The sequence below is a fragment of the Bradyrhizobium sp. UFLA01-814 genome (genome assembly GCF_046718885.1).
Lineage (GTDB): Bacteria > Pseudomonadota > Alphaproteobacteria > Rhizobiales > Xanthobacteraceae > Bradyrhizobium > Bradyrhizobium elkanii.
Window position 1 is genome coordinate 56,819 of the sequence record NZ_JAQOSR010000006.1, and the last position, 47,453, is coordinate 104,271.

At 64.6% G+C, this 47,453-nt stretch carries 43 protein-coding genes and 1 tRNA gene (1 of these 44 cut by a window edge); 32 read left to right on the forward strand and 12 right to left on the reverse strand.

All coding sequences use genetic code 11. The features are described from left to right. From PMN64_RS03300 to ggt, 8 genes are all read left to right on the forward strand, one after another. Window positions 1-423, forward strand: partial view of a putative bifunctional diguanylate cyclase/phosphodiesterase gene (locus tag PMN64_RS03300; RefSeq protein WP_411779693.1) — the 3' portion only. 1,464 nt of this gene lie to the left of the window's left edge; the window shows 423 of its 1,887 coding nt (coding positions 1,465-1,887); its start codon lies off the left edge, out of view; the stop codon is at window positions 421-423. A gap of 183 nt (window positions 424-606) precedes the next feature. Next, the gene (locus PMN64_RS03305) at window positions 607-1,563 is read left to right on the forward strand and encodes a catechol 2,3-dioxygenase (RefSeq protein WP_411779694.1); all 957 of its coding nucleotides are present in this window, start codon (window positions 607-609) and stop codon (window positions 1,561-1,563) included. A gap of 149 nt (window positions 1,564-1,712) precedes the next feature. Then, window positions 1,713-2,198 (forward strand): DUF1801 domain-containing protein, encoded by a 486-nt coding sequence (locus tag PMN64_RS03310; RefSeq protein ID WP_411779695.1) that lies wholly within the window; start codon window positions 1,713-1,715, stop codon window positions 2,196-2,198. Window positions 2,199-2,413: 215 nt separating this feature from the next. Next, on the forward strand, window positions 2,414-3,691 hold the full coding sequence (gene soxC / locus PMN64_RS03315; RefSeq protein WP_411779696.1) for a sulfite dehydrogenase: 1,278 nt from the start codon (window positions 2,414-2,416) through the stop codon (window positions 3,689-3,691). A 34-nt stretch (window positions 3,692-3,725) separates the two neighbouring features. Next, window positions 3,726-4,223 carry a c-type cytochrome gene (locus PMN64_RS03320; protein WP_411779718.1) on the forward strand — a complete coding sequence of 166 codons (498 nt, stop codon included), beginning with the start codon at window positions 3,726-3,728 and terminating at the stop codon, window positions 4,221-4,223. 136 nt (window positions 4,224-4,359) lie between these two features. Beyond that, window positions 4,360-4,668: a BA14K family protein gene (locus tag PMN64_RS03325; protein WP_411779697.1), complete on the forward strand. Its 309-nt coding sequence runs from the start codon at window positions 4,360-4,362 to the stop codon at window positions 4,666-4,668. A gap of 146 nt (window positions 4,669-4,814) precedes the next feature. Then, complete coding sequence (locus tag PMN64_RS03330; protein WP_411779719.1) at window positions 4,815-6,314, forward strand: amino acid permease; 1,500 nt, start codon at window positions 4,815-4,817, stop codon at window positions 6,312-6,314. An 83-nt stretch (window positions 6,315-6,397) separates the two neighbouring features. After that, a complete protein-coding gene (gene ggt / locus PMN64_RS03335) occupies window positions 6,398-8,134 on the forward strand; it encodes a gamma-glutamyltransferase (RefSeq protein WP_411779698.1) in 1,737 nt (578 codons plus the stop codon). 119 nt (window positions 8,135-8,253) lie between these two features. Here ggt and PMN64_RS03340 read toward each other — a convergent pair whose 3' ends face one another. Then, window positions 8,254-8,604, reverse strand: coding sequence for a hypothetical protein (locus tag PMN64_RS03340; RefSeq protein WP_411779699.1), 351 nt, complete (start codon window positions 8,602-8,604; stop codon window positions 8,254-8,256). A gap of 543 nt (window positions 8,605-9,147) precedes the next feature. Here PMN64_RS03340 and PMN64_RS03345 point away from each other — a divergent pair. From PMN64_RS03345 to PMN64_RS03360, 4 genes are all read left to right on the forward strand, one after another. Then, window positions 9,148-11,628, forward strand: coding sequence for a penicillin-binding protein 1A (locus tag PMN64_RS03345; protein WP_411779700.1), 2,481 nt, complete (start codon window positions 9,148-9,150; stop codon window positions 11,626-11,628). Between the two features lie 216 nt (window positions 11,629-11,844). Then, window positions 11,845-12,039 carry a hypothetical protein gene (locus tag PMN64_RS03350; protein ID WP_411779701.1) on the forward strand — a complete coding sequence of 65 codons (195 nt, stop codon included), beginning with the start codon at window positions 11,845-11,847 and terminating at the stop codon, window positions 12,037-12,039. A 221-nt stretch (window positions 12,040-12,260) separates the two neighbouring features. Further along, window positions 12,261-12,334: transfer RNA gene (locus tag PMN64_RS03355), tRNA-Gln, on the forward strand. A 174-nt stretch (window positions 12,335-12,508) separates the two neighbouring features. Next, complete coding sequence (locus PMN64_RS03360) at window positions 12,509-12,916, forward strand: GNAT family N-acetyltransferase (RefSeq protein WP_018271115.1); 408 nt, start codon at window positions 12,509-12,511, stop codon at window positions 12,914-12,916. A 10-nt stretch (window positions 12,917-12,926) separates the two neighbouring features. Here PMN64_RS03360 and PMN64_RS03365 read toward each other — a convergent pair whose 3' ends face one another. The 3 genes from PMN64_RS03365 to PMN64_RS03375 form a co-directional block, all read right to left on the reverse strand. Further along, window positions 12,927-13,433 carry an invasion associated locus B family protein gene (locus tag PMN64_RS03365; RefSeq protein WP_411779720.1) on the reverse strand — a complete coding sequence of 169 codons (507 nt, stop codon included), beginning with the start codon at window positions 13,431-13,433 and terminating at the stop codon, window positions 12,927-12,929. 105 nt (window positions 13,434-13,538) lie between these two features. Continuing rightward, complete coding sequence (locus PMN64_RS03370; RefSeq protein WP_411779702.1) at window positions 13,539-16,685, reverse strand: efflux RND transporter permease subunit; 3,147 nt, start codon at window positions 16,683-16,685, stop codon at window positions 13,539-13,541. Further along, a complete protein-coding gene (locus tag PMN64_RS03375; protein WP_028344614.1) occupies window positions 16,682-17,851 on the reverse strand; it encodes an efflux RND transporter periplasmic adaptor subunit in 1,170 nt (389 codons plus the stop codon). Before PMN64_RS03375 ends, PMN64_RS03370 begins: the two co-directional genes overlap by 4 nt. 182 nt (window positions 17,852-18,033) lie before the next feature. Here PMN64_RS03375 and PMN64_RS03380 point away from each other — a divergent pair, with 182 nt between their 5' ends. The 7 genes from PMN64_RS03380 to PMN64_RS03410 all read left to right on the forward strand — a co-directional run bounded on the left by PMN64_RS03380 (window position 18,034) and on the right by PMN64_RS03410 (window position 24,698). Further along, the gene (locus tag PMN64_RS03380; protein ID WP_016841339.1) at window positions 18,034-18,495 is read left to right on the forward strand and encodes a MarR family winged helix-turn-helix transcriptional regulator; all 462 of its coding nucleotides are present in this window, start codon (window positions 18,034-18,036) and stop codon (window positions 18,493-18,495) included. A 126-nt stretch (window positions 18,496-18,621) separates the two neighbouring features. Then, entirely contained in the window at window positions 18,622-18,861 is a 240-nt protein-coding gene (locus PMN64_RS03385) for a hypothetical protein (protein WP_028344615.1), read from the forward strand. Window positions 18,862-19,111: 250 nt separating this feature from the next. After that, entirely contained in the window at window positions 19,112-21,679 is a 2,568-nt protein-coding gene (locus PMN64_RS03390) for a TonB-dependent receptor (protein WP_411779703.1), read from the forward strand. 20 nt (window positions 21,680-21,699) lie between these two features. Beyond that, window positions 21,700-22,389 carry a Fe2+-dependent dioxygenase gene (locus PMN64_RS03395; protein WP_028334318.1) on the forward strand — a complete coding sequence of 230 codons (690 nt, stop codon included), beginning with the start codon at window positions 21,700-21,702 and terminating at the stop codon, window positions 22,387-22,389. Window positions 22,390-22,392: 3 nt separating this feature from the next. After that, window positions 22,393-23,433 (forward strand): tonB-system energizer ExbB, encoded by a 1,041-nt coding sequence (exbB, locus tag PMN64_RS03400; protein WP_411779704.1) that lies wholly within the window; start codon window positions 22,393-22,395, stop codon window positions 23,431-23,433. Window positions 23,434-23,436: 3 nt separating this feature from the next. Beyond that, window positions 23,437-23,892, forward strand: coding sequence for a TonB system transport protein ExbD (gene exbD, locus PMN64_RS03405; protein WP_411779705.1), 456 nt, complete (start codon window positions 23,437-23,439; stop codon window positions 23,890-23,892). A gap of 11 nt (window positions 23,893-23,903) precedes the next feature. Beyond that, window positions 23,904-24,698: a TonB family protein gene (locus PMN64_RS03410; protein WP_069277763.1), complete on the forward strand. Its 795-nt coding sequence runs from the start codon at window positions 23,904-23,906 to the stop codon at window positions 24,696-24,698. A gap of 140 nt (window positions 24,699-24,838) precedes the next feature. Here the strand turns inward: PMN64_RS03410 and PMN64_RS03415 are convergent, their stop codons facing one another. The 4 genes from PMN64_RS03415 to PMN64_RS03430 form a co-directional block, all read right to left on the reverse strand. Beyond that, window positions 24,839-26,074 carry an ABC transporter substrate-binding protein gene (locus PMN64_RS03415; protein WP_411779706.1) on the reverse strand — a complete coding sequence of 412 codons (1,236 nt, stop codon included), beginning with the start codon at window positions 26,072-26,074 and terminating at the stop codon, window positions 24,839-24,841. A gap of 197 nt (window positions 26,075-26,271) precedes the next feature. Continuing rightward, the gene (locus PMN64_RS03420) at window positions 26,272-26,700 is read right to left on the reverse strand and encodes a hypothetical protein (protein WP_411779707.1); all 429 of its coding nucleotides are present in this window, start codon (window positions 26,698-26,700) and stop codon (window positions 26,272-26,274) included. Window positions 26,701-26,782: 82 nt separating this feature from the next. Next, window positions 26,783-27,463: a site-2 protease family protein gene (locus tag PMN64_RS03425; RefSeq protein WP_038384092.1), complete on the reverse strand. Its 681-nt coding sequence runs from the start codon at window positions 27,461-27,463 to the stop codon at window positions 26,783-26,785. 85 nt (window positions 27,464-27,548) lie between these two features. Then, complete coding sequence (locus tag PMN64_RS03430; protein ID WP_411779708.1) at window positions 27,549-28,451, reverse strand: DMT family transporter; 903 nt, start codon at window positions 28,449-28,451, stop codon at window positions 27,549-27,551. 92 nt (window positions 28,452-28,543) lie between these two features. Here PMN64_RS03430 and PMN64_RS03435 point away from each other — a divergent pair, with 92 nt between their 5' ends. Further along, window positions 28,544-29,416, forward strand: a complete 873-nt coding sequence (locus tag PMN64_RS03435; RefSeq protein ID WP_411779709.1) for a LysR substrate-binding domain-containing protein — start codon at window positions 28,544-28,546, stop codon at window positions 29,414-29,416. Here the strand turns inward: PMN64_RS03435 and PMN64_RS03440 are convergent. The 4 genes from PMN64_RS03440 to PMN64_RS03455 all read right to left on the reverse strand — a co-directional run bounded on the left by PMN64_RS03440 (window position 29,413) and on the right by PMN64_RS03455 (window position 34,213). Beyond that, window positions 29,413-30,159, reverse strand: a complete 747-nt coding sequence (locus PMN64_RS03440) for an SDR family NAD(P)-dependent oxidoreductase (protein ID WP_038379849.1) — start codon at window positions 30,157-30,159, stop codon at window positions 29,413-29,415. The two genes, PMN64_RS03435 and PMN64_RS03440, sit on opposite strands and share 4 nt — an antisense overlap. Before the next feature lie 126 nt (window positions 30,160-30,285). Beyond that, entirely contained in the window at window positions 30,286-31,020 is a 735-nt protein-coding gene (locus tag PMN64_RS03445) for an SDR family oxidoreductase (protein WP_304499762.1), read from the reverse strand. Between the two features lie 113 nt (window positions 31,021-31,133). Next, entirely contained in the window at window positions 31,134-32,972 is a 1,839-nt protein-coding gene (locus PMN64_RS03450; RefSeq protein WP_411779710.1) for an IlvD/Edd family dehydratase, read from the reverse strand. 212 nt (window positions 32,973-33,184) lie between these two features. After that, the gene (locus tag PMN64_RS03455) at window positions 33,185-34,213 is read right to left on the reverse strand and encodes a LacI family DNA-binding transcriptional regulator (RefSeq protein ID WP_411779711.1); all 1,029 of its coding nucleotides are present in this window, start codon (window positions 34,211-34,213) and stop codon (window positions 33,185-33,187) included. Window positions 34,214-34,419: 206 nt separating this feature from the next. Between PMN64_RS03455 and PMN64_RS03460 the strand changes: the two genes are divergently transcribed. The 12 genes from PMN64_RS03460 to PMN64_RS03515 all read left to right on the forward strand — a co-directional run bounded on the left by PMN64_RS03460 (window position 34,420) and on the right by PMN64_RS03515 (window position 47,382). Next, the gene (locus PMN64_RS03460) at window positions 34,420-35,487 is read left to right on the forward strand and encodes an ABC transporter ATP-binding protein (protein WP_028334988.1); all 1,068 of its coding nucleotides are present in this window, start codon (window positions 34,420-34,422) and stop codon (window positions 35,485-35,487) included. 76 nt (window positions 35,488-35,563) lie between these two features. Then, window positions 35,564-36,883, forward strand: a complete 1,320-nt coding sequence (locus tag PMN64_RS03465) for an ABC transporter substrate-binding protein (RefSeq protein ID WP_028344629.1) — start codon at window positions 35,564-35,566, stop codon at window positions 36,881-36,883. 109 nt (window positions 36,884-36,992) lie between these two features. Continuing rightward, on the forward strand, window positions 36,993-37,952 hold the full coding sequence (locus PMN64_RS03470) for a carbohydrate ABC transporter permease (protein ID WP_018271134.1): 960 nt from the start codon (window positions 36,993-36,995) through the stop codon (window positions 37,950-37,952). Continuing rightward, on the forward strand, window positions 37,945-38,868 hold the full coding sequence (locus PMN64_RS03475) for a carbohydrate ABC transporter permease (protein ID WP_411779712.1): 924 nt from the start codon (window positions 37,945-37,947) through the stop codon (window positions 38,866-38,868). The genes PMN64_RS03470 and PMN64_RS03475 overlap by 8 nt, the downstream gene beginning before the upstream one ends. A 52-nt stretch (window positions 38,869-38,920) precedes the next feature. Next, a complete protein-coding gene (gene denD, locus PMN64_RS03480; protein WP_411779713.1) occupies window positions 38,921-39,907 on the forward strand; it encodes a D-erythronate dehydrogenase in 987 nt (328 codons plus the stop codon). A gap of 130 nt (window positions 39,908-40,037) precedes the next feature. Further along, window positions 40,038-40,994 (forward strand): sugar kinase, encoded by a 957-nt coding sequence (locus PMN64_RS03485; RefSeq protein ID WP_411779714.1) that lies wholly within the window; start codon window positions 40,038-40,040, stop codon window positions 40,992-40,994. Continuing rightward, window positions 40,991-41,641 carry a bifunctional 4-hydroxy-2-oxoglutarate aldolase/2-dehydro-3-deoxy-phosphogluconate aldolase gene (eda, locus tag PMN64_RS03490; RefSeq protein ID WP_411779715.1) on the forward strand — a complete coding sequence of 217 codons (651 nt, stop codon included), beginning with the start codon at window positions 40,991-40,993 and terminating at the stop codon, window positions 41,639-41,641. Before PMN64_RS03485 ends, eda begins: the two co-directional genes overlap by 4 nt. A gap of 138 nt (window positions 41,642-41,779) precedes the next feature. Beyond that, complete coding sequence (locus tag PMN64_RS03495) at window positions 41,780-42,949, forward strand: acetyl-CoA acetyltransferase (RefSeq protein ID WP_411779716.1); 1,170 nt, start codon at window positions 41,780-41,782, stop codon at window positions 42,947-42,949. 1 nt (window position 42,950) lies between these two features. Then, the gene (locus PMN64_RS03500) at window positions 42,951-44,489 is read left to right on the forward strand and encodes a class I adenylate-forming enzyme family protein (RefSeq protein ID WP_411779717.1); all 1,539 of its coding nucleotides are present in this window, start codon (window positions 42,951-42,953) and stop codon (window positions 44,487-44,489) included. 143 nt (window positions 44,490-44,632) lie between these two features. After that, window positions 44,633-44,842 (forward strand): hypothetical protein, encoded by a 210-nt coding sequence (locus PMN64_RS03505; protein WP_016847187.1) that lies wholly within the window; start codon window positions 44,633-44,635, stop codon window positions 44,840-44,842. A gap of 162 nt (window positions 44,843-45,004) precedes the next feature. Beyond that, the gene (locus PMN64_RS03510; RefSeq protein ID WP_028344636.1) at window positions 45,005-46,204 is read left to right on the forward strand and encodes a CaiB/BaiF CoA transferase family protein; all 1,200 of its coding nucleotides are present in this window, start codon (window positions 45,005-45,007) and stop codon (window positions 46,202-46,204) included. A gap of 11 nt (window positions 46,205-46,215) precedes the next feature. After that, window positions 46,216-47,382 (forward strand): acyl-CoA dehydrogenase family protein, encoded by a 1,167-nt coding sequence (locus PMN64_RS03515; RefSeq protein ID WP_028344637.1) that lies wholly within the window; start codon window positions 46,216-46,218, stop codon window positions 47,380-47,382. Window positions 47,383-47,453 lie beyond the last annotated feature (71 nt).

A 47,453-nucleotide genomic window follows, 5' to 3' on the forward strand; every position in this document is an offset into this window, starting at 1 on the left:
CGACTTGAGCTCGAGATCACCGAGGCGGTGCTGATCCGCGACGACGAGGCTGCGCTCGATATCCTGCATCAGCTGCGCGAACTCGGCGTCCGTATCGCGCTCGACGATTTCGGCACCGGCTATTCCTCGCTGAGCTACCTGCAGCGCTTCCCGTTCGACAAGATCAAGATCGATCGCGCCTTCATCAAGGATCTCGCCGGGACCGGCGCGTCGTCCACGATCGTCCAGGCCGTCGTCAACATCGCCGCTGCCAGCGACATGACCACGACCGCGGAGGGCGTCGAGACCGAGCAGCAGCGCAACCTGCTGCGCATCCTCGGCTGCACCGAGATGCAGGGCTATCTGTTCAGCCGGCCGGTGTCATCGGCTGAAATCCGCAAGCTGCTCTCGTCGCATCGCGAGACCGCCGTCTCGGTCGCCTGACCGCCTGCCTCGACCGCTTTCACGAGGTGATTCCGGCGACGGAATGCCGTGCGAGCGCAATTGCCGTTGCCAGTAATTTTGTTGACGGGACCTAATCATTTGTACACTAGTACAAATCGACGCGCCGCTCACCTGTCCAACCGCAAGTCGTCGATCCGGCGTCGTCGCGGAGGGAGACCGCCCATGCAGCCGGAACCGATCTTCGATCTCGCGCATCTCGGGCACATGGAGCTTTTGACGCCGAAGCCGGACGAGAGCCTGAAATTCTTCGTCGACGTCATGGGCATGACCGTCAGCGGCCGCAAGGGCGAGTCGGTATATCTGCGCGGCTGGGACGATTACGAGCGCTATTCGCTGAAGCTGACGGCCTCGAAGACTTCAGGGATGGAGCACATGGCGCTGCGGGCGCGCAGCCCGCAGGCGCTCGAACGTCGCGTCGCCGCGCTGAAGGGCTCGGGCTTCGATATCGGCTGGATCGACGATGACATGGGGCAGGGGCCGGCATTCCGCTGCCGCGATCCCGATGGCCATGTCATCGAGCTCTATTACGAGACCGAGTGGTACGAGGCGCCGTCCGAGCTGAAGCCCGCGCTGAAAAATCAGGCGCAGCGCTTTCCGGCGCGCGGCGTCAATGTCCGCCGGCTCGACCATCTCAATTGCCTCGCGGTCGACATCAAGGCCAACCGTCTGTTCTTCGAAGACTACCTCGGCTGCCGCACCACCGAGCAGATCGTGCTCAACGACGGCACGGAAGCCGCGATGTGGATGACGATGTCGAACAAGAGCTACGACTTCGCCTATACGCGCGACCATTACGGCAAGCGCGGCCGGTTTCACCATGTCACCTACGCGCTCGACAGCCGTGAGGAGATCCTGCGGGCCGCGGATATTTTTCTCGAGCACGGGGTGCATATCGAGACCGGGCCGCACAAGCACGCGATCCAGCAGACCTTCTTCCTCTATGTCTATGAACCCGGCGGCAACCGCGTCGAGGTCGCCAACGCCGGCGCACGTCTGATCCTTGCGCCGGACTGGAAGCCGATCGTGTGGACCGAGGAAGAGCGCAAGAGGGGACAGGCGTGGGGGTTGAAGACGATCGAGTCGTTCCACACCCACGGTACGCCACCCGTGATCGACTAGATGCCGGATCGCCACACGAAAGCCGCCCGAGCGCGTCGATACGCCGCCGCGAACACGCGCGCTCGCTGACGACAACACCGACGCGCAGCCGATATGATCCGGCTCGCGAGGACGGACGCTGCGCAGCGCTGCGCGCGAGACGTGAACGGGTGAGAACGAGCACAAAGGCTGGCAAGACGCCAAAGACGTCGGCGAAGGGTGCGAAAAAGAGCGCCGTGAAGCGTGACACTGCAAAGCCGCGTCTGCTCGCAGGCGGCAATCCGCAGATCGCCAAGGGATATGGTGACGCTCCGGTGCAAGCCTATATCGCCGCGATGCCGGGGTGGAAGCGCGACGTCGGACGCAAGCTTGACGCGCTCATCGTGCGTACCGTCCCCGGCGTGCAGAAGGCGGTGAAGTGGAACTCGCCGCTCTACGGCATGGAAGGGGAAGGCTGGTTCCTCGGCATCCATGTCTTCACGCGCTACGTCAAGGTGGCGTTCTTTCGCGGCGCGTCGCTGCATCCGGTGCCGCCGGGCGAGTCCAGGCAGCAGCACACGCGCTATCTCGACATTCACGAGAACGACGAGCTCGACGAAGCCCAGCTCACCGCGTGGGTGAAGCAAGCCAGTCTATTGCCCGGCGAACGGATGTGAACGCAAGCAAAGACTGTCGAACAACGGCCATCACGCGCTGTCGATGCAGCTCTGCGCGATGAAGCATTGCCTCGCCTCAGCTGTTTGGTGTTAGGCTGCACCAGAGCACGATGAATCGTCATCGCGCTTTAGATTGTTGTCCTGGCATGATCTCTTCGGAAAACCGCTTCGCACTTTTCCGGATCATGCCCCGGTAACGTCAGAGGAAAACGTCGATGATCGAACACACGACGGACAAGCGCGTGCGAGAGGCGTCTCGCAGGCGATTCCTTCAGGCCGGTGCAGCACTGGCCGGTGGCACCGCGATATCGGGAGTTGCCGGTTCTACCGCGCTTGCCGAACAGGGGAATAATCTTCCGCCCAATGTGCCGGAATGGATGAAAGCGCCCGGTGACCCGATGGGTAGCCAGCCCTATGGCACGCCGTCGGTTCACGAGAAGGCCGTCGTCAAGAACATCTCGAAGACACTGCCGCAGTATATTTCCGCTTCGGGCCGCACGCCATTGCAGGAGCTCGACGGCATCATCACGCCGAACGGTTTGTTCTACGAACGCCACCACGGCGGCGTGCCGACCATCGACCCGGCCGAGCACCGGCTGGTGCTGCATGGCATGGTCGATCGCCCGCTGGTGTTCACGATGGAGGACATCCGCCGCTTTCCGTCGCAGTCGCGCATCCACTTCCTCGAGTGCTCCGGCAATCCGGTCTACACCAAGCCCTACGGCAAGACGGCCTCCGACCTCGTCGGCCTCCTGAGCTGCGCGGAATGGACCGGCGTGCCGCTCAAGACGGTGCTGGACGAGGCGGGCCTGCAGGCGGGTGCCAAATGGATCGTGGCCGAAGGCGCCGACGCCGCTGCGTTGACGCGCTCGATCCCGATCGAGAAATGCCTCGACGACGCCATGCTGGTCTACAGCCAGAATGGCGAGCGGCTGCGCCCGCAGCAGGGCTATCCGCTACGCCTGTTGCTGCCCGGCTTCGAGGGCAACATGAATGTGAAGTGGCTGCGCCGGCTCAAGGTCGTCGCCGAGCCGGCCTATTCGCGCGAGGAGACCTCGAAATACACCGACCCGATGCCCGACGGCACGTCGCGCGAATTCACCTTCTATATGGAAGCCAAGTCGATCATCACGCGGCCGTCCGGCGGGCAGAAGCTGACGACGCAGGGCTTTCACGAGATTACCGGCATCGCCTGGAGCGGTCACGGCAAGGTCAAGAGCGTCGAGGTCTCGCTCGACGAGGGCAAAAGCTGGCAGCAGGCCGAATTGCAGGAGCCGGTGTTGACGCGCGCGCTCACGCGCTTCCGCTTGCCCTGGCATTGGGACGGCAAGCCCGCCGTGATTCAGAGCCGTGCCATCGACGAGACCGGCTACGTCCAGCCGACGCTGGCGGAATTGGTCAAGGTGCGCGGTCTCAACTCGTTCTACCACAACAACGCGATCTGGCCTTGGCGCATCGATGCGAATGGTGAGGTGACCAATGGCCAGGCGTAAGCTCAAGGCGGCGTTCCTTGCGAGTGCGGTCGCGATGCTTGCCACTGCCGGGCAGGCCGAGGATCGCTTTGGCATCGGGCGTGCGGCAACGCCTGCCGAGATCGCCGGCTGGAACATCGATATCGGCCGTGACGGCTCCAACCTGCCGCCGGGCAGCGGCAACGTCGAGCGCGGCCGCACGGTGTTCAGCGAGCAATGCGCGGCGTGCCATGGCGACAGCGGGCAGGGCGGCGTCGGCGACCGCCTGGTCGGCGGACAGGGCACCTTGGCGAGTCCCAAGCCGATCCGCACTGTCGGCAGCTATTGGCCCTATGCGCCGACGCTGTTCGACTACATCCGCCGCGCGATGCCGCAGCACGCGCCGCAGTCGCTGAGCAATGAGGACGTCTACGCGGTGTCCGCCTACATCCTCAGCCTGAACGGCATCGTGCCGGCCAATGCGGTGCTCGACGCCAAGTCGCTCGCCACGATCAAGATGCCGAACCGCGACGGGTTCGTCTCCGACCCGCGGCCGGACGTGCATAACCATTGAGCGGCGGGCCACGGCTGACTTGCTCGCAGCATCGTGACGCCGTGGCCCCTGTGCCCGGAGGATTGCCGTCCCTATCTCCGTTTGGGGGCGGCTCGGCCGTCATCCGGCACACGTTTATTGATCGATAGGAGGCCGCATGACCAGGTCATGGGCAGTCGCAGCCGCCATGCTGCTCGTGGGAATGACGTTCACGCCGGTCGCGGCCCAGATGTCGGAGCCGGCATATTTCGACGCGCAAAATCCCGGGCGCAGCGCGATCAACGGCGGCGCCCTGACGCCATGGGGTGAGGCCCAGGAGGCCGCGCAGCGCGGGAGCAATCCGGCGAACGCCTACGGTGCCATGCCCGCGGCGCAGCCATCTTCCGCCTGTGCGCGTTACCGTTCATTCGATCCGGCGTCCGGCACCTTCCTTGGCCGCGACGGCCGTCGCCATCCCTGCCAATAAGGCCTTGCACCGCGCTTGGCGGTGGATAATGGCGCCGGCATTCGCCCGGCGCGCGAACGACTGGACGTTAGCCGCGTTATAGTCTGCCGATCGTGTCGGGTCCCGCCGGACCCGAGCGGCGGAGGACACCCGGCGTGACAGACGCTCTGGCCGGTTTCTGGGACCGAAAGTCGACCTCGGACCTGTTGCGGGAGGCGGCGCGGGCCGACGGCGACGCGGAGACGCCGATCTTCAGGCGCTCGCTGTCGGCGTTGCAGCTGGTCACGCTCGGCATCGGCGGCATCATCGGCGCCGGCATCTTCGTGCTGACGGGCCACGCGGCCGCCGCCAATGCCGGTCCCGCGGTCACGCTCTCCTTCATGATTGGTGCGGTGGCCTGCGCCTTCGCCGGCCTGTGCTACGCCGAGATGTCGTCGACGGTGCCGATCTGCGGCAGCGCGTACACCTATGCCTATGCCACGCTCGGCGAACTGATCGCCTGGATCATCGGCTGGGATCTAATCCTTGAATACGCGGTCGGCGCGATCGCGGTCTCGGTCGGGTGGTCCGGCTATTTCGTCAGTCTGATGCGCGATTTCGGCATCAACCTGCCGCAGCAATTCACCTCGGCGCCGCTCGCCTACGACGTCAACACCGGCGCGTGGTCGTCGACCGGTGCGGTCATCAACATCCCGGCGATGGCGATCATCGCCTTCGTGACCACGCTGCTGGTGGTCGGCATTCGCGAGTCCGCGCGCTTCACCAGCTTCGTCGTCGTGGTCAAGCTCGTCGTGATCGCGCTGTTTCTCGCCACCGCGGCTTCCTCGGTGACGCTGGCGAACTGGGTGACGGCGAGCAACCCGGAGGGCGCGCTGATCCCGCCGAATGCCGGTCCTGGCGTGTTCGGCTGGTCCGGCGTGGTCCGCGGCGCGGCGGTGGTGTTCTTCGCCTATATCGGCTTCGATGCGATCTCGACCGCGGCGCAGGAGGCGAAGACGCCGGAGCGCGACATGCCGATCGGCATTCTCGGCTCGCTCGTGATCTGCGCCGCGCTCTATGTCGCGGTCGGATTCGTGCTGACCGGCATCGTGCCCTATGATCGGCTCAGTGTGCCTGATCCGATCGCCGTCGGCATCGATGCGATCGGCATCGGCTGGCTCGGTCCGTTCATCAAGCTCGGCATCCTGTTCGGATTGACATCGGTGATCCTCATCATGCTGCTGGCGCAACCGCGGATCTTTCGCGCCATGGCGCATGACGGATTGCTGCCGGGCTTTGCCGCCAAAATCCACCCGCGCTTCCAGACACCCTATGTCTCGACCATCTTCGCAGGCACCGTCGCCGCTGTTCTCGGCGGGCTGTTGCCGATCGGGCTGGTCGGCGAACTGGTCTCGATCGGCACGCTGTTCGCATTCACGGTGGTCTCGATCGGCACGCTGGTGCTGCGCGTGCGCGATCCGGAATTGCCGCGTCCGTTCAAGGCGCCGGCGATCTGGCTGGTGGCCCCGGCTGCCGCTGCAACCTCGCTGTTCCTGATGTTCGGCCTGCCGCTCGACACCTGGATCAGGCTCGCGGTGTGGCTACTGATCGGGCTTGTGATCTATGCGGCCTATGGCAGACGGCATAGCCGGCTGCGGGCGAGCGGTGGAGACCGCGCGGGCCTATAGTGCGCGCGCGTGCGGCCTGCTAGATGTACGCGTTGAGATAGCGCTGCAAGCCGCGACAGTCGGCGCAGGTCCCGGGAGGCTTCATGAAAAATCCAAATGCACGCGCGCGATGGATGGTCGCCGCGCTCGTCTCGGTCGGCATCGTGTCGGCAGTTCCCGGTCGCGCGGCCTCGGTTGCGCCGGTCGCCGCCGAGAACGGCATGGTGGTTTCCGCGCAACATCTTGCCACGCAGGTCGGCGTCGAGGTGTTGAAGCGGGGCGGCAATGCGGTCGATGCGGCGGTCGCCGTCGGTTATGCGCTTGCAGTGGCCTATCCCGCCGCCGGCAATCTCGGTGGCGGCGGATTCATGACCATCCAGTTCGCCGACGGCCGCAAGACCTTCCTGGATTTCCGGGAGACCGCGCCGAAGGGCGCCACCGCCGACATGTATCTCGACAAGGAAGGCAAGATTGTCGCCGGCCTCTCCACCAAGGGCCATCTCGCCGTCGGCGTGCCCGGTTCGGTCGCGGGCATGGAATATGCGCGCGAGAAATACGGCACCATGAAGCGCGCCGACGTGATCGCGCCGGCGCTGCAACTCGCCGAGGACGGTTTCGTGCTCGATCGCGGCGACATTCAGATGTTGGATTCTGCGGTCGACGATCTTCGCCAGGATCCGCCCTCGGCCGCGATCTTTCTCAACAATGGAAACCCGTTCCAGGTCGGCGAACGGCTGGTGCAACACGAACTTGCCGAGACGCTGCGCGAGATCAGCAAGCGCGGCACGGATGGCTTCTACAAGGGCTGGGTCGGTGCTGCGATCGTCGCCGCGAGCCGGGGCGGCAAGGGCCTGCTGACGCAGGAGGATCTGAACAACTACAGGGTTCGCGAGCTGGCGCCGGTCGAATGTGACTATCGCGGTTACCACGTGGTCTCGGCGCCGCCGCCTAGTTCGGGCGGCGTGGTGATCTGCGAGATGCTCAACATCCTCGAAGGCTATCCGCTGAAGGAGCTCGGCTACCATTCGGCGCAGGCGGTGCACTACCAGATCGAGGCGATGCGCCACGCCTACGTCGATCGCAACAGCTATCTCGGCGATCCGGACTTCGTGAAGAATCCGCTCGAGCGCCTGCTCGACAAGACCTACGCCGCGAAGATCCGTGCCACGATCGACCCGGCAAAGGCCGGCGTCTCCAGGGACATCAAGCCCGGCGTTCCGCCGCATGAGGGCAGCAACACCACGCACTATTCGATTGCCGACAAGGACGGCAATGCGGTGTCGGTCACCTACACGCTGAACGACTGGTTCGGCGCCAAGGTGACGGCGGCCAAGACCGGCGTGCTGCTCAATGACGAGATGGACGACTTCACCGCCAAGGTCGGCGTCCCGAACCTGTATGGGCTGGTGCAGGGGGAGGCCAACGCGATCGTCCCCGGCAAGCGTCCGCTGTCCTCGATGAGCCCGACCATCGTCTCCAAGGACGGCAAGCCGGTCATCGTGATGGGCACCCCGGGCGGCAGCCGCATCATCACTGCCGTGCTGCTGACGATGATCAATGCCATCGACTACGGCATGAACGCGCAGGAAGCCGTGGACATGCCGCGCTTCCACCAGCAATGGCTTCCCGAGGCGACCAACCTCGAGGACTTCACGCTGTCGCCGGACACGCGGAAGATCCTGGAGGGCATGGGCCACAAATTCGGGCCGCCGCAGCCTGCCAATCACCTCGCGGTCATCATCATCGGGGCGCCATCGCTGGACGGCAAGCCGGTCGGCAACAACCGCTTCTATGGCGCGAACGATCCGCGCCGCAATTCGGGGCTCGCTGCGGGGTATTGAGCGTGACGCCCAACGACAACCCGTAGCCCGGATGAGCGAAGCGATATCCGGGTCTTGTTGAGCTCCCGCATGTCGCTCCGCTCATGCGGGCTACCCCCTCCAATTGATCCGCGCTGCGGTCAGGCGACGGCGGTCGACCTGCCGTCGTCGTGCCCGCTGGTCAGCAGCAGGCGCCGGCGGATCGCGTCTTCGACCAGGGCCAGGGATTGCTTGGCTTCGCGCGCCTCGGCTTCGGCGGCATGGGCCCGGAATTCGGCCGCATCGAGCTGCTCCTGTTGGGACTCGATGCGCCGTCGGGCTTCCTCAAGCGCCCGCGACGCATCCCTCAATTTGCGCTCGGTGGCGGCGATGATTTCGAGCTGCGCCTGTTCGGCGGCCTCGGCGCGGGCCTCGCCGGCGCGAGCCCTGTGCTCGATGCTGCGGAACAGATCCGCCGCCTGATGGACGAGGTCCAAGGCTTCTGTGCCCATGGCCGATGTGGGTGGTCTTGGAAATCCAAGGACATTCGGGTCGGCCGTAAATGGCCGTCGAAATCCGCGCAGTGCCATCCAAATCAGCCCGTCGCGAGTCGGTGTATGCCAACAACTTGCGGTAGTTATAGTTAACAAATCCTTAATGTGATCGGCGCGCCGGCGCTGTCCACCGGTTTCTGATGTCGCAGCACCCAAATCGGCGGGCGGATAGGGGAATCGATCCGTCCGGCCCGCGCTTTTCTTTCGTAACGTGCTCTCCGCGCAAGCGTAGCGAGACCGCAGCGCTATCAGGCGCGGCGCGCGAATCGCGCAGCGCTGCAGCGGAGATCGATGCAGCCTCCGCGGGCACCGCCAGTCGGCGAGGTCTGCCGATTTGGCTGCGGGTGCGAGCCGGGCTCTATGGCATAAGTTTGACGCCTGGCTTGCTTTAATTCTCCGGTGTTGAATTGCAGGTCCATGGAGCGACCGATATACCGGGCGGCCTAAGTGGCACGCAGCGCGCTCAGAACGAGCGACGTATTCGCCACGGAAATCTGGTCGATGAAATTTCTGTTGCGGTTCTTCGGGTTCCTGTTCACCGCAGGCACCATCCTGTTCCTGGCTGGTCTGGCCGCAGTCGCAGGGCTGTTCTGGCATTTCTCCAAGGACCTGCCCGACTATTCGCAGCTCCAGAACTACGAGCCGCCGGTGATGACCCGCGTGCATGCGGCCGACGGCTCGCTGCTCGGCGAATACGCCAAGGAGCGCAGGCTCTATCTGCCGATCCAGGCGGTGCCGAAGCTCGTGATCAACGCGTTCCTCGCCGCCGAGGACAAGAATTTCTACGAGCATGGCGGCATCGACTATACCGGCATGGCGCGCGCCGGCGTCTCCTACATCCAGAACTTCGGTTCCAACCGGCGGCCGCAGGGCGCCTCGACGATCACCCAGCAGGTCGCCAAGAACTTCCTTTTGACCAACGAGGTCTCGTTCACCCGCAAGATCAAGGAAGCCTTGCTGGCGATGCGAATCGAGCGGGCTTACTCCAAGGACAAGATCCTCGAGCTCTATCTCAACGAAATCTATCTCGGCCTTGGCGCCTACGGCATCGCGGCGGCCTCGCTGGTGTATTTCGACAAGTCCGTCAATGAACTGACGGTCGCGGAAGCGGCCTATCTGGCGGCGCTGCCGAAAATGCCGGCCAGCCTGCATCCGGTGCGCAACCGCGCGCGCGCGGTCGAACGCCGCAACTACGTGATCGACCGCCTGCAGGAGAACGGCTGGATCACCGCGGCCGACGCCGACAAGGCGCGCAAGGAGCCGCTGACCGTCACCAACCGCAGCAATGGCGCGCACACCTTCGCCGGCGAATATTTCTCGGAAGAAGTCCGCCGCGACATCTTCGAGCGCTATGGCGAGAAGAAGCTCTATGAAGGCGGCCTGTCGGTGCGCACCACGCTCGACCCCAAAGTCCAGGTGATGGCGCGCAAGGCCATGGTGGCTGGGCTCGTCAACTATGACGAGCAGCAGGGCTATCGCGGTGCGATCCAGAAGCTCGATCTGACCAGTGACTGGGGCGTGCCGCTCGCCGAGATTAAGTCGCTGTCCGACATCTCGCCGTGGCGGATGGCGGTGGTGCTGGAGAGCAACGATCAGTCGGCACGGATCGGCTTCCAGCCGGGCCGCGAACTCGGCGGCGCCATCAGCAAGCAGCGCGAGACCGGCATCGTCACGATGGACGGCGTGCGCTGGGCCAGGAGCAGGGGCAAGACGCCGACATCGGTGGCGCAGGTGCTGCAGCCCGGCGACGTGATCTACGCCGACCCGCTCTTCAGCAAGGACGGCCAGCGCGTCGAAGGCCAGTACCGGCTGCGTCAGATCCCCGAATTGTCGGGTGCGATGGTGGCGATGGATCCGCACACCGGCCGCGTGCTGGCGATGGTCGGCGGCTTCTCGTTCGACCAGAGCCAGTTTAACCGCGCGACCCAGGCCTATCGGCAGCCCGGCTCGACCTTCAAGCCGATCGTCTATTCGTCGGCGCTCGACAATGGTTACACCGGATCGACCATGATGATCGACGCCCCGATCGAGATCGACCAGGGGCAGGGCAACATCTGGCGGCCCGAAAACTTCTCCACCGGCAAGTATCAGGGCCAGGTGACGCTGCGCAACGCGCTGCGGCTGTCGCTCAACACGGTGACCGTGCGGTTGGCGCAGGAAATCGGCATGCCGCTGATCGGCGAGTATGCAAAGCGCTTCGGCGTCTATGACGAGTTGCCGAACTATCTTGCCTATGCGCTCGGCGCCGGCGAGACCACGGTGATGCGGATGGCCACGGCCTATTCGATGATCGCCAATGGCGGCGTCCGCGTGAAGCCGACCTTGATCGACCGCATCCAGGACCGCTACGGCCACACCATCTTCAAGCACGATCAGCGCGAATGCCGCGGCTGCGACGCGCCGGAGGGCTGGAAGAGCCAGCCGGAGCCGCAGCTCGTCGACCGCCGCGAACGGGTACTCGACGCGATGTCCGCCTACCAGATCACCTCGCTGATGGAGGGCGTGATCCAGGCCGGTACCGGCACCGCGCTGAAGGACGTCGGCAAGCCGCTCGCCGGCAAGACCGGCACCTCGAACGAGGCGAAGGATCTCTGGTTCGTCGGCTTCTCGCCGGACCTCGTGGTCGGTCTCTATGTCGGCTACGACAAGCCGCGTTCGCTCGGCCGCAACGCGCAGGCCGGCCACACCGCAGCGCCGATCGCGCGCGACTTCCTGAAGCTCGCGCTGGCCGACAAGCCCGCCACCCCGTTCAAGCAGCCGGTCGGCATCCGGCTGGTCCTGGTCGATGCCAAGACCGGCCAGCGCGCCGCGCCTGGCCAGAACAGGGGCGTGGTGCTCGAAGCCTTCAAGCCGGGCCAGGCGCCGCCGTTCAATGATCCCGGGATGGTCGCCGGCACCGATGTGATCGACGGCACCCAGCAGGGCATCTCGCCGGACGCCGATCGGGCCGTGATGCGGTCAGGGACGGGCGGGCTGTACTGAGGCCCGCCGGCGGGCATCCGCCGACTAGAACCGTATGGCCTCGTGCACGCCGCGGCAACGCGACGGTGCGGCGCTTTGTCAGGGACGAGCGGGCTGCAGCGGTTGAACGCGCCGCTTGCGGGATCGACCTATCAGAGAGGTCGGCAGAATCGCTGGAGATCGAGCAGGCCTTCCGCGCGGGAGGTGTGTCCCGACGGTGGATCGCGAATGATCAGGATGTTCAAGGTCGTCGCTCACATCGTGTGGGCGGTTTCCGTGATCGGGCTCGGGACGCTGATCGGCGCGAGCTATGGGTGGGCGCATCACGGCTGGATCGGCGCGATCGCGCTCGGCACCGTTGGGTTCAGTGTCGGGGCATTCCTTGCCATCGATCCGCTCATCGTTCTTGAATTCCTTCATGGAAGCCTTTGACGCCGCGACCGGAGGGGAAGCTGCCGCCTGTCGATGGTCGCATCCGGATGGCCGGCGGTCCGGCCGCGATTTTCACACCCATTCCCCGCCAACAATGCTTGCCAAGCGTGGGACCAAGCGGGTAGAAGGTCGCACTCGCGCGGGCGCTGATTTGGCAGGCGAACCCGCTGCACCGAGATGTCCAGTCATTCAGCTAAGCAGTTGATACCACGGACAATTCTTGGGGAATGGTGTAACGGTAGCACAACAGACTCTGACTCTGTTTGTCTTGGTTCGAATCCAGGTTCCCCAGCCAATCTGCCTCGGTGGCGCGGTCATCCTCTGAAATGTCGACGAGATTGCCGGGCGCGGCCTGCGCCTGATGCAGGACGCGGTATGGGCCATCACGGCATGAGGGTGGATCAGTCCCGCGTAATCCACCATGGTCTCGCGCGTGTGGTCCGGCCCGTTGCGACAGAGGTTTAAGGTGATGGACGAAATTCTCTATGCCCGCGAAGCGTCGATCGGCGTCGACGAGTTCATCGAGGTGCTGCGCCAGTCGGGCCTCGGCGAGCGGCGACCGCTGGCGGATACCGACCGGATGGAGCGCATGATCGCCAATGCGAATCTGATCGTGACGGCGCGGAAGGCGGGCAAGTTGGTCGGCGTGTCGCGCGCGCTGACCGATTTCGCCTATTGCTGCTATTTGTCGGACCTTGCGGTCGATCGCGGGTATCAGGGACATGGCATCGGCAAGCGCCTGATCGCGGAAACGCGGCGTCTCGCCGGACCTGAATCGATGTGTCTGCTGTTGTCGGCGCCGGACTCGATCGGGTTCTACAAGACCATCGGCATGCCGCAGCCGGACAACGCGTTCCTCTACAAGCGGGAGCGATAACTGCGCGGGCCTACTTGATCTTGTCGTAGACCGTCGCGAAGTCGGCAAGCGGCATCGGGATAGAGATGGTTTCCTTGCCGAGATTCTGGAACGACACCTTGAGCTGCTTGCCCGATTTCAGCTGGCTCAGGACATCGGCGGCGATCGGCGTGTTGATGTAGCAGCCGTGTGCCTCGCAGGTCTGGATCGGCACGTCGACGGCCTTGCCGTCGTCGACCTGCAGCTTGGCGCCGACAGGCAGGTTCAGTCCGAGCGGAAGCTGGATCAGCGCAACCGGCGTGCGGGTGTCGCCGGGAACGCGGATGTTGACCAGCACGATGAGCTGCCCGGTCTTGGTGAGCACCGCGGTCTGTTCCATCGCGCATTCGAGCGGGGCGTCGCGGCTCGCACTGGTGCAGCGCGCGACCCAGCCGGAATTGTTGGGGGCTGCTGCATCACCCTGAGGAGCGGCGGGAGCAGCTGCCGGAGCGGGCGCGTTCTTGCTCTTGGCCGTCTGGGCGTGGCCAGCGTGGGCCATGCCGAACAAGGTCAACAGGACGAAGAGCGACTTTGCGACAATCTTCACGATACCGGCTCCGAAATGGACATCTTTCGGATGTGCCGGGATGCCGGCAAAGTCAAGTCACTCGGCGGCCTCCTTGACCGATCCATGCTCGCCGTCGTCCGCGTCGTGGTCGGCGGGCGGCGAGCGGCCCCAGTTGGCAAACGCGTTGGAGAGCTTGTCGAGATAGAGATAGACGACCGGCGTCGTGAACAGCGTCAGCGCCTGGCTGACGATCAGGCCGCCGACCATGGCGTAGCCGAGCGGCTGGCGGATTTCCGAGCCGGTGCCGGTCCCGAGCATCAGCGGCACGCCGCCGAGCAAAGCGGCCATCGTCGTCATCATGATCGGGCGGAAGCGGAGCAGGGCGGCCTGGCGGATCGCCGCCACCGGCTCCATGTGCTGGTCGCGCTCGGCCGCGATCGCGAAGTCGACCATCATGATGCCGTTCTTCTTCACGATGCCGATCAACAGGATGATGCCGATCAGCGCGATCAGCGAGAAGTCGAAGCCGGCCGCCATCAGGATCGCGAGCGCGCCGACGCCGGCTGACGGCAGCGTCGACAGAATCGTGATCGGGTGGATGTAGCTCTCATAGAGAATGCCGAGGATCAGGTAGACGACCACGAGCGCCGCGAGGATCAACAGCGGGACGGTCGACAGCGATTGCTGGAACGCCTGCGCAGTGCCCTGGAAGCTCGAGCTCAGGGTCGGCGGCGCGCCAAGGTCGACCATCGCCTTCTGCACAGCTTCCGTCGCCTGGCCGAGCGCCACACCCTGCGCCAGGTTGAACGAGATGGTGATCGCCGGGAACTGGCCCTGGTGGCTGATCGAGAGCGGCCGTACCGGCACGCTGGTCCAGGTCGCGAATGTCGAGATCGGCACCTGTTCGCCGGTCAGTGGTGACTTGATGTAGATGTTGTTCAGCGTGTCGATCGCGCCCTGCAGCTCCGGCAGCACCTCGAGGATCACGTGGTAGCTGTTGAGCTGGGTGAAGTACTGCGTCACCTGGCGCTGGCCGAACGCATCATAGAGCGTGTCGTCGATCAGCTGCGGCTGGATGCCGTAGCGCGAGGCGGTGTCGCGGTTGATCTTCAATTCGAGCGTGGTGCCGTTGGTCTGCTGGTCCGTGGCGACGTCGCGCAGCTGCGGCAGCGTCTGCATCTTGCCGAGAATCTTCGGCGCCCATTCGTTCAATTCGGCGAGGTTGGCATCCTGCAGCGTGAATTCGAACTGGGTGCGGGTCGGGCGGCCGCCGAGGCGGACGTCCTGCGCGGCCTGCATGAACAGCCGGGCACCCTCGACCTTCTCCAGCTTCGGCCGCAGCCGGGCGATGACCTGCTGTGCGTTGGCGTCGCGATCCTTCAGCGCCTTCAGCGTGATGTACATCGCGCCGTTATTGCCGGCACGGCCGCTGCCGCCGATCGCCATCGCCACCGTCGCCACTGCGGGATCCTGCATGACGATCCTGCCGAGCTCCTCCTGCTTCCGCTTCATGTCGGCGAAGGAGATGTCCTGGTTGGCTTCCGAGGTCGCGGTGATCAGGCCGACGTCCTGCTGCGGGAAGAAGCCCTTCGGGATGATGACGAACAGATAGACCGACAGCGCCAGCGTCCCGAAGAAGATCATCAGCGTCGTGAACTTCCAGCGCAAGGCGAGGTCGAGCACGCTCTGATAGCCGCGCAGCATGGCGTCGAAGCCGCGCTCGCTGAGCTGGTAGAACCGACCGTGCTTCTCGTCATTGTGGGCGCGCAGGAAGCGCGAGGCCATCATCGGGGTCAGCGTCAGCGATACGAACATCGAGACGAAGATCGTCATCGCGAGCACGACCGCGAATTCGCGGAACAGGCGGCCGATGATGCCGCCCATTAAGAGCAGCGGGATCAGCACCGCGACCAGCGAGATGCTGATCGAAACGATGGTGAAGCCGATTTCCTGCGAGCCCTTGAAGGCGGCAGCCATCGGCTTCTCGCCCTCTTCGATGTAGCGGCTGATGTTCTCCAGCATCACGATGGCGTCGTCGACCACGAAGCCGACCGCGATCGTCAGCGCCATCAGCGACAGATTGTCGAGCGTGTAGCCGAACACCCACATCAGCGCGCAGGCGCCGAGCAGCGCCAACGGCACCGTGACCGTCGGGATCACGGTCGCCCAGAAACTGCGCAGGAAGACGAAGATCACCATCACGACCAGGAAGATGGTCAGGAGCAGGGTGAACTGGACGTCCTCGACCGCCGCGCGGATCGTGGTGGTGCGGTCGCTGATCACGTCGATCTTGATCGCCGGTGGGATCGCCGCGACCAGCCGGGGCAGCGTCGCCTTGATCTTGTCGACGGTGTCGATGACATTGGCGCCGGGCTGCTTGAAGATGACGAGGAACACGCCGCGCTTGCCGTTGGCCCAGGCGGCCTGCTTGGCGTCCTCAGGTCCGGTGACGGCCTGGCCGATGTCACGGATCCGCAGCGGCCCGCCATTGCGGTAGGCGATGATGACGTCGTTCCACGGGCTCGCCGTGAGCAACTGGTCGTTGGCGTAGATGGTATAGGCACGGGTGGCGCCGTCGATATTGCCCTTCGGACTGTCGACGGTGGCGATGTTGATCGCGGCGCGGACATCTTCCAGCGACAGGCCTTTGGCGACGAGCTTGGCAGGGTCGATCTGGACGCGAACCGACGGCTTCTGCTGGCCGCCGATGATGACCTGCGCAACGCCCGAGATCTGGCTGATCTGCTGCGCCAGCTGGGCGTCGACGGCGTCGCTGACCGTCGTCAGCGGCAGCGTGTCCGATGTCGCCGACAGCAGCATGATCGGCGAGTCGGCCGGGTTGACCTTGCGATAGGTCGGCGGCGAGGGAAGGGTTTTCGGCAACTGGCCGCTGGCCGCGTTGATGGCGGCCTGCACGTCATTGGCGGCGCCGTCGATGCTGCGGTTGAGATCGAACTGAATGGTGACCGCCGCCGTGCCGAGATAGCTCGTCGAGGTCATCTGCGCGATGCCCGGGATCTGCGCGAACTGGCGCTCCAGCGGCTGGGCGACCGAGGTCGCCATCGTTTCCGGGCTGGCGCCGGGCAGGGTCGCGGTGATCTGGATGGTGGGGAAGTCCACCTGCGGCAGCGGCGCGACCGGCAGCAGCGGATAGGCGACGAGGCCGACGAACAGGATGCCCGCCATCAGCAGCGAGGTGCCGATGGGGAAGCGAATGAATGGTGCGGAAATTCCGGCGCTCATTCCTGCGTAACCTTCGACTGGGACGGATCCGAACTCGCCACCGCCGTTGTCACCAGGGTTCCCGGCGAGACCTTGTACTGGCCCGCGGTGATCACCTGCTGTCCGGGCGACAGGCCCTCGTCGATCACCGACTTGCCGTCGATCGACTGGCTGACCTTGATCTTGCGAAGCTCGGCCTTGTTCTCCTGATTGACTGAATACGCGTAGAGGCCATCGGTGCCATGCTGCACCGCGTCATCCGGGACGATGGTGGCATCCTTCAAGGTTCTGACCAGAAGCCGGGTCGAGACCGACTGGCCCGGCCACAGCGCGTGGTCCTTGTTATCAAACACCGCCTTCAGCCGGACAGTCCCGCTAGTGGTGTCGACCTGATTGTTGATCAGCGCCAGGGTTCCGGTGGATAGCACTCGCTTGCCGTCGGTGGTCAGGGCAATGGTCTTGGGCGGCGCCACGGCCAGCGCCGCCTTGATATCCGGCAGCTGGTCTTCCGGTGCGGTGAAGATCACCGTGATCGGCTCGATCTGGGTGATCGTGACAATGCCGGTCTGCGCCGAGGCATTGACGATGTTGCCGATATCGACCAGTCGCAGGCCGACAATGCCGTCGATCGGGGACTTGACGGTGGTGTAGTCCACCTGGGTCTGGGCGTTGAAGATGGCGGCCTCGTCAGCGGAGATCTGGGCGGTCAGCTGGGCTACCGTGGAGCGCTGGGTGTCGAGCTGCTGGCGCGTCGCGAACTCGCCGAGCTTGGTGTAGCGCTGCAGGTCGAGATTGGCGTTGGCGAGATTGGCTTCGTCCTGGGCCTTCTTGGCCTTGGCCTGGTCGAGCGTCGCCTGATAGGGCCGCGGATCGATCTCGACCAGCGTGTCACCCGCCTTGACGAACTGGCCTTCCTTGAAGGCGATCCTGGTGATCTGGCCGTCGACCCGGGTGCGGACCTGGACGGTGTTGAATGCCTGCACGGTGCCGAGGCCGGTGAGATAGACCGGGAAGTCGGCCTTCTCGACCGGCGAAATCTTGACCGGAACGGCCGGGCGTTGGGCGGAGCGCTTCTGCGCGGCTTCGGCAGCCTGCTGGTTGCTCGTGTGTTTCTGCCAGCCGAAATAACCGGCGGCGCCGACCGCAGCGATCACTAAAACCCAACCGATGGTGCGTGACTTCGACATGCGGACTCTTGGGTTCGACGTAACAATAAAGGGTGATCGAAACGGTTCACAGAGCTTGCGGATATAATATGCGTGCACTTAATGTGTAAACACACCAAGGCTTGAGAATCCTAAACATTTGGAAAGGTTTAGGTCAGAAACGAGCAGAAACATTTCGTCTGGGAAACGCACCGAGGACCCCTATGTCGCTCGATCTCAAACGCCAGTTTATTGCGCAGCTCGTCGAGAGTTCCCGGCTGCTGCGCAATTATATCGATCATCGCGCCAAGGCGCGAGGCACCACGCGCGCGCAATGGATCGTGCTCTTCCGCCTGCGCGAGCAGGAGGGACTGTCTCAGGTCGATCTCGCCGACGTCCTCGAATTGCAGCCGATCTCGCTGGTGCGGCTGCTCGACCGCCTGGTCGAGCATGGCCTGCTCGAACGGCGTCCCGATCCCAGGGATCGCCGTGCCAATCGCCTGTTCCTGACCAGGAGCGGGCGCCGCCTCGTCGACGATCTCGACAGTTTGCGCGACGCGATCGCCGGCGACGTGTTGCGCGACGTCTCGGACAAGCATGTCGAAAGCGGCCTCGCCACGCTTCGCGAGGTCAAGGATCGCATCAAGGCGCTCGGCGAGGAGGCGGAGCGCATCGCCGCGAAATAGCGCGTCTCATCGCGCGCAGATCCTGCTCTCCATCGGTTCATCTGTTGCAGCTTGCGCGAGCCGGTTGAAACGCCGCGGGATGTCGTTCATATCGCGCAGCGACGATGCGAGAGGATGAGGGCCGCGATGGATGAGTTGAACGGGCGCATGATGGCATGCCAGATCCTGGTCACCGGATTGATCGCGCGCGTCGCCAACGAGCAGCGGGACCCGCTGCGTTTTCTCACCGACTTCCGCGACGAGATCAAAGCGGTCGTCAACGGCGTCAATATCGCCGGCCTCGAAAACAGCGACCGCGTGCGGCAGGTCGCGCAGCGGACGATCGACGAGCTGTTTTCGCTGATGAAGCCACCAAGCGCCGAGTGATCGCGTGGACAGCGCCCGCAAGCGGCGGTCAATGACGGCAGCACCGATTTAGAACGATTATTAGAACGCTTAAAAACTACAGTTTAGAACGATTTCAAACCGTAGATTAGAATCGCTTTGAATTGGGGCGATTCAAGCCAACTGTTGCGCTCGTCGCATTGATAAAAAAAGTCACGCTCGATAACCGAAAGAGACAGTTCGTCGCAGCTTCATTTCGCGAGCGGGCTGACTTTTCTGGGGCGAGCAAGACATGAGCAATATGAAGGCGCCGAGATCGCTGCGCTTTGATGCAGCGATCGGTACGGCTGATGACACCGGTTATTCCGCCACGAAGGTCTCCGCAGTCGCGAGCCTGATCGCGGTGGCGTCGTTTTCGGGGGCCGAGGCGCAGCAATCCAACCTGCCGCCGGTGAACGTTGATGCCCCGGTCGCTCGCCCGCGGCCCGTGACGTCAAAGCCCACTGCGGACCAGGTCCGCGCCCGCAACGCGCTGCGTCGCGCCGCGCGCCGCAACAACCAGCAGGCCCAGCAGGCGCCGGTGCCGTTTCCCAACGCCGGCGGTCTTCCCGCCGACCGCGATCCCTATGCGGATCCGGCCGCGCCGTACAAGGGCGACCGTTTGCAGTCGTCCGGGAAATATCCCGAGCCGATCCTGAACACGCCGAAATCGGTCACCGTGCTGACCAAGGACGTGCTCGAAGACAAGAACGCCACATCGCTGAAGTCGGCGATCCTGTCGACCGCCGGCGTCACGCTCGGCACGGGCGAGGGCGGCAATGCCTTCGGCGACCGCTTCTTCATCCGCGGCTTCGACGCGCGCAACGACATCTTCATCGACGGCGTGCGCGACTCCGGTGTCAGCGTCCGCGAGAACTTCTTCACCGAGCAGGTCGAGATCCTGCGCGGCCCGGGCTCGTCCTTTGCAGGGCGCGGCACCACCGGCGGCGCGATCAACATCGTCACCAAGCAGGCGACGACGCAGAACAGCTTCTACAACATGGACACCACGTTCGGCACCGATCGCACCAAGCGCGTGACGCTCGACGTCAACCAGGTGATCAGCCCGACGCTGGCGATCCGCGCCGGCGGCCTGTTCCAGGATGCCGGCGTCGCCGGCCGCAGCTATGTCACCGACGACCGCAACGGCGCGTTCGTCGCCGGCGCGTGGAAGCCGGTCGACGCGGTGAAGATCACCGGCAACTACATCCACACCGAACTCACCGGCATCCCGGATTTCGGCGTGCCGTATTACCGGCCGAGCACCGCGAGCACGGCTGGCGGCCCGTTCCCGGATTTCGGCGTCAACCGCAACAATTTCTACGGCTTCGTCAATCGCGACTTCTTCAGGACCGGGCAGGACATCGGCACCATCAACGCCGAGGTGCAGATCACGCCGGACCTCGTGGTCAGCAACAAGATCCGGGAATCGCGCTCGACCCAGAACTACATCGGCACGCTGCCGGAAGCCCCGACGCTGGCCGCCGGCGCTCCGTTCACGGCGTATACGCTGAGCGCCAATCCGCAAAGCCGCTACCAGGTCACCGACGTGTTCGCCAACCAGACCGAGGCGACCTACAAGTCGGTCGACGGCCTCGGCTTCAAGCACACGACGACGGCCGGCGTCGAATATGACAACGAGCGGTCCTCGATCGACAGATATCTTGGCCTGAGCTCGGAAATAACGACCGGTACGTCGGCTTTCACGGGAAGCGGATCGCTCTCCGGCGTCAGCGTGTTCAATCCGCAATACACCAACATTCCGTTCCCGATTCCATCGGGGCTGTCCGGGCTGCCGACCAAGATCGGGATCGACACCACCAGCGGCTACATCATGGATACCGCGAACTACAATGACTTCGTGATCCTCAATGGCGGTATCCGCTATGACGACTACAAGATCAACACGTCGGGATATCTGACGTCGGGTACCAGGACGACATTCGGCAGTCAGTCGGCCGACTTCGGGATGCCGAACTTCAATCTCGGCGTCACATTGAAGCCGTTGCCGAACGGCAGCGTCTATGCGGCCTATGCGACCTCGTCGAACCCGGTCGGCGCCGAGTTCGACGGCACCAGCACGGCGTATGGCGGCCTGTCTCCCGTGCTGAACGGCGGCAATACCCAGATATTCGGGCCGGAAAAGAACAAGGCGATCGAAGTCGGCACCAAGTGGGAATTGTTCGATCGTCATCTGCTGGTGACGGCGGCGCTGTTCCAGACCGAGAAGGAAAATGCGCGCGAATCGCAGAACGTGAACAACGCAACCGCGGCCGCAGCGCTCGGCTGCTCCTATCCGACCGGGACGACCGGCAATATCTCCTGCATCACCGCGGGCGCGGCTTATCGCATCCGCGGCATCGATCTCGGCGTCGGCGGCAAGATCACCGACAAATGGAGCGTGTTCGGCGGTCTCGTCCTGATGCAGTCGGCAGTGACGAGGTCGCTGGCGCCGCCGGCCAACACCATCCTGTACTCCAGCAATGTCGGATTGCCGCTCGCCAACGTCGCGCATCAGTCGTTCAGCATGCTGACCAAGTACCAGCTCACCGACATGTGGGAGCTCGGCGGGCAGGCGGTGTATCGCTCGAAGGTCTATGGCGGCACGCTGCTCGCGGCCAACCAGGGCACCTCGATCCCGAGCTACTGGCGCTTCGACGCCTTTGCCGAAGCAAAGATCGACAAGCACTGGACGATGAAGCTGTTCGTCAACAACATCTTCGACAAGCGCTACTACGACGCGCTGTACCAGAGCGCGGCGCCGTTCGTGCTCGAAGCGCCGGGACGCGCCGCGTATCTGGTTGTTTCTGCGCGTTACTGACGGAGGCTTCGCGGCGACAGATGCTGGTCTGTGTTCCCAACGTATTGAGCAAGGCTGATGTGGCGGACTTCCGCCGCATCATGGCGCAAGCCGAATGGGAGGACGGCCGCTCGACCGCCGGCGCCGCGTCCGCGATGGTCAAGCGCAACGAGCAGCTGCCGCCCGACAGCGAGGTCGCGCGGCAGCTCGGCAACCGCATCCTGTCGGCGCTGTCGGCGAGCCCGCGCTTCATCTCGGCGGCGATCCCGCTTAGAATCTTTCCACCCTTGTTCAACCGCTATGCCGCCAGCGACGGGCACCATTTCGGCCTGCACGTCGACAATGCGGTGCGCGGCGACAGACTGACCGGCATGAGGATCCGGACCGACCTCTCGGTCACGCTGTTTTTATCGGAGCCGGAGGACTACGATGGCGGCGAGCTCGTCATCGAAGACCTCTACGGATCCCATGAAATCAAGCTGCCGGCAGGGGATCTGGTAGTTTATCCTGCTTCCAGTTTGCATCTGGTCACGCCGGTCACGCGGGGGACGCGGGTAGCGTCTTTTTTCTGGCTGCAGAGCATGGTACGGGATGCACACGCGCGCAGCCTGATCTTTGATCTCGATACCGCGATCCAGGCTCTGGTGGAGCGGCTGGGGCGCGATGACCCCGAAACGGTCAAATTGACCGGGATTTATCACAACCTGATCCGTCACTGGGCTGAAGTGTAACTGATGATGACATTCAAGTTCCCCGCTGCATCCGCCATGATCGCCTCGCTGGCGATGCTGCTGCTGGCCGCGCCGTCTTCGGCGCAGCAGCAAACGGCGCCTGTAGCGCAGCCCGCGCCCGTGACCCGGCCTCAGCCCGCACCCGCGGCCCAGCCGGCGGCAGCCCAGCCTGCGGCGGCTGCCCAAGCCGCACCGGTGGCCGCCCAGCCGGCACAAGCGACGCCGCAGGCTCAGGCCGCGCCGGCCCCTGCCGCGGCGGCTCCGACGGCGAACGAGGCCTCCCTGGCTGCGCCCGCGAGCGGCGACGGCAAGTCGCTGAAGTCGACCTCGACCGGCCTGCACGAATTGTCGCCGTGGAATATGTTCTTGAACGCCGACATCATCGTGAAGGCGGTGATGCTCGGTCTCGCTTTCGCCTCGCTCGTGACCTGGACCGTGTTCATCGCCAAGATGGTCGAGCTGACGGTCGCGCAGCGCAAGCTGCGTGGCGCGCTGGCCAAGATCGCTGAATCGCGGTCGCTGGCCGAAGCGCAGTTCGCGCTCGGCGCCAAGGGCAGCGTGCTGTCGTCGTTCATCGCGGCTGCGATGCGCGAGGGGCGCCTGTCGGCGGGCATCTCGAGCGACAGCGGCATCAAGGAGCGCGCGGCGTCGAGCTTCGCCGAGATCGTGCGCGCCGAAGCCCGCAAGATCCGCATCGGTATGGGCCTGCTCGCGACCATCGGCGCGACGTCGCCCTTCGTCGGCCTGTTCGGCACCGTCTGGGGCATCATGAACAGCTTCATCGGCATTTCGAAGTCGCAGACCACGAACCTTGCCGTGGTGGCGCCGGGCATCGCGGAAGCGCTGCTCGCGACCGCGATCGGCCTCGTCGCGGCGATCCCGGCCGTGATCATCTACAACCACTTCTCGCGGGTCACGAAGGTCTATCTCGAGCTCGTCAACCGCGCCTCGGGCGCCGCGGGACGGCTGTTGTCGCGCGACCTCGACCGCACCCATGGCGACGTTCCGCGCAGCGCGCATGCGCGCGCCGCGGCGGCGGAGTAGGCGATGGCGGTCTCGATCTCCGAAAACGATGGCGACGACGATTTCGCGGAATCCCACGAGATCAACGTCACGCCGTTCATCGACGTCATGCTGGTGCTGCTGATCATCTTCATGGTGGCGGCACCGCTTTCGACCGTCGATCTTCCGATCGATCTGCCGACCTCCAGCGCGACGCCGCAGAAGAAGCCGGACAAGCCGACCTATCTCAGCATCAAGCCGGATCTCACGCTGGCGATCGGGGAGAACGCGGTGAAGCGCGTCGACCTGGTCAATTCGCTGGATGCCATACCCGACATGAGCCGGGACAAATACGTGTTCCTGCGGGCCGATCGGATGGTACCCTATGGCGAGCTGATGGGCGTGATGGAGCTGCTGCGCGCCGGCGGCTACACCCATGTGAAGCTGGTCGCGCTCGAGGGCGTTCCGGGAGCGCCTGCGGCCGCGCAGGCCAAACCCTGACGGCGAACGCGATGTCCACCAACCCCGATCTTGACCTGCGGACCTCGAAGCGGCTCTGGGTGATCGCTGCCGTGACGGCGGTCGGGCTTCATCTGGGCGGTGCCGCACTGGCGCTGACCAATTTGCGCGGCGACGATGGCGACGAGGGGCTTGGCGCGGCCGGCGCGGAGTACGCCGTCGAGCTGGCTTCCGCGGATGCGACCGAAGAGGCCTTACCGCCCGGACCGCTGGCTGACGAGCAGCAGGCTGTGCAGGAAATGGCGCAGCAGAAGGCCGAGGTGAAGGACACCGACCTGCCTCAGGAAAAGCCGGTGGAGTCCGACGACCCCGATCGCATCGTGACGGAAGACACCGCCAAGAAGCAGAAGGAGGAGGAGGCCAAGGTCGCCAAGGTCGAGACCAACGCGCAGGAAGCGCAGCAGGCCTCGGAGGCGGCCGCGCCGACCAAGCTGGAAGACGCGCGTCAGTCGGAAACCACCAAGGCACCCAACCCAGGCATCGGCAAGGACAAGCTGCTGCTGACCGCCAAGTGGGGCAAGAAGATCAGCGCTTATCTCGACCTGCACAAGAAATTCCCGGAGAAGGGTAAGGCCAAGGAGGCCAAGGTGAAGGTCGCCCTGGTGCTGAATCGTCTGGGCAAGGTGCTGTCGGTTGCCGTGCTGGAATCGTCTGGAGATGCGGCCTTTGACGACGCGGCGATCTCGATGGTCCACCGGTCCGATCCGGTCCCGGCGCCGCCGGCCGACCTGACCGACGATCAGTTCTCCTTCAGCCTCGACGTCAATTACAACAAGCCGAAGAAGTAGCGCGCCGCGGCTGCCTGCGATTAGACGCTGGTGTCATTCCGGGGCGCGACAAGTCGCGAACCCGGAATCCATTTCTCCATTGAATGTGCCGCTGGTCGATTCTTGGTTCGCCGTTTCACGCGGCCCGGAACGACGTTGCCTTAGCTCTTCTTCACCAGCGCGCAGACGCTCTTCTCGAGCGGCAGCCAGGCTTCGTCCGCCGGGATGGTGGCGACTAGCTTGTAATAGTCCCACGGATATTTCGAGTCCGACGGTTTCTTGACCTCGAACAGGTAGGCGGGGTGGATCTTGCGGCCGTCGACGCGGATCGAGCCCTTGCCGAACAGGGGATCGTCGGTCGGCAGCTCCTTCATCTTGGCGACCACGGCGCGGCCGTCATGCGGATTGCCGCCGAGCGCTTCCAGCGCCTTGAAATAGTGGATCAGCGACGAATAGACGCCGGCCTGCACCATGGTCGGCGGGTTCTTCTTGAAGCGCTCCATGAAGCGCTTGGTGAAGGCGCGGGTCTGGTCGTTCATGTCCCAGTAGAACGTCTCGGTGAAGTTCAGCCCCTGCGCGACGTTGAGGCCGAGCGCGTTGATGTCGGTGATGAACAGCAGCATGCCGGCGAGCCGCTGACCGCCCGAGACGATGCCGAATTCCGCGGCCTGCTTGATCGCATTGGTGGTGTCGCCGCCGGCATTGGCGAGCCCGACGATCTTGGCCTTCGAGCTCTGCGCCTGCAGCAGGAAGGACGAGAAGTCGGCATTGTTGAGCGGATGCTTGACGCTGCCGAGCACCTTGCCGCCATTCGCAGTGACCACCGCCGAGGTGTCGCGCTCGAGCGCCTGGCCGAACGCATAGTCCGCGGTTAGGAAGAACCAGGTGTCGCCGCCGGATTTCACCAGCGCCTTGCCGGTGCCGTTGGCGAGCATGTAGGTGTCGTAGACCCAGTGTACCGTGTTCGGAGAACACTGCGCGCCCGTGAGGTCGGACGAGGCGGAGCCCGAGTTCAGGTTGACGACGTTCTTCTCCTTCGAGAGGTTGGCAATCGCGAGCCCGACATTGGAGGCCGCGAGATCGACGAACACGTCGACCTTCTCGACATCGATCCACTGCTTGCCGATGTTGACCGCGACATCGGGCTTGTTCTGGTGATCGGCCGAGATCAGATCGATCTTCCAGCCCTTCGCCAGCAGCCCGGAATCCTCGATCGCCATCTGCGCCGCCACCGTCGAGCCGGGACCGCCGATGTCCTGATAGAGGCCGGACTGATCGCCGAGCGCGCCGACCTTGGCGACCTTGTCCATCGTCTGCGCCGACGCACCGCCGCAGAACGCAAGACTCGTGGTCATGACCAACGCCGTCGTGACCGAGGCTGCAATGGAACGCTTCATCTTCCCTCCAGTATGATTTTGTTTTTTTGAGTTCCGCATTATGCCCGGCATCGGGCGCATCGCCTAGAGCGCCGGCGCGATCGCTCGCGCGCGATATTCCACGCCACGGCGATTGCGCAGCCGGTGACGCGCGACGCGATGCCGCGGTGTGCGTAGGTCGATCGTCAGACGCGGGATAGGGTGAAGCGTGGACGGCGCTATTTCCAGTAGTACCGGATCGCGACGTAGACCACGACGAGGCAGGCGAAGATCAGCGCCACCGGCATCGAACGCTTGGCGTTCGGGTCGGAGGCGCTCGCCTTCTTGGCGGGCAGGCGGCGGAACGCCGTGACATTGCCGCTGTCAGCCACCGGCTCACGCGCGCGCGCCGGAACCTCCGGTGCTTTGCCGGCGCCGCCCATCTCGACATAATAGGTGCGATACATTTGCTGGATGGTCGCCTCGCCGGCGTCGGCTTCGCTCATCTGTTCCAGCAGCTTGTTGTAAATGGCCAGGAAATTCTGTGCCTCGGGCGGCAAGGCGGAGGCGCCGTTCAGCTTCGCCATCATCTTCCAGGTCGCAAAGTCGGCCCGCGCGCGGGTGTCGGCGCGTCGTGCAATCAGCATATCGGCAGCTTTGATCACCATGGCCTCGAAGCGTTCCCGTCCTCAACGCACGACCCGGAAGAATGGCTACCGGTTTTCCGGTCGGATCATACGCAGATCAAGGCTATGTGTTTCCGGTAATGAGGAGAAGGGCGTTGATTACATAGCCGGTCAGAGTTCGCAGTATCGTTGAAATAACATCAAGATTTAGGCCGACTTGCTGGCCGATCACCGGCAGCAGGATCAACAGCCCGATCAGGATCAGCATGCCGTAGGGCTCCAGCCGGGCGAGCGGGATCGCCAGCGGCCTTGGCAGCAGCCCGACCGCGACCCGGCCGCCGTCCAGCGGCGGGATCGGCATCATGTTGAAGATCGCGAGCACGATGTTGATCAGGAAGGCGTTTTTCAGGTTGTCCGCGGTCCATTTTGCGGCATCGGCCGGCACCAATGGCAGCGCGTGGAATGCCAGCGCCGCGGCGATCGCCAGGATGATGTTGGTGGCCGGGCCGGCCAGTGCCACCCACACCATGTCGAGCTTGGGATGATTGAGCTTGCGGAAGTTCACCGGCACCGGCTTGGCATAGCCGAACAGAAACGGCGAATGCGCGAACAGCAGCACGGCAGGCAGGATCAGCGTGCCGAACGGATCGATGTGCTTCAGCGGGTTGAAGCTGACGCGGCCGAGCTGCCAGGCGGTGTCGTCGCCGAGCCGGTGCGCGACGAAGCCGTGTGCGGCTTCGTGAAACGTGATCGCAATGACCACCGGCAATACCCAGACGGAGATGTCATAGAGGGAGATGTTCAATGGCGTGCCGCCTCGGGTTCGCTGGGACCGGACCTCAGGCTAGCACGGATTCGCTGAAGGCCTTGCTGGCGAGCGTTGCCGCAGGTCAGCGCAGATCGGGGGCGACCGCGTGCGCCAGGGGCGGCTGCGTGGTTGCGATCCAGATGCCGGCGAAAACGGTGACGATGCCGGCCACCAGATTCCAGCTCAGCGGCTCGCCGAGCAGGGCTGCGCCGACCAGCGATGCCGCGATCGGATTGACGGTGACGGAGATTGCGACCCGGGTCGGGGTCGTCCGCTCCAGCGCGAAGGCCCAGAGATAGAAGGTGAGTGCGGCGCCGAATGCTCCGAGATAGATCGCGCCGAACCATTGCGGCGCGCCGAAATCGGCGACCGGCGCAAAACTGCCGCGCAGCAGCGACGCTGTCATGAGGACAACAGCCCCGGCCGCCATCGCGAGCGTGGTGAAGGGGATCGGGCCGGAGCGGCGGATATAGGGTTTTGACCCGATGCTGTAGAGCGCCATGCACAGCGCGGCCGCGATCATCAAGAGGTCGCCGCGCCAGGCGCCAGGTGGCGCCGTGGCGAGGCCGGAGAGCAGCGCCATCGAGACGCCAAGGATGGTGATCAGGACGCCTGCAGTTTTGCGCGCGGTGAGCGCTTCGGCGCCCAACGCCGCGCCGACCAGCATGGTCAGCAGCGGCAGTGTCGACAGCGCGAGCGCGCCGCGCGCAGCGGTGGTGAAGATCAGCGAGGCGTTGAACAGGACCGGAAACGCTGCAAAGAACAGCAGGCCGAGGCCGGCAACGCCGAGCCAGTCGTACCGCGTCGGCCAGCTCCGGCGTTGCAGCAGTGCCAGCGGCAGCAGCAGCAAGACGCCGATGCCGAAGCGGAACGCGCCGATCGCCAGCGGATCGATGGCGCCGACCAGAAACCGCGTCGCCCCGATCGAAGTGCCGCCCAGCGCGCTCGATGCCACCGCCGACAACACGCCCCAGATCTCGCCCATTCCGTTCGCCCCTTGGTTTTGCTTGCGCAATCTAGGGACCAGGACATAATCAGGGAATGGAATAGATTTGATCGACTAAATTACAGATCGTTATGAGTGCGCCCATCCTGGACCCGGATCTTCTGCAGGCCTTTGTCGCGGTGGCGGAGCATCGCTCCTTCACCCGCGCGGCCTCGGTGCTGAACCGGACCCAATCGGCCGTCAGCATGCAGGTGAAGCGGCTGGAAGAGCGGCTGCAGGCCGAACTGTTTCACCGCAGCACGTCAAGCGTCGATCTCAGTGCGGCAGGCGAGGGATTGCTCGGCTATGCCCGCCGCATTCTGAGCCTCAACGCGGAGGCGGTTGGCCGGGTGCGCGCGCATGGCACGGATGGACGGGTTCGCCTTGGCGTGATGGACGACTATGGGACGATGATCGTCCCGCCGCTGCTCAAGGAGTTCATCGCCAGCTATCCGCTGATCCATGTCGAGATGGAGACGGGGCTGACGTCGACGATGACCGATCGGCTCGGCGAACCCTATGACCTCGTGATCGCGATGCACCCCGAGGGACGCGGCGAGGGCGAGTTGCTGCGTACCGAGCAGGCGGTGTGGGCTGCGAGCGCCGCGCATCGCATCGAGGAGCTCGATCCGCTGCCGGTCGCGCTCTATCCGCAGGGCTGCCTGTTCCGGAGCTGGGCGATGCAGGCGCTGGACGAGGCGAACCGGCCGTGGCGGCTCGCCTTTGTCAGCCACAGCCTGTCCGCGGTCGAGGCGATCGCGGCGCAGGGCCTCGCCGTGACCGTGGTTAAGTCGGGGACGTTTCCGCAGACTCTGCGTCGGCTGACCGCGCGCGACGGCATGCCGAGGTTGCCGCGGGCCGAGATACGGCTGCATCGCGCGCAAAACCTGTCGCACGCGGCGTCACTCCTGGCCGATCATCTCGTCGCGGCGCTGCGGCAGCCGGCGAGGCGAGCGGCGATTTAATAGGTCGCGCGTCCGCCGGAGATGTCGAACACCGCGCCGGTGGAGAACGCGCAGTCCTCTGATGCCAGCCACGCCACCATCGAGGCGAGCTCCTCGACCTGCACGAAGCGGGCTTTCGGGATCTTCGACAGCATGAAGTCGATGTGCGCTTGCGTCATCTGGTCGAAGATCGCGGTCTTCGCCGCGGCCGGCGTCACCGCATTGACCAGGATGTCGTGCTGCGCGAGCTCCTTGCCGAGCGATTTGGTGAGCGCGATCAGGCCCGCCTTCGACGACGAATAATGCGCGGCGTTCGGATTGCCTTCCTTGCCGGCGATCGAGGCGATGTTGACGATGCGACCGTATTTCTGGCCGATCATGGTCGGCACGATCGCCTTGCAGCAGATGAAGGGACCCTCGAGATTGATGCGCATCACCCTGCGCCAGTCGTCGAGATCGGTTTCCCATACCGGCTTGTTGGCCCCGGTGATGCCGGCGTTGTTGACGAGAATGTCGATCTTGCCGAACGCCCGCAGCGTTTGATCGCGCGCGGCGTCGACCGCGTCGGGATCGGTGACGTCGGTCTTGATCGCGATCACGTTCTCGCCGATCGCCCGCGCGGTCTTCTCGGCCAGCGGCTGGTCGAAATCCCAGATCGCGACCTTGGCGCCCGACGCGACAAAGCGCTCGGTGATGGCGCGGCCAAATCCCTGCGCGCCGCCGGTGACGACGGCACAGCGGCCGTTGAGATCGATCTTGTTCATTGCCTTGTCCTTTGACATTTTGCTCAAATGCTCCACATGCGTTGGCGGAGATATCGTGCCTTGCCCCTCACCCGGATTGCTTCGCAATCCGACCTCTCCCCGCAGAAGGGCGGGGAGAGGTCAGAGCTAAAGCGTCCAGCCGCCGTCGATGACATGCGCGACGCCTGTCGTGAACGAGCTTTCGTCGCTGGCAAGATAGACGGCGAGCGCGGCGATTTCCTCGGCGGTGCCGAGCCGGCCCATCGGCTGGCGCGCAACGAACATCTCGCGTCCCTGCGGGCCGGCAGCCGCTGCACGCTCAAGCATCGAAGGCGTCTCGATGGTGCCGGGGCAGATGCAGTTGCAGCGGATGCCCTTGGTGATGAAGTCGGCCGCGACCGAGCGCGTCAGTGCCGCAACTGCGGCCTTGGTGGCGCTATAGACGTAGCGGTTCGGCGCCGCCTTCACCGCGCCGGCGGCGGAGGCGATGTTGACGATGGAGCCGCCGCCCTGCGCCAGCATGCCGGGCAGGAAGGCGCGCGTGGTGCGGTGCATCGACTTGACGTTGAGGTCGAAGGAGAAGTCCCAGTCGTCGTCCGAGCACTCCAGCGCCGTGCCGTGATGCACGAAGCCCGCGGCATTGAGCAGGATGTCGGTCTTCCCGGCGCGTTTTGCCATTGCCTCGACCGCTGCGGTGTCGCGCACGTCGAGCTTCGCAACCTCGGCGACGCCTTCCTGCTTGAGCAGTGCAAGCTTGCCTTCGTCGATATCGGACGCGAACACGGCCGCGCCCTCGCGGGCAAAGGCCAGCGCGCAGGCGCGGCCGATGCCGACGGCCGCTGCGGTTACGAATGCGCGTTTGCCCTTCAGGCGGTCTGACATGCGTTTCTTCCTTCTTTGGCGATTTGCAGTGTCATGCGCGGGCTTGACCCGCGCATCCATCTTCCGAAGAACGATGGATTGCCGGGTCGAGCCCGGCAATGACGGTTTGCGTCCTAGTGATTGTCGCGCGCCACGCCGACCTTGCCGGCGATGTCGTGGTAGCGCGTCGCGAGCTCGAGGCAGGCGCCGGTCGCGTGCTGGCCGACGGTCTGCCGGTAGAGCTCCTGCCACGGCGTCTGGTTGGCCGGATGCGGGAAGCCGCCCTTGGCCTTCAGCTCGGCGCGGCGGGTGCGCAGCTCATCCTCCGAGATCATGATGTTGGCGCTGCCCTTGTTGAGGTCGATGCGCACCTTGTCGCCGGTCCTCAGGATCGCGAGCCCGCCATCGGCGGCAGCCTCGGGCGAAGCGTTGAGGATCGAGGGCGAGCCCGAGGTGCCGGACTGCCTTCCGTCGCCGATGCAGGGCAGGGACAGGATGCCGCGTTTGATCAGCGCTGCCGGCGGCTGCATGTTCACGACCTCGGCGCCGCCGGGATAGCCGATCGGACCGGTGCCGCGGACGAACAGGACGCAGTGCTCGTCGATCTCGAGCGCGGGATCCTCGATGCGGTTGTGATAATCCTCCGGCCCCTCGAACACGATGGCGCGGCCCTCGAAGGCATTGAGGTCCTTCGGATTGGACAGGTACCGGTCGCGGAATTCCTTCGAGATCACGCTGGTCTTCATGATGGCGGAGTCGAACAGATTGCCGCGCAGCACGATGAAGCCGGCGTCCTTCACCAGCGGCTTGTCGTAGCCCCAGATCACGTCGCCGTCGGGCGCAGGTGCTTCCTTGCAATTCTCGCCCATGGTGCGGCCGTTGACGGTAAGGGCGCCTTCGTGGATGCGCTTGTGCTTGATCAGCTCGCGCACCACCGAGGGCACGCCGCCGGCGCGGTGATATTCCTCGCCGAGATAGAAGCCGGCCGGCTGCATGTTCACCAGCAGCGGGACGTCATGGCCGTATTTCTGCCAGTCGTCGATCGACAGCTCGACGCCGACATGGCGCGCCAGCGCATTGATGTGGATCGGTGCATTGGTCGAGCCGCCGATCGCGGAGTTGACCACGATGCAGTTCTCGAACGCCTCGCGCGTCAGGAAGTCCGACGGCTTCAAATCCTCCCAGACCATGTCGACGATGCGCTTGCCGGTCTCGTAGGCGATCTGGCCGCGCTCGCGATACGGCGCCGGGATCGCCGCGCAGCCCGGCAGCGAGAAGCCGAGCGCTTCCGCGAGCGAGTTCATGGTGGAGGCGGTGCCCATCGTGTTGCAATGGCCGACCGAGGGGGCCGAGGAGGCCACGATCTCGATGAATTGCTCATAGTCGATCTCGCCCGCGGCGAGCCGCTCCCGCGCCTTCCACACCACGGTGCCGGAGCCGGTGCGATGGCCCTCGTGCCAGCCGTTCAACATCGGGCCGCCCGACAGCACGATCGCCGGCAGGTTGACGGTCGCCGCCGCCATCATGCAGGCCGGCGTGGTCTTGTCGCAGCCGGTGGTCAGCACCACGCCGTCGAGCGGATAGCCGAACAGCACCTCGACCAGGCCGAGATAGGCGAGGTTGCGGTCGAGCGCCGCGGTCGGGCGCTTGCCGGTCTCCTGGATCGGATGGGTGGGAAACTCCATGGCGATGCCGCCGGCGGCGCGGATGCCCTCGCGGACGCGGTGTGCGAGCTCGAGGTGATGCCGGTTGCAGGGCGACAGGTCGTTGCCGGTCTGCGCGATGCCGATGATCGGCTTGCCCGACTGCAATTCCTCGCGCGTCAGGCCGTAATTGAGATAGCGCTCGAGATAGAGCGCGGTCATGCCCGGATTGTGCGGGTTGTCGAACCATTCCTGGGAGCGGAGCCTGCGGCCCTTGCCCTTGCTGGTCGCGCCTGCGGCGTCGTGCCCGTTGGTGGGGGGTTTTGTCATTGGTTTCTCCCGCAATGCAAACTCTGGTGGGCCCATTCAAGGGCTCTGGTTCAACGTCGTTGCTACCTTGCGCAAATCGCCGTGCAGTACAAACCCGACCGATCACGCACAGGTGTTTCGTGTGATGGATTGGACCTTAGTTGAAGGGTCTTGGTTGCGCTATCATTTTATCATTTTTCGTGTCCCTTATGACGGACAGGTAGCGGGCGAAGTCAATTGCGTCGCGCCGAGCTTTGCCGTTCCATGACACTGAAGCCGAGATCGACGACGGGTTCGGCGGGCCGGCGCCCTTCGAGCGTCTCGATCACCATCACGGCAGCGTTTCTGCCCATTTCGTAGCGATTGGTGCGCACGCTGCTCAAGGTCGGCTCGCTCGACGCCATGAATTCGAGGTCGTTGAAGCCGACGATCGCCATCTGCTGCGGCACCGCCATGTGCCGTCGCTTGCATTCGAACAGTGCGCCAAGCGCAAGGTCGTCATTGACGCAGAACACGGCGTCGATGTCGGGCGCCTTGGCGAGCAGGTCGGCAAACAGCGTCCCGCCGAGCGTGACCGAGGTCGGGATCGCCGTTGTCACAATCAGCTGTGGATCGAACAGCCCAGCGTCGGTCATCGCGGAGCGATAGCCGTCGAGCCGGCGCTGCACCCGCGGATCCATCCGTGCGCCGAGGAAGCCGATCCGCCGGTAGCCCCGCGCGAGCAGGTGGGCGATGGCCGCTTTTGCGGCGTCAAAATGCGAGAATCCGATCATCATGTCGATCGGGGAGGGACCGACCTCCATGATCTGGACGATCGGACAATCGACCGTCTCCATGATGCGGCGGGAATCGGCGGTCTGGTTGATGCCGGTAATGATCAGCCCGGCGGGCTTCTGTGCCAAAAACAGACGCAGCAGGCGCTCTTCCTGCAGGATGCTGTAGCGGGTGTTGGCGAGCTGAATGCTGTAGCGGCTGCCGTCGAGCGCGTCATAGATGCCGCGCAGCACGTCGGAGAACACGTTGTTGGTCAGCGACGGGATCAGGACACCGATCACCTCGGTGCGCTGCGACGCAAGCGCGCGTGCCGCGAGATTGGGCACGTAACCGAGTTCTTTTGCCGCACTTTCGACCCGCGCGCGCTTGCCGGCCGAAAGTGCTTCCGGATTCCTGAAGAACCGTGAGGCCGTGATCGGACTGACACCGGCGAGCTTCGCGACTTCGGCGAGCCGGATCTTGCCTGGCGTGATGCGCTTTCGGGCCATTTGCCGCTCATATCACGACGTTCGTCGCAGACAAACTGATATTGACAGCGCTACCAAGCGGTTGCTAATCGAACGATTGCCAAAACCGGATAAACTGCGGACAATAACGCCAGTCCAACAGCGCCGCGCACCCAGCGCGGCCGGAACAAAACAGAGCGGTGGCGGCACTCGTCGTACGTCGTCGGGAACTTGAGGGAGGGAAGTGGATGTCGTCGGTCCAGATTCGCGACGTGCGGAAATCGTTCGGCAATTTCGAGGTCCTGCACGGCGTGTCGATCCCGATCGAGGACGGCGAGTTCGTCGTTCTGGTCGGCCCTTCCGGCTGCGGCAAGTCGACCCTGCTGCGCATGCTGGCGGGGCTCGAGAACATCACCTCCGGCACGATCTCGATCGGCGACCGCGTCGTCAACAATGTCCAGCCCAAAGAGCGCGACATTGCGATGGTGTTCCAGAACTACGCGCTCTACCCGCACATGACCGTCGCCGACAACATGGGCTTCTCGCTCAAGCTGCGCGGCGCCAAGCCCGAGGAGATCTCGACCGGCGTCAAGCGCGCCGCGGAAATCCTCGCGCTGACGCCGCTGCTCGAGCGCTATCCCCGCCAGCTCTCGGGCGGCCAGCGCCAGCGCGTCGCCATGGGCCGCGCCATCGTGCGCGATCCCCAGGTGTTCCTGTTCGATGAGCCGCTGTCGAACCTCGACGCCAAGCTGCGTGTTGCGATGCGCACCGAGATCAAGGAGCTGCACCAGCGGCTGAAGACCACGACCGTCTACGTCACCCACGACCAGATCGAGGCGATGACCATGGCCGACAAGATCGTCGTGATGCATGACGGCATCGTCGAGCAGATGGGCTCGCCGCTCGAGCTCTATGACACGCCGGCGAACCAGTTCGTGGCCGGTTTCATCGGTTCGCCGGCGATGAATTTCCTCAAGGGCAATGTGAAGGTGAACGGCGCCGCCTATTTCGAGGGACCGAATGGCGTCAAGCTGCCGCTGAAATCGGCACCGGCCAATTCCGACGGCCAACCCGCGGTCTACGGCGTGCGGCCCGAGCATTTCACCATCGCCGATGACGGCGCCGAGGCCGAGATCGTGGTGGTCGAGCCGACCGGCTCGGAGACCCAGGTGTTCGCCAAGCTCGGCGGCGAGCAGGTCGTCGCCGTGTTCCGCGAGCGCCATCTGTTCAACCCGGGCGACAAGGTTCGGCTCAAGCCGGATCCGTCGCTGGTCCATCTGTTCGACGATTCGACGGGGAAACGACTGAACAGCTGACGGACCGATCGATCTTAATGGCCGACCAACAGGCCAGATCAAAAACAACAAAAACACAATCATAGGGAGAAGGACGATGCACGATTTTACTCGCCGCTCGCTACTTCAGGGCGGCACGGCGCTGGCTGCAACCGGCATGCTCACCGGGCCGGCGCTGTTCGACTTCGCCAAGGCCTGGGCGCAGAGCGCGCCCTGGAAGGCGGAGCCGGGCGCCAAGCTCACCGTGATGCGCTGGAAGCGCTTCGTGCCCGCGGAAGACGATGCATTCAACGCCATGGTCGCGGCCTTCAAGTCGGCAACCGGCACCGAGATGAACGTGTTCAGCGAGTCCTTCGAGGACGTGCAGCCGAAGGCCTCGGTCGCCGCCAACACCGGCTCGGGTCTCGACCTCGCCTGGGGCCTGCACACGCTGCCGCAGCTGTTCCCGACCAAGGTTCTCAAGATGAACGACGTTGCCGACTACCTCGGCAACAAGTATGGCGGCTGGACCGAAGCCGCGGCCAAGACGTGCAAGCAGGGCAATGACTGGCTCGGCATTCCCGTCGCGACCATCGGCGGCTATTTGACCTATCGCAAGTCGGCGGTCGAGAAGGCCGGCTTCAAGCAGGTGCCGTCCGATTTCCCGGCCTATCTCGAACTGTGCAAGGCGCTGAAGAAGAACAACACGCCGGCCGGCTTCGCGCTCGGCCACGCCACCGGCGACGCCAATGCCTGGGTGCACAACATCCTCTGGGGCCACAACGCCTGGACCGTCGACAAGGACGACAAGGTCATCATCAACTCGCCGGAGACGATGAAGGCGCTGGAGTATGCCAAGGCGCTGTCGGAGACCTTCATTCCGGGTGTCGCGTCCTGGAACGACTCCTCCAACAACAAGGCCTTCCTGTCCGGCGAGCTGTTCCTGACCTCGAACGGCATCTCGATCTACGTCGCGGCCAAGGACGATCCGAGCAAGAAGGAGCTCGCCGACGACATCGACCACGCATTGTGGCCGGTCGGCTCGATCGGCAAGCCGACCGAATTGCAGCTCGCGGTTCCGATCCTCGCCTTCAACTTCTGCAAATATCCGAACGCGGCGAAGGCCTTCATCGCCTTCATGCTGGAGAAGGAGAATTTCGAGAAGTGGCTGTCGGGCGCGCGGGGTTATCTCACCCACACGCTCAATGCCTACGACTCGGCTCCGGTGTGGACCGCCGACCCGAAGAATGCGGTGTTCGGCCAGGCCTCGAAGCGCGCGCTGCCGGCCTCCGGCATCGGCACGCCCGGCGAGAAGGCCGCGACCGCGATCGCCGACTTCATCGTGGTCGACATGTTCGCGAACTACTGCACCGGTGCCAAGGACGGCAAGGCCGCGATGGCGGAAGCCGAACGGCAGCTGAAGCGCATCTATCGCTGATGTGATGGACGCGGGCGGCGGAGCGCCGCCGCCCGCATCATCATTGGAATGCCATCATTGGAATATTGCGTAGTCATGCTCAATCCGTTGAGCAATCGGGACATCGCCTATGGCTGACATCGCCCTTGCGCCGCGACGTGCGAAGACCGAAATCCGCGAAGCGACCGCGTGGGATCAGCTCCGCCACAACAAGAACTGGCTCGGCTTCTGGTTCATGTTGCCGGCGATGGCGTTCCTGATCTTCTTCCTGGCCTATCCGCTGGGGCTCGGCATCTGGCTGTCCTTCACCGACACCCGCATCGGCCGCGTCGGTCATTTCATCGGCACCGAGAACTATGAGTGGCTGTGGGACGACGCGATCTTCTGGCTGTCGGTCTTCAACACGCTGCTCTACACCTTCATCGCCAGCGCCGTGAAGTTCGCGGTTGGGCTCTATCTGGCGCTGCTGCTCAACGAGCGCATGCCGTTCAAGGCGCTGTTGCGCGCCGCGGTGCTGATCCCCTTCATCGTGCCGACCGTGCTGTCGGCGCTGGCGTTCTGGTGGATCTTCGATTCCCAGTTCTCGATCATTTCCTGGTCGCTGAAGCACCTCGGCCTGATCACCCAGAACATCAATTTCCTCGGCGACACCACCTGGGCCCGGATCTGCGTGATCTTCGCCAATATCTGGCGCGGCGTGCCGTTCGTCGCGATCACGCTGCTGGCGGGCCTGCAGACCGTGCAGCCGTCGCTGTATGAGGCGGCGACGTTGGATGGCGCCTCGCGCTGGCAGATGTTCCGCTACATCACCTATCCTTTGCTGACGCCGATCATCGCCGTCGTGATGACGTTCTCGGTGCTGTTCACCTTCACCGACTTCCAGCTGATCTGGGCGATGACCCGCGGCGGCCCGGTCAACGCCACTCATTTGATGGCGACGCTGTCGTATCAGCGCGCGATCATCGCGGGGCAGCTGGGCGAGGGCGCCGCGATCTCGAGCGCGATGATCCCGTTCCTGCTTGCTGCGATCATGGTGTCATGGTTCGGCCTGCAACGCAGGAAGTGGCAGCAGGGAGAGAGCAATGACTGATCTTCCCGCCTCCAAGGTCGACCTCAAGAGCATCCTGTCGACGCCGTCGCGCGTCGACAACAGCGAGGGCATGAGCTACCTGCAGTCGGTGCCGCGGCGGATCGTGACGCTCTACATCCCGCTGTCGATCATCGTGATCATCCTGCTGTTCCCGTTCTATTGGATGGGGCTGACGGCGATCAAGCCGGATGAGCAGCTGCTCGATCTCGACAAGTACAATCCGTTCTGGACCTGGAATCCGACCTTCAAGCACATCCACAAGCTGCTGTTCGAGAGCTACTACCCGCACTGGCTCTGGAACACGATGTATGTGGCGGTGGGCGCCACCGTGCTGTCGATCATCGCGAGCGTGCTCGCGGCCTATGCGATCGTGCGGCTGCGCTACAAGGGCGCCAACGTCGTCGGCGGCCTGATCTTCCTGGCCTATCTGGTGCCGCCGTCGATCCTGTTCATTCCGCTCGCGACCGTCGTGTTTCAGTACGGCCTGTTCGACTCGCCCCTGGCGCTGATCCTGACCTATCCGACCATCCTGATCCCGTTCTCGACCTGGCTGTTGATGGGATATTTCAAGACCATTCCGTTCGAGCTCGAGGAATGCGCGCTGATCGACGGAGCCAGCCGCTGGCAGATCCTGATCAAGATCGTGCTGCCGCTCGCCGTCCCCGGACTGATCTCGGCCTTCATCTTCTGCTTCACGCTGTGCTGGAACGAGTTCATCTATGCGCTGACGTTCCTGCAATCGACCCCCAACAAGACCGTGCCGGTCGCCATCGTCAACGAATTCGTTGACGGTGACATCTATCGCTGGGGGTCCCTGATGGCAGGGGCGCTATGCGGCTCGCTGCCGCTGGTTGTTCTTTACGCGTTCTTCGTTGAGCATTATGTCTCGGCGATGACGGGTGCCGTGAAGGAATGAGCGCGCAAGGCCCGCAGCTGAATTCGAACAAGACAAGAAAAGGAGCAGGGTCGTGCACATTCTGATTCTGGGCGCCGCAGGCATGGTCGGCCGCAAGCTGACCGAGCGTCTCTTGCGCGAGGGCCGCCTCGGCAAGCAGGAGATCACCCGGATGACGCTGCAGGACGTGGTCGCGCCGGCCAAGCCCGCGAATGCCTCGATCCCGGTCAATGTGGTCGCATCCGATTTCGCCGATGCCGGCGCCGCGGCGCCCTTGATCGCCGAGCGTCCCGAGGTGATCTTCCATCTCGCCGCGATCGTCTCGGGCGAGGCCGAGGCCGAGTTCGACAAGGGTTATCGGATCAACCTTGACGGCACCCGCTATCTGATCGACGCCATCCGTGCCGTCGGCGGCGGCTACAAGCCGCGGCTGGTGTTCACGTCCTCGATCGCGGTGTTCGGCGCGCCGTTCCCCGAGAAGATCGGCGACGAATTCTTCCATACGCCGCTGACGAGCTACGGTACCCAGAAGTCGATTTGCGAGCTCCTGATCAACGATTACACCCGCAAGGGTCTGCTCGACGGGATCTCGATCCGCCTGCCGACAATTTGCGTGCGTCCGGGCAAGCCGAACAAGGCGGCGTCCGGCTTCTTCTCGAACATCATCCGCGAGCCGCTGGCGGGCGAGGAGGCGGTGCTGCCGGTCTCCGAGGATGTCCGGCACTGGCACGCCTCGCCGAAATCGGCGGTCGGCTTTCTGATCCACGCCGGCACGATGGATCTCAATGCGATGGGGCCGCGGCGCAATCTCAGCATGCCCGGGATGTCCGTCACCGTCGGCGAGCAGATCGCGTCGCTGGAGCGCGTCGCCGGCAAGAACGTCACCGCGCGGATCAAGCGGGTGCCCGATCCGACCATCATCAGCATCGTTTCGGGCTGGCCGCGCGATTTCGCCACCGACCGCGCGCTGAAGCTCGGCTTCACCACGGCCGAGAAGACGTTCGACGACATCATCCGGATCCATATCGAGGACGAACTCGGCGGCAAGTTCGCCGCCTGAGCGGCGTCCGAGCTAAAGCATGATCCGGAGAAGTGCGAAGTGGTTTTCCGAGAAGATCATGCTCAGACAAGGGGCTAAGGCGCGATGATGATGCAACCAGGCTTCATCGCGCTTTAGCGCGGCGCTTGAGATGACCAGAGTTGCCAGCATCGGCGAATGCATGATCGAGCTGCGCCAGGCCCCTGGCGGCCAGCTCGGCGGGTTGTATTCGCGCTCCTTTGGCGGCGACACGCTCAACACCGCGGTCTATCTGTCTCGGCTCGGCGTCCACGTCGATTACTTCACGGCGCTCGGCGATGATGCGCTGAGCGATGAGATGATCGCGGGCTGGGCGAGCGAAGGCATCGGCACCAAGCATGTCGCGCGATCGGCGGGCAAGCTGCCCGGCCTCTATCTGATCCAGACCGACGACAAGGGCGAGCGGCGCTTCTTCCACTGGCGTGACAGCGCCGCGGCGCGCGACCTGATGGATCTGCCCGAAACGGAAGACATCCTGAACTCGCTCGCGACCTATGACGTCGTCTATCTCTCGGCGATCACGCTCTCGATCCTGCGCGAGGATGGGCGGGAGCGATTGCTGGCGGCGCTGAAGCGTGCGCGGCTGCTGGGGACGCGGTTTGCGTTCGACACCAATTTCCGCGCCCGCGGCTGGCCGGACCTGAGCGTCGCGCGGAAGGTCTTCAGCAGCGCGTTCGAGACGGCCGATATCGTGCTTGCCTCGACCGAGGATCTGGCGCCGCTTTACCCCGGCGAGACCAACACGGCGCTGCTGGCAGGCATCTCGAGCCCCGAGGTCGTGCTGAAGCTCGCCGAGCCGGCGTGCATCGTGCGCTCGGCCGGCGGAACGCGCGAGGTGAAGGCGGAACAGCTCACCAAGCCGGTGGTCGATACCACCGCGGCCGGCGACAGCTTTGCCGCCGCCTATCTCGCCGCGCGGCTCGGCGGCGCCGAGCCGGAGGAGGCCGCGCGCGCCGGCCATCGGCTGGCCGGTGTCGTGGTGTGCTATCCCGGCGCGATCATTCCGCGCTACGCCATGCCGCCGAAAAAGGCGCTTCGTCTCCCATCATCCCGCAAGGCCTCGCAATGACAACGACATCGAAGCAGGACCAGATCGCCGAGCTGATCCGCCAGGCCACCGTGATCCCGGTGCTGACCATCGAGCGGCTCGAGGACGCGGTGCCGCTCGCGAAGGCGCTGGTCGCCGGCGGCGTGCGGACGCTCGAGGTGACGCTGCGGACGGCGGTCGCGGTCGATGCGGCCAAGGCCATCATCGCCGGTGTGCCGGAGGCAATCGTCGGGATCGGCACGATCCTCAATGGTGACGACCTGGCGCGCGCCGAGGCGCTGGGCGCCAAATTCGGCATCAGCCCGGGTGCGACGCCCGAGCTGTTGACGGCGGCAGCCGCCAGCCGGCTGCCCTTCGCGCCGGGGATCGCGACCGCCTCCGAGCTGATGCAGGCGCTGGCCCACGGCTTCGACGTCGTCAAATTCTTCCCGGCCGAGCAGGCGGGCGGTATCAAGGCACTCCGGGCTCTGGCCGGCCCATTTCCGCAGGTCAGGGTGTGCCCGACCGGCGGGGTCAGTGAGGCCAATGCGGCGACCTGGCTGGCCGAGCCCAATGTGCTGGCGGTCGGCGGTTCCTGGCTGTGCCCGGCGGCCGATATCCGCGCCGGCAATTGGGCCGGCATAACCGCCATGTGCGCGACGGCGATGAAAACGCTGAAAGCCGGCTAGAACTCCGTTCCGATAGAAACGGGGTTCTAGATTCTGGTTTTGACGCGTTTTCTTCACGCGAACCGGTGTCCACTTCGCTCGAAAACGCTCTCGAGATACGCTACATAACTCTCCGAACAGGAACAGGGAGATACGGCCATGACCGCCAGCATCGTGGGTTGGGCGCACACGCCATTCGGAAAGTTCGACGTGGAGACCGTCGAGGGTCTCGTGGTCAAGGTCGCCAACGAGGCGCTGGCTGACGCCGGCATCGCCGCGTCTGATGTCGACGAGATCATGCTCGGCCATTTCAACGCCGGCTTCTCGCCCCAGGATTTTACGGCCTCGCTGGTGCTGCAGGCCAATCCGGCGCTGCGCTTCAAGCCGACCACCCGGGTCGAGAACGCCTGCGCCACCGGATCGGCCGCCGTGCATCAGGGCATCCGCGCCATCGAAGCCGGCGCCGCGAAGATCGTGCTGGTGGTCGGCGTCGAGCAGATGACGAAGACGCCGGGCCCGGAGATCGGCAAGAACCTGCTCAAGGCGTCGTATCTGCCCGAGGACGGCGACACGGTCGGCGGCTTTGCCGGCGTGTTCGGCAAGATCGCGCAGGCCTATTTCCAGAAATACGGCGACCAGTCGGATGCGCTGGCGATGATCGCCGCCAAGAACCACAAGAATGGCGTCGCCAATCCCTATGCGCAGATGCGCAAGGATTTCGGCTTCGAGTTCTGCCGCGCCGAGAGCGACAAGAACCCGTTCGTCGCCGGTCCCTTGAAGCGCACCGACTGCTCGCTGGTCTCGGACGGCGCCGCCGCGCTGGTGCTGACCGATGCCGAGACCGCCAGGACCATGGGCAAGGCGGTGAACATCCGCGCCACCGCGCATGCGCAGGACTTCCTGCCGATGTCCAAGCGCGACATCCTGCAGTTCGAAGGCTGCACCACCGCCTGGCAGCGCGCGCTGCAGAAGGCCGGCCTGCAGCTCTCCGACCTGTCCTTCGTCGAGACCCATGACTGCTTCACCGTCGCCGAGCTGATCGAATATGAGGCGATGGGCCTGACGCCGAAGGGACAGGGCGCGCGCGCGATCATGGAAGGCTGGACCCAGAAGGACGGCAAGCTGCCGGTCAATCCGTCCGGCGGCCTCAAGGCCAAGGGCCACCCGATCGGCGCCACCGGCGTCTCCATGCATGTGATGAGCGCGATGCAGCTCACGGGGCAAGCGCCCGAGGGCATGCAGCTCAAGAACCCGCAGATCGGCGGCATCTTCAACATGGGCGGCGCCGCGGTCGCCAACTACGTCTCGATCCTCGAGCCGGCGAAGTAGCTTGAACATTGCCGAATGGCTGGCGGCGACGGCACGGGCGCGTCCGGACGCGCCGGCGCTGCTGACCGGCTTCGATCTCGACGCCGACTATGCCACCTTTGCCCGCCGCGCCGCCTCGATCGGGACGGCGCTGGCGCGCGATCACGGCGTTACCGCCGACGACCGCGTCGCGCTGTTTGCGTCGAACTGCACGCAATATCTCGAATGCCTCTACGGCATCTGGTGGATCGGCGCCGCCGCGATCCCGATCAACGCCAAGCTGCACGGCCGCGAGGCGGCGTGGATCTGCGGCAATGGCGGCGCCAAGCTCGCCTTCGTCTCCGACGACACGATGGGCGCGTTGAACGAGGCGAAGGACGACTGCCCCGCCGGCATGACCACGCTTTCGGTCGACAGCGACGCCTACAAGGCGATGCGAAGCGGCGAGGGGCCACCCGCGCCGCTGCCGCGCGAAAACAACGATCTCGCCTGGCTGTTCTACACATCGGGCACCACCGGTCGCCCGAAGGGCGTGATGCTCAGCCACGGCAATCTGGTCGCGATGTCGCTGTGCTATCTCGCCGACGTCGATCCGGCGACGCCGCACGATGCCTCGCTCTATGCCGCGCCGATTTCGCATGGCGCCGGCCTCTACAATTTCCCGCACGTCCGGATGGGCGGCCGCCACGTCGTGCCGGAGTCCGGCGGCTTCGATCCGGACGAGGTGCTCAACCTCGGCCGCCAGCTCGACAATGTCGTGATGTTCGCGGCCCCCACGATGGTGCGCCGCCTGGTCGATGCCGCGAAGAAGCGCGGCGAGAACGGCCAGGGGCTGCGCACCATCATCTATGGCGGCGGTCCGATGTACACGGCCGACATCACCGATGCGATCGCGACGATGGGCCAGCGCTTCGTGCAGATCTACGGCCAGGGCGAGTCGCCGATGACCATCACGGCGCTGTCGCGCGACTGGCACCGCGCGAGCGACCATCCGCGCTATCTCGAACGGCTGGCTTCGGTCGGGCTGGCGCAGAGCGTCGTCACCGTGCGCATCACCGACAAGGACGGCAACCCGCTGCAAGCCGGGGAGACCGGCGAGATCGAGGTCAAGGGCGCGACCGTGATGCTCGGCTACTGGAACAATCCGAAGGCCAATGCCGAGACATTGAAGGACGGCTGGCTGCGCACCGGCGATGTCGGCCGGCTCGATGCCGACGGCTTCCTCACGCTGTCGGACCGCTCCAAGGACGTGATCATCTCCGGCGGCACCAACATCTATCCGCGCGAGGTCGAGGAAGCCCTGCTGACCCATCCAGATGTCCGCGAGGTCTCGGCCATCGGCGTGCCGGATCCGGAGTGGGGCGAGATCGTCGTCGCCTGCGTCGTGCTGGCGGACGGCGCTACCGCTGACGACGGCAAGCTCGACGCGCATTGCCTTGCCTCGATCGCCCGCTTCAAGCGGCCGAAGCGTTATGTCTATCTCGATGCACTGCCGAAGAACAATTATGGCAAGGTGCTGAAGACCGCGCTGCGGGAGATGCTGGCCAAAGGCATGGGCTAAATCGCGGCGAGGCTGGGTTGAATCGAAAATATCGAAAACAACCCCATGCACAGTAGGGATTGGGGTCACTAGAGCGGTTAAGGGATAGGCCGGGACCTCCCGCCGCGCTAAGCTGCCCGTGCTTGTCACCGGGAGAACGGACCATGGGAATCGAGACGTCTCTGTCGCTGTCGGAAGTGAACGATCGTATCGCGATCCTCCGGGACAATATCAGGCAGCTGATCGAGCAGGCCGCGGGCGCAGCCGGCGCCGAAGTCGAGGAGCGCATCGCCGAGCGGCTCGAGCAGCAGAATGCGGAACTGGAAAGGCTCCTGAAGGCGCGCGAGGTGATGACGGGGCAGTCGCCGGCATAAGGGCGGCGGTGAATACGCTTCGTTTAGCCCATCCGCGTTCCGCCGCACGGAAGCGGCCCGGCTGCCGCCATGCATACGCCCATACGCCCGGCGCAGCTTGATCTCTTTGAAAAGCTCCCGTTACTAGCTCCATAACCACGACATCCGGGAGCGAACAGGACGATGGGACCACTGCAGGGTATCAAGGTCGTCGACATGACGACCGTGCTGATGGGACCCTACGCCACGCAGATGCTTGGCGATTACGGCGCCGACGTCATCAAGGTGGAATCGCCCGATGGCGACGTGACGCGGCAGATCGGTCCGACGCGGCATCCCGGCATGGGACCGGTGTTCCTCAACACCAACCGCAGCAAGCGCTCGGTTTGCCTCGATCTGAAGAAGCCGGCGGGGCGCGAGGCGGTGCTGCGGCTGATCGCGAAGGCCGACGTGCTGGTCTACAATGTGCGCCCGCAGGCGATGGCGCGGCTGCAGCTCGGCTATGACGTCGTTTCCGAGGTCAACCCGCGGCTGATCTATGCCGGCGTGTTCGGCTTCGGCCAGGAGGGACCTTATGCCGCCAAGCCTGCCTATGACGACCTGATCCAGGGCGCGACCGCGCTGCCGGCGCTGATGGCGCAAACCTCCGACGGCGTGCCGCGCTATGTGCCGAACGCGCTGGTCGATCGCATCGTCGGCCTCACCGCGGTCGGCGCGATCTGCGCGAGCCTCGTGCATCGCGACCGCACCGGGCAGGGCCAGCGCGTCGACATTCCTATGTTCGAGACCATGGCCGGCTTCGTCATGGGTGACCACATGGGCGGCTTGACCTACGACCCACCGCTCGACAAGGGCGGCTATGCGCGCCATCTGTCGCCGGACCGGCGGCCGTACAAGACGCTCGACGGCTATATCTGCGTGATCGTCTACAACGACAAGCAGTGGGAGAATTTCTTCAAGGCGACCGGCCGCGACGATCTGCGCAGCGATCCGAAATTCGCGACCTTCGCCGGCCGTGCCACCAATATCGATGTCGTCTACGCCGAGCTCGCGCGTATTCTCCAGACCAAGACCACAGCCGAGTGGAACGAAATCCTCGAAAAGGCCGACGTGCCCGTGATGCCGATGCACGATCTCGAGAGCCTGCTCGAGGACCCGCATATGGTCGCGACCGGCGTCTTCCCCGTGGTCGATCACCCGACCGAGGGCCGGATCCGCAGCATGACTCCGTCGGCGCGCTGGTCGGAGACCAGGGTTGAGCCAAGCCGGCTGGCGCCGCGGCTCGGCGAGCACAGTGCGGAGATTTTGCAGGAGGCAGGTTTCTCCACCGAGGAGATCGCGGCGATGGTGCGCGACGGCGCGGCCAAAGCGGTGCAGGCATAGGAGCACGACAGATGGATTTCGCACTCTCCGCCAACCAGGAATCGATCCGCGATGCCGTCGCCAAGATCTGCTCGCGCTTTGACGAGGCCTACTGGCTGAAGAAGGACAAGGAGGGCGGCTATCCGGCCGACTTCCACCGCGCGCTGGCCGATGCCGGCTGGCTCGGCATCTGCATTCCCGAGGAGTATGGCGGCTCCGGGCTCGGCATCACCGATGCCGCGATCATGATGCGCACGATCTCCGAATCCGGCGCCGGCATGTCCGGCGCGTCCGCGGTGCATATGAACGTGTTCGGGCTCAATCCGGTGGTGGTGTTCGGCACCAAGGAACAGTGCCAGCGCATGCTGCCGCCGATCATCGACGGCCGCGACAAGTCCTGCTTCGCGGTGACCGAGCCCAATACCGGCCTCAACACCACGCAGCTCAAGACCCGCGCGGTGCGCCAGGGCGACAAATACATCGTCAACGGCCAGAAGGTGTGGATCTCGACCGCGCAGGTCGCCAACAAGATCCTGCTGCTCGCGCGCACCACGCCGCTGGAGGAGGTGCGCAGCCCGACCCATGGCCTCAGCCTGTTCTACACCGATTTCGACCGCAAGCGCGTCACCGTGCACGAGATCGAGAAGATGGGCCGCAAGCCGGTCGATTCCAACGAGCTGTTCTTCGAGAATTTCGAGATCCCGGTCGAGGACCGCATCGGCGAGGAGGGCCGCGGCTTCGAATACATCCTGCACGGCATGAATCCCGAACGCATCCTGATCGCGGCCGAAGCGGTCGGTCTCGGCCAGATCGCGCTGAAGCGGGCGTCGGAATATGCCAAGGGCCGCATCGTGTTCAACCGGCCGATCGGCATGAACCAGGCGATCCAGCACCCGCTGGCGAAGTGCTGGATGGAGCTGGAGGCTGCCTGGCTGATGGTGTTGCGCGCCGGCTGGCAGTATGACCAGAACCTGCCCTGCGGCCCCGCGGCGAACTCCGCAAAGTATCTCGCGGCGGAAGCCGGCTTCCATGCCTGCGAGCAGGCGGTGATGACCCATGGCGGTTTCGGCTACGCCAAGGAGTATCACGTCGAGCGTTACTTGCGGGAATCGCTGATTCCGCGCATCGCGCCGATCAGTCCGCAGCTGATCCTCAGCTTCATCGGCGAGAAGGTGCTCGGCCTTCCGAAGTCGTATTGATGAGAATGGGCTCGCGTAGAGACGCCGTTGTGTTTTCCCTCCCCCTGAAAGGGGGGGGCAGGGTGGGGGTC

Bases quoted from the DNA above. Each gene is read 5' to 3' on its own strand.
- PMN64_RS03305 (WP_411779694.1), top strand. From the start codon at position 607: ATGCAGCCGGAACCGATCTTCGATCTCGCGCATCTCGGGCACATGGAG.
- soxC (WP_411779696.1), top strand. From the start codon at position 2,414: ATGATCGAACACACGACGGACAAGCGCGTGCGAGAGGCGTCTCGCAGG.
- PMN64_RS03320 (WP_411779718.1), top strand. From the start codon at position 3,726: ATGCTTGCCACTGCCGGGCAGGCCGAGGATCGCTTTGGCATCGGGCGT.
- PMN64_RS03325 (WP_411779697.1), top strand. From the start codon at position 4,360: ATGACCAGGTCATGGGCAGTCGCAGCCGCCATGCTGCTCGTGGGAATG.
- ggt (WP_411779698.1), top strand. From the start codon at position 6,398: ATGAAAAATCCAAATGCACGCGCGCGATGGATGGTCGCCGCGCTCGTC.
- PMN64_RS03340 (WP_411779699.1), bottom strand. From the start codon at position 8,604: ATGGGCACAGAAGCCTTGGACCTCGTCCATCAGGCGGCGGATCTGTTC.
- PMN64_RS03345 (WP_411779700.1), top strand. From the start codon at position 9,148: ATGAAATTTCTGTTGCGGTTCTTCGGGTTCCTGTTCACCGCAGGCACC.
- PMN64_RS03350 (WP_411779701.1), top strand. From the start codon at position 11,845: ATGTTCAAGGTCGTCGCTCACATCGTGTGGGCGGTTTCCGTGATCGGG.
- PMN64_RS03360 (WP_018271115.1), top strand. From the start codon at position 12,509: ATGGACGAAATTCTCTATGCCCGCGAAGCGTCGATCGGCGTCGACGAG.
- PMN64_RS03365 (WP_411779720.1), bottom strand. From the start codon at position 13,433: ATGGCCCACGCTGGCCACGCCCAGACGGCCAAGAGCAAGAACGCGCCC.
- PMN64_RS03370 (WP_411779702.1), bottom strand. From the start codon at position 16,685: ATGAGCGCCGGAATTTCCGCACCATTCATTCGCTTCCCCATCGGCACC.
- PMN64_RS03375 (WP_028344614.1), bottom strand. From the start codon at position 17,851: ATGTCGAAGTCACGCACCATCGGTTGGGTTTTAGTGATCGCTGCGGTC.
- PMN64_RS03380 (WP_016841339.1), top strand. From the start codon at position 18,034: ATGTCGCTCGATCTCAAACGCCAGTTTATTGCGCAGCTCGTCGAGAGT.
- PMN64_RS03385 (WP_028344615.1), top strand. From the start codon at position 18,622: ATGGATGAGTTGAACGGGCGCATGATGGCATGCCAGATCCTGGTCACC.
- PMN64_RS03390 (WP_411779703.1), top strand. From the start codon at position 19,112: ATGAGCAATATGAAGGCGCCGAGATCGCTGCGCTTTGATGCAGCGATC.
- PMN64_RS03395 (WP_028334318.1), top strand. From the start codon at position 21,700: ATGCTGGTCTGTGTTCCCAACGTATTGAGCAAGGCTGATGTGGCGGAC.
- exbB (WP_411779704.1), top strand. From the start codon at position 22,393: ATGATGACATTCAAGTTCCCCGCTGCATCCGCCATGATCGCCTCGCTG.
- exbD (WP_411779705.1), top strand. From the start codon at position 23,437: ATGGCGGTCTCGATCTCCGAAAACGATGGCGACGACGATTTCGCGGAA.
- PMN64_RS03410 (WP_069277763.1), top strand. From the start codon at position 23,904: ATGTCCACCAACCCCGATCTTGACCTGCGGACCTCGAAGCGGCTCTGG.
- PMN64_RS03415 (WP_411779706.1), bottom strand. From the start codon at position 26,074: ATGAAGCGTTCCATTGCAGCCTCGGTCACGACGGCGTTGGTCATGACC.
- PMN64_RS03420 (WP_411779707.1), bottom strand. From the start codon at position 26,700: ATGGTGATCAAAGCTGCCGATATGCTGATTGCACGACGCGCCGACACC.
- PMN64_RS03430 (WP_411779708.1), bottom strand. From the start codon at position 28,451: ATGGGCGAGATCTGGGGCGTGTTGTCGGCGGTGGCATCGAGCGCGCTG.
- PMN64_RS03435 (WP_411779709.1), top strand. From the start codon at position 28,544: ATGAGTGCGCCCATCCTGGACCCGGATCTTCTGCAGGCCTTTGTCGCG.
- PMN64_RS03440 (WP_038379849.1), bottom strand. From the start codon at position 30,159: ATGAACAAGATCGATCTCAACGGCCGCTGTGCCGTCGTCACCGGCGGC.
- PMN64_RS03445 (WP_304499762.1), bottom strand. From the start codon at position 31,020: ATGTCAGACCGCCTGAAGGGCAAACGCGCATTCGTAACCGCAGCGGCC.
- PMN64_RS03450 (WP_411779710.1), bottom strand. From the start codon at position 32,972: ATGACAAAACCCCCCACCAACGGGCACGACGCCGCAGGCGCGACCAGC.
- PMN64_RS03455 (WP_411779711.1), bottom strand. From the start codon at position 34,213: ATGGCCCGAAAGCGCATCACGCCAGGCAAGATCCGGCTCGCCGAAGTC.
- PMN64_RS03460 (WP_028334988.1), top strand. From the start codon at position 34,420: ATGTCGTCGGTCCAGATTCGCGACGTGCGGAAATCGTTCGGCAATTTC.
- PMN64_RS03465 (WP_028344629.1), top strand. From the start codon at position 35,564: ATGCACGATTTTACTCGCCGCTCGCTACTTCAGGGCGGCACGGCGCTG.
- PMN64_RS03470 (WP_018271134.1), top strand. From the start codon at position 36,993: ATGGCTGACATCGCCCTTGCGCCGCGACGTGCGAAGACCGAAATCCGC.
- PMN64_RS03475 (WP_411779712.1), top strand. From the start codon at position 37,945: ATGACTGATCTTCCCGCCTCCAAGGTCGACCTCAAGAGCATCCTGTCG.
- PMN64_RS03485 (WP_411779714.1), top strand. From the start codon at position 40,038: ATGACCAGAGTTGCCAGCATCGGCGAATGCATGATCGAGCTGCGCCAG.
- eda (WP_411779715.1), top strand. From the start codon at position 40,991: ATGACAACGACATCGAAGCAGGACCAGATCGCCGAGCTGATCCGCCAG.
- PMN64_RS03495 (WP_411779716.1), top strand. From the start codon at position 41,780: ATGACCGCCAGCATCGTGGGTTGGGCGCACACGCCATTCGGAAAGTTC.
- PMN64_RS03505 (WP_016847187.1), top strand. From the start codon at position 44,633: ATGGGAATCGAGACGTCTCTGTCGCTGTCGGAAGTGAACGATCGTATC.
- PMN64_RS03510 (WP_028344636.1), top strand. From the start codon at position 45,005: ATGGGACCACTGCAGGGTATCAAGGTCGTCGACATGACGACCGTGCTG.
- PMN64_RS03515 (WP_028344637.1), top strand. From the start codon at position 46,216: ATGGATTTCGCACTCTCCGCCAACCAGGAATCGATCCGCGATGCCGTC.